Genomic DNA, 55891 nt, shown 5'->3' with positions numbered 1-55891 from the left:
TGCTGGCCGCGCCGGTCTACGCCGCGTGGGCGGGAACGCCCCTGGTCACCCTGTTGCGGGGCAACGACTTCGACACCGGCATGTTCTCCGTGCGGCGGCAGGCGGTGGTGCTCGCCGCGCTGCGCGCCTCGGCGCGGGTGTGCGTGGTCGCCAGCGGTACGGCGCCGCTCGTCGAGGCGGTGGCGCCCGGTGTCGGGGTGACGCTGGTGGGCAACAGCATCGAGCGCACCGGCTGGGAGGTGCTGCCGTCGGAGCGGCAGAAGGCGGCGGCGTGGCGGGCCGAGAACGTCGCCTCCGACCGGCGGACCATCGGCCTCGTCGGGCAGCTGAAGAACAAGAAGGGCGTGCGGTTCCTGCTCGACGCGGTGCTGGCGAGCGGGCACGCCGAGCGGCTGCACGTGGTGCTGGCCGGCGAGCTCGAACCGGACCTCGCGCCCTGGCTCGACCGGGTCGCGCACAGCACGTTCCCGTTCCTGGACCGGTACGAGCTGCTGACCGTCTACGCCGCGTGCGACGTGGTGGCGCTGCCGTCGTTCTACGACGGGCTGCCCAACGTCGCCCTCGAGGCGGCCGCGCTCGGCATCCCGTTGCTGGCCTCCGACGCGGGCGGCCTGGCCGACCTGGTCGACGACACCATCGGGTTCCCCTTCCGCGCCGGCGACGCGGCCGGCTGCCGGGCGGCGGTGCACCGGGCCGCGCTGTGCACCTCGGACGGGCTGGCCGCGCTCGGCGCCGCCGCGGTGGAACGGGTCCGCGCGCACTACGACCCGGCCCGCGAGGTCGACGGTTACCTGCGCGTGCTGTCCGAGGTGGCGTGATCGTCTGCTACGCCGCCGGCGGCGGGCTCGGGCACCTCACCCGGGCACGGGCGTTCCTGCACACGGTGCACCCCGGCCGCGAGGCGGTCATCCTCACGTCGTCGCCGTTCGCGGCCGACCCGCGCGTCGTGGGTCCACACCGGACGGTGGGCCCGCCGCCCGGCGCCGACCCGGGCCCGTGGTTCGTCTCCGCGCTGCGTGACCTCGCGCCGACCGAACTGGTCGTCGACGCGTTCCCGGGCGGGCGGTACGGGGAGCTGACGGCGGCGTCGGTGCCGGCGTCGGTCGGCTCGGTCACCCATCTCGCGCGGCTGCTGCGGTGGACGCGGTACCGGGCGGTCGCCACCGGTCCGCTGCCGCGGTTCGACCGGACGTGGCTGCTGGAGCCGCTCACCGCCGACCACCACGCCGACCTGGCCGCGACGTCCGGTGTCATGGCACCGCTCGACCTGGTCGACCCTCCCGGCGGGTCCCCCGGTGGCGGCCCCGCGCTCGACGACGGCGCCTGGCTGGTCGTGCACTCCGGGCCGGCCGCGGAGGTCGCGGAACTGGTCGGCTACGCCGCGGAGACCGCCGCGCTGGAGGGGGTGCGCCCGCGGCTGGTGCTCGTGTCGCCGGTCGCGCATCCCGGTGTCGACCGGCTGGACGTGTACCCGGCGTGGCCGCTGTTCGCGGGCGCGGCCCGGATCGTCACGGCCGCCGGGTGCAACGTGGTGCGCCAGACCACTCCCTGGCGGGACCGCCACCGCATGGTGCCGTTCCCCCGGCTCTTCGACGACCAGTTCACCCGCGCGGCCCGAGCACGCCGATCCACTCCTCCTCCGACAGGTCCTCCGGATCGAGGTCCATGAGCGCGGCGGCGTCGGCCTTCGAGAGCACGATGATGTCGGCGTCGGGCGGTCCGTCGCGCACGGCGTAGCCGCTGTCGGTGATGCCGACCAGTTCGACCCGCGAGGTCGGCACACCCGGTTCGGGGCGGCAGCTCATGCACCCATAGTGCACCTTGCGACTACGCAAGTCACCGGTGCATGAGCGCGAACACCCCCCATCCGAGATATTGACGCTGGTAACGCACGTGGTTGAGGGGTGCCGTGTCGAGCTCGGCGCGGAACGCCGGCGCCAGCTCGTCGTCGGGGTTCTCGTCCAGCCACGTGCGGATGGCGAACCACTGGGCGGCGACGTACCGGTCCCAGCTGTCGCCGTCGGCGAGGACCATCTCGACCAGGTCGTAGCCGAGGTCGCCGAACTGCGTCACGAGGCCGGGCAGGTCGCGGAAGGTGTCCTTCGACTGCGCGTGGCACGCCTCGAGCGTGGCCCGGTCGGGCGGGTCGGCGAGCCAGAACGGCTCGCCCACGAGCAGCAGGCCGCCGGGGCGGCGCAGGCTGCGGCGCAGAAGTTCGAGGGTGCCGGCGACACCGTCGCCGATCCAGGTGGCGCCGATGCACGCGGCCACGTCGACCGGCTCCGCGGCGACGTAGCCGCCCGCGTCGCCGTGCACGAACGTCACCTTGTCGGCGACGCCGAGGTCGGCGGCGCGTGACCGCGCGGCGGCCAGGAACGGGGTGCTGATGTCGACGCCGGTGCCGGTGACGCCGTGGTCGCGGCTCCACGTGCACAGCATCTCGCCGCTGCCGCAGGCCAGGTCGAGGATGCTCGTGCCCGGTCGCAGGTGCAGCGCCCGGCCGAGCGTGGCGAGCTTGCCGGCGCTGAACGGGTTGTGGATGCGGTGGTTGCGCTCGCGGATCGTGAACGTGCGTGGCAGTTCCAAGCGCTCTCCTCGGTCACGGCGGAATTCGCACGGTAACCGCCCGGGTGGGCCGGATCGACCGGTTTACCGGTTCCCCGGACGTGGCATGACCTGGTTATCGTGGTCACCGACCGGCCGTGACGTCGAACGATGAGAGGTTTGCCCGCGTGAGCGAGTACGAGATCAATGTCGATACCGACGGCGATGGCAACTGGGACCAGCACACCGTCGAGGCAGACGGTAATGGCGGGTACAACATCTACGTCGACCAGAACAACGACGGGCGGGCCGACTTCGTCGGTCACGACACCGACGGCGACGGTCTCCTCGAGTCGGCCGAGTACGACCGCGACTTCGACGGCAAGTTCGAGTCGCAGAACGTCGACACGACCGGCGACGGCTGGTTCGACGAGCAGTACACCGACCGCGACGGCGACGGTGTGTTCGACGCCGCGTACGGCGACACCAACGACGACGGCCAGTGGGACCGCACCGTCACCGACAGCAACTACGACGGCACCGCCGACACGTGGGAAGCCGACCGGAACTACGACGGCAACACCGACTGGCAGGCCCGCGACACCGACCAGGACGGCCAGTACAACACCGTCACCTCCGACGAGAACTACAACGGCACGTACGACACGGTCCGCTACGGCGACGCCGAGACCAACCCGTACGCGAGCGCGTAACGGCTACACGTCGACGGTGAGGTGCACCGTCACGACGTCGCCCTCGTCGACCTCCTCGGCCCTGCGCACGGCCGCCTTCACCGGAACGATGTAGCGCCCGTCCCTGGGCCACAGCGACGTCGTCCAGCCGGTGTCGCCGATCCGTGCGCTCACCGGGATCATGCCCCACCCGTACGTGACGTCGGGGGCGGCCGCGGCGATCCGGCGGCAGCCGTCGTCGGGCACGGTGACGAAGTACCAGGGCGCCGGCCCCCGCCAGAACCACACCTCGCCACTGAACTCCAGGTCCATGAGGCCAGCATAGGAACTAGGCTCGCGTCGATGACGGGGTACGAGCGGCTGTACGTGTCGCACCACCAGTTCCTGGTCCACGCCGGCACCGTCCACGGTGACCTGCCGCTGCACTCGGTCGGCGACCGGCTGGTGCAGGTCACCGGCGCCAGCACGCTCACGGTGCTCACCGGGCCGCACTCGGCGCGGCTGCCGGTGCGCGTCACGGTCGGCCGGCCCGGTCCCGACGACGGGTTCGACGCGGCGAGCGAGGCGACGCTGTTCTGCGAGCGGGGGTCGCTGTCGGTCGGCGGGCTGATGGGCGACTTCCCGGAGGCGCTGGTCGGGCTCGCGGTCGGCGCCGGGCTGGTGCGGGTGCGGGTGCACGCCCGCGACCGCCGCCGCGACGGCGTGCCGACCGGCACAGCCGGCCCGCACGGCCAAGACGGTACAGCCGGCCCGCACGGCACCGAGCGGTACGAGATCTTCGTCTGGCCGGTGACCGCCGACGCCGGGGTCGTCACGATCGCCGACGACCTGGTCGGCATCGCGCCGCGGCACCGGTACGACCGCGCGGCGACCTGGGCGCTGCGGCACCTGCTGGCCGCGGCGGACCCACCGCCCGGCGAGGCACGGCTCCGCGCGGCGTCCGGCGACCCGCCGTGGTGCTATCCGCGGGTCGAGGTCCGGCGGCCGGCGACGGGCCGGTCGTTCGACCGGTTCGGGCTCACCCCCGACGGCGACGACCTCGTGCTGCCGGTCGGCGACGCCCTGCTGCGGTTCCGGTTCGAGCCCGCGCCGCCCGACACGGTGCGGGCCACGGTCCGGTGGGCGAGCCCGCCCGGCCGCGCCGTTCCCGTGCCCGACCCCGAACCGTCCACTGTGGAGCTGTCCACCGCCGGGCTGGTCCACCGCGGCGTGCGGGCCGCCGACGCGGTACCGCTCGGCCTGCTGTGGGACCACCTCCTGCGGCACGACGGCGGCCCGCGCCACCCGTGGGAGCCGGTGTTCGCGGCGGCCGCCGCCGAGGAGGCACACCGCGCCGCCGGGCTGCGTCGCCGCCGCGAGGAGGAGGAGCTGCGGCGGTGGGGCGGGCGCATGCCGTCACCCCGGATCCGCACCCTGCGGGCGAACGCGCGCCGGCTCTGGCAGCTCGACCCCGACCTGGTCGAGGCGCTCGACGCCGCGACGCCCGACCGGCAGCGCGCGGTGGCCCGGTGGTCGGCGCGGCGGGCCTGCGCGGTGTCGCGCCTGGACACCGTCGGCTGGGTCGCCGAGGCGCTGGCCGCGGTGGAGCGCGACGAGCCGCTGCCGTTCGACGACGGCGCCGCGGCGTTCCGCCGCCTGCTGGACGATCCGCGGGCGCCGTCGACCACCGTTTGCGGGCCCGACGGCCGCCCGAACTGGTCGCAGCAGGCACTCGCGTTCCCGGCGCTGCTCGCCGCGGCGGACGCCGACCCGTTGGTCGCCGCGGTCGACGCGGTGGAGGCGGCGGCAGCGGCGCACGGTGACGCCCACCGCGACGTGCTCGCGGAGGTCCGGGCCTTCGTCGAAGGGTTAGAGTTTCCCCCGTGAGGCGCACGTCGCGGGACATCCGGGTGGCGAACCGGTTCGAGGTGCTGCGGCACGTCCAGTCGGCCCGCGCCGCGTCACGGACGGTGTCGCGGCAGCAGATCGCCACCGACACCGGGCTGAGCCTCGCCACCGCGGCGAACCTCGTCGGCGAGCTGCTGGAGCTGGGCCTGCTGAGCGAGGTCGGGTACGAGGACTCCAACGGCGGCCGGCCGCGCGCGCTCCTGTCGATCAACTCCGACGGCGGCCGGCTCGTCGGCATCGACGTGGCCGAGACATATGTGCACGTCGAGGTCTTCGACCCGGCGCTCGCGGTGCTGGCCAGCGTCGAGGAGGAGCTGCATCCGGAGGAGAACCGGCCCGACCAGGTGGTGGCGCACATCGTGTCGAGCGTGCGGGCGGCGCTGTCGTCGGCGTCGGTGCCGCCCGAGCGGGTGCTGGGCGTCGGGGTCAGCGTGCCGGGCCAGGTGGACCGAGAGGGTGGCGTGTCGGTCTACGCGCCGAACTGGAACTGGCACGACGTGCCGCTGCGCAGCCTGCTGGCCGAGTCGCTGAATCTGCCCCTGTACCTGGACAACCCGCTCCGGGCGTGCCTGGTGGCCGAGCTGTGGTTCGGCGCCGGCCGCGGCCGGCAGGACGTCGTGGTGGTCAACCTCGGCACCGGCGTCGGCGCCGGGCTGGCCTTCGGCGGCGAGCTGTACCGCGGCGCCACCAACAGCGCCGGCGAGTGGGGTCACACCACGCTGGTCGTCGACGGACGCCTGTGCCACTGCGGCAGCCGCGGCTGCGTCGAGACGTACGTGGGCGCGCCCGGCATCATGCAGAACCTGCGCGACATGGCCCCGACGAGCCCGATGCTGCACCCCGACGACCAGACCGCCACGATCGCGGCGCTGGCCCGCGGTGTCGCCGCCGGCGACCCGGTGGCGGTGAAGGTGGTCACCGAGACCGCGCGCTACCTCGGCATCGCCGTGGCCGACCTGATCAACCTGGTCAACCCCGAGGTGATCGTGCTGAGCAGCTGGGTGGCGGCGCAGCTCGGCGGTCCGCTGCTCGCCGAGGTCCGCGCGGTCGTCGACCGGCACGCGTTGCGCCGCCCGCGTGCCGCCACCGAGATCACGCTGTGCGGGCTCGCGGGCAACCCGGTGAGCCTGGGCGCCGCGACGTTCGCGCTGAAGCAGTACCTGACCCCTCAGTCGATCTCACGCCGCTGAGCCCGGGTAGGCAGCACGGCGAGGGTGTGGGGAGCGAGCACGGCGCCGCCGACCTCGACGTCCGCGCCGCCGTCGTTGGCCACGAACGTCCACATGCGACCGTCGGGGTGGCGGCGGTGCACCGCCTCGACGCCGGGCGGCGGGTCGGCCAGCACCGGCTCGACGCCGGCCGAACGGGCCACCGTCGCGAGGAGGGTCCGCAGCGCGGCGTCGTCGAGGTGGGTGGTCAGGTAGTACGCGGTCCCCCTCCGCGTGAGGGCCGGCGCGCCCGCCAGCGGTCCGTCGGCGTAGGAGACGAGCACGTCGGCGGTCGTCGCGGCGGCGAGCTCGGTCCAGACGCGGCCCCGGGTGCCGTCGCTGAGGCCGACGGTGTGCCCCGCGGGCAACGGGAAGAACTCCTCGACGCGCGCGCCGAGCAGCTCGCCCCAGGCGCCGTACCCGTTCAGCCGGACGTGGTCGTTCTCGTCGACCACGCCGCCGCACGGTCCGATGAGGACGGTGCCGCCTCCCTCCACATAGGACACCAGGTTCGCGGCGTCCACATCGGACACCAGGGGCAGGGCCGGCACCAGAACGAGCCGGTACCGCGAGAGGTCACCGTTCGGCGGGGCAAAGTCCGAGGTGACCGTGAGAGCGCGCAACGCCGCGTGCCACTGCTCCGCGCAGCGCACCGGGTCGAGGTCGACGCTCGGCCGGCTCGGGTGCTCCTGCACCCAGATGTTCGCCCAGTCCCACACGATCGCGGTGTCGGCGACGACCTCGCTGCCGGCCACCTCCGACAGTGCCGCCAGGTCGGCGCCCAGCCCGACGACCTCGCGCCACACCTTGGTCTCGGTGCCGGCGTGCGGCACCATGCCGGAGTGCCACTTCTCGGCACCGGCCCGCGAGGCGCGCCACTGGAAGTAGAGCACCGCGTCGGCGCCGCGGGCGACGTGTCCGAGCGAGTCGCGGCGCAGCCGGCCGGGAGGCTTCGCGAGGTTGCGCGGCTGCCAGTTGACCGCGCTGGTGGCGTGCTCCATCAACGCCCACGGCCGTCCGCCGGCCAGCGAGCGGGCGAGGTCGGCCACGAACGCGAGGTCGGCGTACGGGTCGGCGTGCTCGCCCACGAGGTAGTGGTCCACCGACACCAGGTCGACCTCGCCGGCCCACGACCAGAAGTCGACGCCCCACCGGTCCCGGTTGAAGTTCGTGGTGATCGGCACGTCGGGGCTGTGGCGCCGGATCGCGTCGCGTTCGGCGCGATAGCAGGCGAGCAGCTCGTCGGAGGAGAACCGGTAGAAGTCCAGCTGCTGGGTCGGGTTGGGGAAGCTCGGCGTGCGCCGGGGCGGGATCACCTGCTCCCAGGCGGTGTAGCGCTGCGACCAGAACGCGGTTCCCCACGCGGCGTTCAGCGCGTCGACGGTCCCGTATCGGTGTGAAAGCCAGGCGCGGAAGGCTTCCGCGGACGTGTCGCACCAGCAGCGCGCGATGTGGCAGCCGTACTCGTTGTTGACGTGCCACATCGCCAACGCGGGGTGGCCGGCGTAGCGCTCGGCGAGCCGCTCCGCGAGCGCGGCGGCCGCGCACCGGTACTCGGGTGAGCTCGGGCAGTACGCCTGCCGGCTGCCGTACCAGAGGCGGCGGCCGTCGGCGTCGACCGGCAGCGAGCCGGGATGCGCGTGGCTGAACCAGGGCGGCGGCGACGCGGTGCCGGTGGCCAGGTCGACGGCGACGCCGTGGCCGGCGAGCTGGTCGAGCAGCCGGTCGAGCCAGCCGAACTCGTACCGGCCGGGCGCGGTCTCCAGCATCGCCCACGCGAACACCCCGACGGTGACCATGGTGACGCCGGCGGCCTTCATGAGCCGCAGGTCCTCGGTCCAGACCTCTTCGGGCCACTGTTCGGCGCTGTAGTCGCCGCCGAACGCGAACCCGGGCACAGCGGGGATGTCGAAGGCCATGCGGCGATGCTCCATACCGGACGAGCCGGCGTCAACGGGTCCACACGACTTATTCTTTGGCCTTGACGAAGGGGTATTCGAAACTTACGCTCGCGTTCACCCCGCCAGCACGTTCAGACACATCGATGCGCCACCACCCCGTCTCGAAGGGCGTCCGATCATGAACGCAGTCTCACGCCGTCGTTTTCTTCATACGTCGCTGCTGTTCGCCGGCGGCGCCGTCGTCTCCGCCTGTACCACCGACCCCACCGGATCCGGTTCCAGCGACGCGAAGGTGACGCTGAACCACTGGTACCACGAGTACGGCGAAGCGGGGACGCGCGACGCCGCGATGCGCTACGCCGCCGACTACACCAAGCAGAACCCCGACGTGGCCGTGAAGGTCACCTGGGTACCCGGCGACTACAAGACCAAGTGGCAGTCGTCGGTGCTCACACCCGAGGGCCCCGACGTGTACGAGGTCAACGAGGTCACGCCCGACATGGTGCAGCAGCAGCAGGTCGCGGCGCTCGACGACATCCTCGGCGGCGCGAAGGGCGAACTCAACCAGTTCGCGCTCAGCCCGCTGACCCACAGCGGCAAGTCGTACGGCGTCCCGATGATCATCGACGTGATGCTCCTGTTCTACCGCAGGAGCCTGCTGTCCGCCGCCGGCGTGCAGCCGCCCACGACGCTCACCGAACTCACCGCCGCCGCCAAGGCGCTCACCAGGGACAAGACCAAGGGCATCTTCGTCGGCAACGACGGCCTCGCCGGCATGCGTGGCGTACTGCCGTTCTCGGTCGGCCAGAGCGTGCTCACCGAGCGGAAGGTCAGCTACGCCACGCCGGAGATCGCGGGCGCGTTCACCGAGGCGCGGAAGATGTTCAACGACAAGTCGATGCTGCTCGGCTACACCACCGAGTGGTACGACCCGAGCGCGCTCATCACCGGTGCCGCCGCGATCGTCTGGGGCGGCCTGTGGGCGCTGCCGCAGATGCAGAAGGAGTTGAAGGACGACTTCGACGTGATGCCCTGGCCGGCGCACGGTGCCGGCGGCAGGCCGGTGGTCATCCTCGGCGGCTGGTCGCAGGTGGTCAACGGCAGGTCGAAGAACGTCGACGCGGCCAAGAAGTACGTGCAGTGGCTGTGGTTGCAGAACAACGACGTCCAGAAGGACTGGGCGCTGTCGTACGGCTTCCACGTGCCGCCGCGCGCCAGCCTCGCGGCGTCGGCCGAGCCGTTGCAGTCGGGCATCGCCAAGAAGGTCGTCGACCTGCTCGGCAAGCACGGCACGCGGGTCAACGCGTTGTGGGCGCCGGCCGTCTCCAAGCCGTTCGACGACGCGGCGTCCGACATCATCAAGAAGAACGCCGACGCCCTGGCGACGTTCACCGCGGCACAGGCGCGGTCGCAGACGGCGCTCGACGCGTTGCCGAACGTCTGATGGCTCTCAAGACGGCCCCACCGTCTACTGTGGACGCTCCGGCTCCGGCCCGGCGGAGACGCCGGGCCGACCGGTCGGCCTGGTGGGCCTTCCTCCTGCTGACCGCGCCGCTCGTGATCGGCCTGCTGGTCTTCAAGTACGTGGCGATGGCGTGGGGCCTGCTGCTGAGCTTCAGCCAGGCCCGCGGCACGATCGCGCTCGGCACGTGGGTCGGGTTCGCCAACTACGCCACGCTGTTCGAGGACCCGCAGTTCCGGAAGTCGCTCACGATGATCGTGGCGTTCACGGTCATCATCGTGCCGCTGACGTTCGCCATCTCGCTCGGGCTGGCCGTGCTCGTGAACCGGCTGCGGCGCGGCAGGGCGTTCTTCCGCACCACGTTCTTCCTGCCGGCCGCGGTGTCCTACGTGGTCGCCTCGCTGGTGTGGAAGATGAGCCTGTTCAGCGGCGTGCCGTCGTCGGCGGCCAACTCGCTCGCCGGGCTGTTCGGCCAGGAGCCGACCGCGTGGATCGCCACCGTCGACCCACCGCTGTACTGGGTGGTGCTGGTCACCGTCCGGCTGTGGCTGCAGGTCGGCCTCTACATGATCCTGTTCCTGGCCGGCATCCAGGACATCCCGAACGAGATGTACGAGGCCGCCCGCGTCGACGGTGCGTCCGGCGAGTGGAAGCTGTTCCGCCACATCACGTTCCCGTTGCTGCGCAACACGTCCGTGGCGGTGACGCTGCTGCTGGTCATCAACGCGTTCCAGGCGTTCGACGAGTTCTACAACCTGCTCAGCACCGGCCTCGCCGGCGGGCCCGGTCCCGACGGCCGGCCGCCGCTGGTCTACCTCTACGACCTGGCGCTGGCACAGCAGAACTACGGCGTCGGCTCCGCGGGCGCGTTCGTCGTGACGCTGCTCATCGTCGTGGTCACCCTGCTGCAGAGCCGCGCGGTCGGGTTCGGGAAGGGTGACGGGGAATGAGACGTCGTACCGGCACCTACCTCGCGGCCGCGGTGTTCGCGCTCCCGTTCCTGTTCCCGTTCTACCTGTTGCTGCGCAACGCGTTCATGACCCAGGCCGAACTCGGCGCGCTCGACTGGTCGTGGTGGCCGTCGTCGCCGTCGTTGCAGGGCTTCCGGGACGCGTTCTCCAACGACAGCGTTCCGCTGGGGCGCGCGCTGGTGAACTCGACGATCGTCGCGGTGGTGTCGGCGCCGCTGTCGACGCTGTTCGCCTCGATGTGCGGGTACGCGCTCGCGCGTATCCGGATCCCGCTGACGCGGCCGGTGTTCGCGCTCGTCATCGTGACCCTGATGGTGCCCGGCGCGGCGACGTTCGTGCCGACGTTCGTCGTGGTCGGCTCGATGGGCGGCGTGAACACGTTGTGGGGCCTCATCGTCCCCGGGCTGTTCAACGCGTTCGCAGTGCTGCTGTTCCGCGCGTTCTACCTCCGCTTCCCGCAGGAGGTCGAGGACGCGGGCCGCGTCGACGGCCTCGGCCCTCTCGGCGTGTACACGCGGTTGGCGCTGCCGAACTCCGGCGGCCTGCTGGCGGCGCTCGGGGTGCTGTCGTTCATCGAGCACTGGAACTCGTTCCTGTGGCCGCTGGTGATCGGCCAGGACCCGGCCTACTGGACCGTCCAGGTGGCGATGTCGACGAACCTCACCTCACAGACCATCAACATGCCGGCGCTGTTCGCGAGCGCGGTGGTGTCGGTGATCCCGCTCGCCGTCGTGTTCCTTCTCGCGCAGCGCTACATCGTGCGCGGCGTCATGATGACCGGCATCAAGGGGTGATGGGGTAGGGGCGGCCGGCACCGGGTGGGGGTGCCGGCCGTTCCGCTTTTCGGCTCTCGGCCGGTGATCACCGGCTGTTCGGCTCTCAGCCGGTGATCACCGGCCAGGCGTAGGCGGCGAGGGCGGCGGCCGCGCCGAGCAGCGCCAGGCCGATACCGCGCGTGGGGATCGGCAGGGCGGCGAGGATCAGCAGAATGATCGCGATGACGTAGAGGACGGCCTGCACCGACATCTGATGCTCCCGACTACTGTGGACTGTTCACAATGGACAGCGCATCGATGCCCATCGGGGCTCGACGGCAAACACGGACCCGCCGCTCACGCGAGCGACAGCCGGTCCTCCTCCCCGCCGGGCCAGTGCACCACCACGGAGCCGTCGGCCCCGGCGGTCACCTCGGGAAGCTCCGGCGGCCACGCGGCGGAGAGCACGACCGCGGCCGCATACACCTCGCCGGCACGCACGGGTTCGCCGCTGGTGACGTACGGCACCGCCGAGTGGGCGCCGAACGCGTCGACGCCGGCGCGTTCGGCCATCCCGGCGAGTGGCAGCCCGAGCAGGCCGGTCACCGTCGTGGTGAGGCCGTCCGCACGGCGGGCGCGCGCCGTCGCCCCGTCGACCTCGACCGTGGGACGGGCGTCGGCGGCCACCGCGTAGCCGCCGATCCGCAGCGTCCACGGACCGCCCTCGCCGTGACGGTGGTCGACCCACGCGAGCCGCACCTCCACGGCGCCGCGCAGGACGGACGCCGTGGTGAGCCACGGCCCGGTGCGGAACTCCGGCTGGCGCGGCGGCCAGGTCCGCTCCGGCGCCGGCCCGACCGGCCAGTGCGCCCGGTGCCGCGACACCGCCACCCGGCCGCGGACCTCCAGCGGCCGCAACGGTCGCCGGTGCGACGGCCGGCCCAGCGGATCGACCAGCGTCACATGGTTGTCCACGAGGGACCCGTCGTACCAGGGACCGGCGTGCGTGCTGTACGCGTGCCGGGAGTACCCCGGGTCGTCGGTGGCGAGCGTCTCGTCGGCCGCGTGGTCGGCGCCGTGGTTCACGACCCGCACGACGCCGTCGGCGCGGGTCGCCGACACCAGCCAGCCCGGCACCGGCAGCGTGACCGCGACGTCGCCCTCCTCCACCGCGAGCGGCTCCTCGACGTCTGTCCACACGGGATGGTCGGCCGGCAGCACCAGCCCGGCGAAGCCCTTGCCCGACCAGTACGGCGACCCGGCACCGGTGTACGGCTGCCGGATCGGCTCGAACGCCCCGTACCAGCCGACCGGCAGCGGGTCGCGGGTGCGCGCGGAGAAGTGCTTCAGCACCCCGCTCGCCAGCCGCCGCGTGCGTCCCGGTGACAGCGGACCGGTGTCGAACACCGCGCCTGCCCACACCGGAGCGAGCGCCGCGTACCGGTACGTCAGCGACCGCCCCTGGTGCAGGGGCGCGCCGTCGGGCGCGTACAGGTGCTGCGCCGCGTCGAGGTACGCGCGGAGACGGTCGCGGTGCTTGATGTCGGGCTCGCCGGTGATCCGGTGGTACCACAGGGGGTAGAAGTTCATCGCCCAGCCGGCGTACCAGTCGAACTTGCGGCCGGTGTCCCTGCCCTCGTACCCGTCGGTGTACCAGCCGTCGCCGAGGTACCACCCGTCCATCGTCGCGGTGTTGCGCTCGATCTCCTCGGCCGACCACGGCCCGCCGACCGAGCGCAGGAACGCCTGGGTGATGTTCTGGAACCACAGCCAGTTGCACTGCGGGTAGGGCTGGCCGATCGTCTCGGCGAGCCACGCCACCACCCGTTCCCGCACCCCGTCGTCGAGCGCGTCCCAGATCACGTGCCGCGACTCGTGCAGGGCCAGCGCGATCGACGCCGCCTCGACCTTCGCCTGGTTGACCTCGGTGACCCGCGGCCACCGCTCCGGCGACGCGGGGTCGGTGCCGGCCGCGAGCCCCTTCGCGTACCACTCCGCCAGGCCACCGTCGTCCGATGTGGACAGTCGGAACCCGGCGGCGAGGAACGTGCGCGCGAAGCCCTCCAGCCCGTCGCTGCGCCGGCCCGAACTGCTCACCGGGCCGGGCAGGTCGATCAACGCGTGGCCGGGCGAGGCGTACGGGCGCACCGCGGCGAGGCCTCGGTCGGCCGCCGCTTCCCAGTGCGCCCGCGTCCACCCCGTATAGGGCGACAGCCGTCGATCTTCCGGAGTCACGGGTCGATCCTAGGCGGCGGACCGGCTCCACTGCTGGTTGGTGGCGGAGCTGTTGCACGTGTACTGGGAGATGTCGGTGCCGTCGCCGGTGCCGGAGCCCACCACGTCGAGGCACTTGCCGCTGTGCCGGGCCCGCAACTGGAAGTAGCTGCCCACGGTCACCATCTGGAACTGCTCGTTGGTACCGCCGCCGCACGAGTACTGGATGACGTTCGCCCCGTCGGCGGTCGACGAGCTCGCCACGTTGAGGCAGCGTCCGCTGTTCGAGTTCACGATGCGGTAGTAGCCACCGCCGGCGTCCTGGAACGTCCACTTCTGGTTGGCGCCGCCGTTCCACGTCCACGTCTTGATCTCGGCGTTGTTCGCGGTCGACGCGTTGATCACGTCCATCACCTTGCCGCTGTGCCGGGCGGTGAGCCGGTAGTAGGTCGCGTCGCCACCCCCGGTGATCACGCCGGTCGCGGTGTCGATGGTGATCTGCGGTGACCAGCTGAGGCTCATGCTCGTGGCCGACGGGAAGCCGATCGGCAGCCACACGTACTGCGAGTCGTTCACCGGTCCGCCCCAGGCGCCGGCCCACCGGTCGCCGAGGTACAGATAGCTCGTCGTCTGCGAGCCCTGCACCGGGAGCACGAACGTCGGCTGGGAGCTGAACGTGGTGCCGTCGCCGACGTTGGTGAACGCGCTCCACGGTCCCGCGATGTTCGACGCGGTGGCGTAACGGGCCTGGTTCGGGTTCCACCCGGTGGCGCCCGACGTCAGCAGGAAGTAGGTGCTGCCGCGCTTGAACATCGCCGGTGCCTCGCGGTGCCCGCCCGGCCAGAAGTTGCCCACCAGCGTCGACACGCTCAGGTAGTCGGCGGAGAGCCGGTAGATGTGCAGGTCGTAGTTGTCGCGGGCGGCCGAGATCATGTACGCGGTCCCGTTGTCGTTGAACAGCGTGATGTCGCGCGACATGTGACCGAGCGGCCGGAAGCTGCCGTGCCAGGTGTAGGCGCCGTCGACGGTCGCCGACGACGCGACCGCGGCCCGCGCCTCGCCGTAGTCCGAGCCGTTCTCCTTGTGCATCCACATGACGTAGCGCCCGGTGGAGGCGTTGTAGATGACCTTCGGCCGCTCGATGTTGGCGACGTTGAGTTCCGACGCCGACGACTGGGTCAGCACGTCGCCGCGGAACTCCCACGAGACCAGGTCGGTGGACCGGTAGGCCGACACCGCCCGGAACGTGTTGTTGGCGTTGCGGTTCTCGCCGAACCAGTAGTAGTACGAGCCGACCTTCAGCACCCCGCCGCCGTGCGCGTGCACCACGCTGCCGTTGGTGGCGCGGAACTGGGTGCCGTTGGTGACGGTCACCGGCGCCGCCACCGCCGGGGCGGCGTACGCGGTGGCGGCCACGACCACGAGCAGGGTGACGAGCAGCCGTCTCATGAGAGCCTCCTCCATCGACAGTCATGAGTGGAACGTTTCGCGGCGGTGACGTAAAGCTCACGAACAGACCCGCACCGATCCGTTCACAAACGTTCACGGTTACGATCGTGTTCGAATCGCTTCGACCATGTTCGGGCGATGGCGGCCGGGGGTGATCTCCCATAGACCTGCTGCATGCCCGGCAGGCCGAACGCGCTCCTGGTGATGGACCACGACACGTACGTCGCCCACTTCGACGCGGCCCGCCTCGACCGGCTGCGCGGCCTCGTGACCCCGGCCTGGACCGCCGACCTCGACTCCCCCGCCGCCCGCCGGCACCTGGCCCGCGCCGAGGTCCTGCTCACCTCGTGGGGAGCGCCCGGGCTCACCGCCGAGCGGCTCGACGCCGCACCCGCGCTGCGGGCGGTGTTCCACGCGGCCGGCAGCGTGCGCGCGCTGGTCAGCGACGACCTGTGGCGGCGCGGGATCGCGGTGACCAGCGCCGCCGACGCCAACGCGGTACCGGTCGCGGAGTTCACGCTCGCGGCGGTGATCTTCGCCGGGAAGAAGGCGCCGTTCCTCGCCGCCGACCCGGTCGCCAGGCAGCGGGGCTGGGCGCACCACGCCGGCTTCGGCGACCTGTCCAACTACCGGCGGACCATCGGCGTCGTCGGCTTCTCGCGCATCGGTCGCCGCGTGGTGCGGCTGCTCGACTGCCTGCGTCCCGTGCGGCGGCTGGTGGCGGACCCCTACGCCGATCCGGCCGAGGTCGCCCGGGCCGGCGCTGAGCCGGTCCCGTTGAAGGATCTTCTGACGCGGAGCGACGTGCTCACGCTGCACGCGCCCGAGACGCCCGGCACGCGGGGCATGATCGGTGCGCGGGAGCTGGCGCTGCTGCCCGACCACGCGACGGTCATCAACACCGCGCGCGGCAGCCTGGTCGACACCGACGCGCTGGCCGCGGAGTGCCGCGACGGGCGCCTCTTCGCGATCCTCGACGTCACCGACCCGGAGCCCCTCCCCGACGACCACCCCCTCCGGTCGATGCCGAACGTGATGATCACTCCACACGTGGCCGGCTCGCTGGGTTCGGAGATCCTGCGCCTCACCGACTCGGCCCTCGACGAGCTGGCCCGCTGGACGGCCGCCCAGCCGTTGCGGTTCGCGGTGACGCCGGAGACACTCCCCTTCAGCGCATAGGGGAGGACCGATGTTCCACGTCCAGCGCCAGGAGCGCCTGATGGAGGAGCTACGGCGGCTCGGCGCCGTACGCGTCCGGGACCTCGCGCCGCTGCTCGGCGTCAGCGAGCTGACCGTGCGGCGCGACCTCGCCGCGCTCGCCGAACGCAACCTCCTCACCAAGGTGCACGGCGGCGCGACGCTGCCGACCCGGCTGGCGCCCGCACCGCGCCGGCCCGCCGTGGTGCCGACCCGGTTCACGATCGGCATGGTCGTACCGTCGCTGGACTACTACTGGCCGCCGATCGTCACCGGTGCCCGCGCCGCCGCGGGCGCGCTGGGCGTGCACCTGCAGCTGCGCGGGTCGAGCTACGACCCCGACGAGGACCGGCGGCAGATCACCCGCCTCATCGACGCCGGCCAGGTGCAGGGGCTGCTGCTGGCGCCGAGCTTCGGCGACGGCACCGACCTGGTCGAGTGGATCTCCGGCCTGCCCGTGCCGACGGTGCTCGTCGAGCGGCAGGCTCCACGATGGACGGTGACCCGCCGGCACCTCGAGTGGGTGCGCAGCGACCACTCGCTCGGCATCGAGCTGGCGGTGCGGCACCTGCACCAGTACGGCCACCGCCGCATCGGGCTCGTGCTCTCCCGCGGCAGCCCCACGTCGGAGCACCTCGCCCGCGGCTGGGACGCGGCGTGCGCCGACCTCGGCCTGCCGGCCGACCTCGTGGTGCGCGAGTCGGTCGGGCTGGACGTACCCGGTCACCGCGCGATCATCGGGCGCATCGTCGACCGGTGCCGCGCGTCGGGCACCACCGCGCTGATCGTCCACAGCGACCCCGACGCGATGTCGGTCGCCCAGTTCTGCCACGAACGCGGCATCGACGTCCCCGACGACCTGGCCCTGGTCTCCTACGACGACGAGGTGGCGCACCTGGCCGAGCCGGCGCTCACCGCGGTGCGGCCGCCGAAGAGCCACGTGGGCCGGGTGGCGGTCGAGCTGATGGTGTCGCGGCTGCTGGAGGGCAACCGCCGGCCGGCGCAGCGGGTGCTCGTGACCCCGGAGCTGATGATCCGCGGCTCCTCGATCCCGGGACACCGCTGAACGAGCGCGAGAGGCCGGTCGCACTTACCGTTGAGACATGCTGCACGCGGCGCAAGGCATGTCGGACGGCGACTGGACGATCATCGCGGTGCTCGTCGGCATTCTCGCGATCGCCACGCTCATCGGCGCGGTCGTGCTCGCCCTGAAGGTGTGGAAGACGAAGAAGATGCTCGGCGACCTCGGCGCCGGCGGCAAGGTGGCGTTCTACGGTGCGCTCATCTACACGGTCTTCCCCGTCGACCTGCTGCCCGACCCCGTGTACCTCGACGACATGGGCGTGCTCACGGCCGCCCTGATCTACCTCACGAAGCTCTACCACAAGCGCCGCGCCGAGCAGCCCGGGATCAGGCAAGGCTGAACGCCTCCAGCGTCACGTCGAGCATCGCCTGCTGTACCGGGGGCGGGTAGGCGTCGGGGTCGGCGGAGGCCAGCGCGGCGGTGCCCTCCGCGAGCGCGATCAGCGCCAGCGCGACCGTCGTGGCCCGCTCGGGCGGCCAGCCTGACACGGAGACCACCAGCCGGGTGATCCGCTCGCGCCAGGCGCGGTTGCCGGCGCGGTGCAGCGCCACCAGGTCCTCGTCGGCGACGGCCGCGGCCAGGAAACCCGTCCAGACGACGCTCTCGGCGGCGGTCTCCGCGTCGAGGGCGAGGCCCTGGCTCAGCACCGCGCGCAGCGCCTCGCGCGGGGTGGCGGCGTGCGACTCCACCCGCTCCACCCGCTCGCGGGTGCGCTGGTGCAGCAGGTCGCGGGCGTGGCTCAGCAGCGCACGCCGGTTCGGGAACCGGTGCATGACCAGCCCCGTGGTGCAGCCCGCCGCGGCGGCCACGGCCCGGATCGTCAGCCGTTCCAGGCCCTGGGTCGCCAGCACGTCCCACACCGCCCGGGAGAGCCGCTCGTCGCGCGTCACCCCGCGATCGTAACAAGTGTTACGGTAACACCTGTTACGAGGAGGGCATGTGGACTGGATCATCGAGGAACGGCCGTGGGACGACCCGGTCGGCGCCGCCCTGCGCGCGGCACAACGGGCCGAACTCGACGCCCGCTACGGCTGCGACGACCACGAACCCGGGGCGCCACCGTCCGGCGACGACGTCTCCCACTTCGTCGTGGCGACGGTGACGGGACGGGCGGTCGGCTGCGGCGCCCTACGCCGGCTCGACGACACCAGCGCCGAGGTGAAGCGCATGTACGTGGTTCCGGAGTTCCGCGGCAGCGGCGTCGCGGGTGCGGTGCTCGCCGCGCTCGAGGCCGCGGCGAAAGAACGCGGTTGGACCACACTCCGCCTGGAGACCGGCACCCTGCAGCCCGACGCCCAGCGCTTCTACCGGCGGGCCGGCTACCACGAGATCCCGTTGTTCGGAAGCTACGTGGGGTCGGAGCTGTCGGTCTGTTTCGAGCGTCGGCTCTAGCCCGCATCTCCCGGAAACCTGCCACTCACCGCAACCACCTGCGCAAACTCGGGTGACCGACCGCACGATGAAGAGGTCACAAGGTCCACTGAACCGAGCCGGGAGCACCACCCATGCGCGTCCGTACCGCTGTCGTCGTCGCCGCTGCTTGCGGCCTGTTCGCCCTCTCCGGCTGCCAGCTCCTCGAGAAGGACGAGGACCCGGCCGCCGCACCCACCCCCGCCGCGTCGACGACGACGTCGGCCAAGGCCACCCCGACGAGCAAGGCCACCGGCGGCGCGAAGAGCGGCGACCTGCCGAACCCGTGCACGCTGCTCACCAAGGCCGAAGTCAGCACGATCTCGGGCGGCAAGGCCGTCACCCAGATCGACGAGGACGGCGAGAAGGACGGCGCGACCACCCGCTACTGCCAGTGGCAGCTCTCCGGCGGTCAGCTCGCGATCTTCCTGTCCAAGAGCAGCGCCTCGGAGTTCAAGCAGGCGCACGGCCAGCAGCAGAAGGTCACCGGCGTCGGCGACGACGCGCGCCAGGCGGACGGACACCTGTACGTGCTGCACGGCGACATCGTGATCGACGCCTACGCCCGGTCGAGCGGCAACGAGGCGGCCACGACCCAGATGGCGAAGAACGCGGCGCTGAAGGTGATCGACAAGCTCTGAGGCCGACTCGCGGGCGGGCGTCCACCCACCATCGGGGACGATGGTGCGCGTGGACGCCCGTTTCTGGTTCGACCCCAGCTGCCCGTACACGTGGGTCACCTCGCGCTGGATGCGGGAGCTGGAACGGCTCGACCTGCTGCGCGTCGAGTGGCGGGTGATGAGCCTGTCGGTTCTCAACGAGCACCGCGACGACGATCCCGAGGACGACCCGGAGGGCTACCTGTGGGGGCCGGCCCGCCTGTTCGCGGTGGTGCAGGACCGGTACGGGTCCGACGTGCTCGGCCGGCTCTACGACGTGTTCGGCGCGATGGTCCACGGGAGCGAGGACGGCTGGCGGCCGGCCGGCGACATCCTCACCGCGGCCGGCCTGCCCACCGACCTGGCCGACGTGATGGAGACCGACCGGTACGACCCGCTGCTGCGCTCGTCGCACGAGGCCGGCGTCGGCCTGGTCGGTACGCACGTCGGCACCCCGATCATCGCGGTCGACCTGCCGAGCGGCCGGCGGGTGGCGTGGTTCGGCCCGGTCATCTCCCGCGTGCCGCACGACGACGAGGCCGCCCGGCTCTGGCACGGCACGTTGATGGTCGCCGGTGTCGACGGCTTCCACGAGATCAAGGGGCGCGCTCCGGTCCTCTGATGGTGAATGTCCCGCGCCGACCGGACAGGTACGGGTGGGAGGGCCGATGGCAGACGAGTAGCAGCGGTTCGACGACCTGTACCGGGAGCACCATCAGGCGCTCGAGCGCTACGTGCGCCGGCGGGTCGACGACGACTCCGCCGCCGACCTGGTCGCGGAGATCTTCGCTGTCGCCTGGCGGCGGATCCACGACGTGCCGCGCGCCGACGCACGGTTGTGGCTGTTCGGCGTCGGCCGCAACGTGGTGGCCAACCACCTGCGCGGATCGGGCCGGGCGTACCGGCTGATCGAGAAGGTCGCCGCCAACACGGTGACGCAGGCCGACGACCACGCCGCCGCGATGGCGGTCTACCTGACCGAGAACCACCCGCCGGGCAACGGTCCGGCCGAGATCCTGGCCGCGATGGCCGACCTGGTCCGCGACCGGGTGCTCGGGCCGGCCCGGCGCGCGGCGCTGCTCCGGGTACTGGCCGAGGTTCCGGGCCTGATCTACCGGGGTGGCACCACCGACCGGGCCGGCCGGCGGGGCGAGGCGTTCATGCCGCCCAACCGCCACGGCGGCCTCGCCAGCGAGCGCACGCTCATCGTCGACCCGGTGACCGGCCGGCTGCTCGACACCGAGATCCTGCTCCTGGAGAAGGGCCGCCTCGACGTGCGGACGCCCTGCGTCTACCAGTACGAGATCCACACGGTGTCGGAGTTCGCCGACCCGTGAGCCGACCGGTGGCCGGTAGTGCTCTGTCGAGACCCGCGCCGATCTTGCACTTGTGGCCGCCCCTATTTACGGAAATGTCGCGTTTTGAAGGAGGCCACAACTGCAAGATCGGCGGGGAATCATGGTGGGGCGAAGCCGCCATCCAGCTCGGGCTACCGCCCGCCACTGTGCGTCATCGCACATCTGCCCACCAGGTCTGTGCCGGCCGTCCGCGAAGGGTCACTCACGGTGGCATCGTCCGGGCGATACGGCATCGGTGATCAACTTCTCTGGAACGAACGTGAAGTCACGCTGCACTTTTCTTCCAGAGAAGTTGATCGTCCCGGAACATCAGGTCGTTGAATCCGGCCAGACCGGATGCCGATGTTCGAACAGCGCTCAACAGCCGGCACACGAGTCATCGACGCGGGACGCTAGCCGACCGCCTCGATGAGGGCGTCGGCATCGGCGTCGATCTTCCGGCCGTCGACGTACGCGGTCGGCACCGAGGTGACCCCGGCCGCCTTCGCCGCGCTGGTGGCGTCGCCGACCCAGGTGACCCGCGCGCCGCCGATCACGCACTGCCGGAAACCGTCGCCGAGCCCGAGCGTCGCGCCGGTCGCGGCCAGCTGCTCGTCGGTGGGGCCGGCGGTGTCCTCCGGAGGCTGGTTGCGCAGCAGGTGACCGTGCAGCTCCAGCGTCTTCCCGCCCTCGTAGGCGCACGCCATGGCCGCGGCTGCCCGGGTGGCGTACCGGTTCTTCGAGCGGCCGTCGACGAACGCGACGGGGTGGATCGCCAGCGTGATCCGGTTGGAGCCGACGTAGCCGGCCAGCGCGCTCTCGGTCGCGGCCTCGAACGTGCTGCAGGGCGGGCACTGGTAGTCGACGTACACGTCGACCTTCACCGGTCCGCTGCCGACGGTGAGCCCGTCGCGGGGCGACGCTGGCGGGATCGTGGTGCTCTGACCGGGGTCGGCGGTCTTCTCGCCGTCGCCGTCGTCGCCGGACCGGGCCACCATGACCGCCGCGAACCCCACGACGACCAGCATGAGCACGACCGCGACGCCGGTGATCACGAGGATGTGCGACCGGTTCGAGGGCGGCGGCTGCTGCTGCGGGGCCTGGGGGTACTGCCCGTACGCCGGCTGCGGGCCGTACCCGGGCTGGCCGTACGCCGGCTGCTGGCCGTACCCGGGCGGCTGCTGGCCGTACCCGGGCTGGCCGTACCCCGGCTGCTGGCCGTAGTGGTCGTAGCTCTGCTGCTGCCAGCTCGGATCCTGACCGCCGGGGTGCATGGGCGCCATTATGGCCAACGTCCGCACACCCCAGACCCGCCTTCAGGACATCCGGCCCTGCACGTACCGGTGGAACTCCAGCGTCTCCCCGACGCTGCCGGGCGACGGCCGCTCGTCGGGGTCCCAGCCCAGGTCACGCTCGACGAGGGCCCGCTCGATCAGCGGCCGCCACCGGGGATCGACCGCCGTCTGTGCCCAGAGGAGGGCGGCCCGCTTCGAGGTCACCCGGCCCTCCACGTACGTGTTCAGCATCCGGCAGAGCGTGGTGACCGCGTACCGCTGGGCCCAGGCGAGGTCGAACGAGATCCAGCTCTCCATCTCCGTGACGAACCCGGGCACGTCGGCGCGCATCCGCTCGCGGAGCACCGAAGCAGGCACCGGGTCGACAAGCGTCGACGGCGGCGGGCCGACCAGGGTCACACCGCACTCGCGCAGCGACCACCGCACGACCTCGGTGTTGCAGTGGGTCGACCACTGCATCTCGCGCCAGCCGTTGTCGACGTAGAGCCACGGCCGGCCCAGCCCGTCGAGGGTGCGCAGCTCCGCGAGCACCGGGTACGAGCCCTCCAGCCGCTTCGCCCAGTAGTCGGGCCTCGTGGGGAACTCGTCGTGCAGGGCCCGCAGCGCGGCCTCCTGCTCCCCGGTGACCTGCCGGTGCACGGGGATCAGGAAGTCGCAGTCGCTGTGCGGGTCGGCGTCGCCGACGGCGAAGGAGCCCTGCAGGTAGGCGCCGACGAAGTCGGCGCCGAGGATCGCGGCGGCCCGCCCGGCCAACTCGGCCAGGACGGCATTCAGCTCCGCGAACGGCGTCGGTTCATGGTTTCTGCACATCCCAGGCCAGGATGACATCCTCTCCGGCGATATACGCGCAGCGGTTCGTCAACCGGAGCTCTTCCGTAGCGCGTCCCATATCGACAGCCGCGGACCCGGCGCCGAGCGACGGCGCCATCGCGACGACCAGCCGGTCGACGACGCCGGCGGCGAGCGCCGCGCCGATGACCCCGGCCCCGCCCTCGACGAGCACCGACCGCACGCCCTCGGCGCGCAGATCCTTCAGGACCGCGCCGAGGTCGAGGCCGTCCGGACCGTTCGGCATTTCGCGGACACCCACACCGGACGCGCGCAGCGCGGCCGCACGCTCTCCATCGGCGCCCGCGGCGGTGTACACGGTGGTGGCGGCGTCGTCGGCGAACACGCGCGCGGCGGGCGTCGTGCCGAGGTCGGGGTCGAGCACGACGCGCAGCGGCGACGCGCCGGCGACCAGGCGCACGGTCAGCCGCGGGTCGTCGCGTTCGACCGTCTCCGCGCCGACGAGCACGGCGTCGGACGCGGCCCGCAGCGCGTGCGACACCTTGTCGCCGGCGCGTTCGGCGAGGCGGCCGTCGACGGTCTGGGCGTAGGAGAGCACCACGTACGGGCGGTCGTCGCGCGGTTCGATGTCGCCGAGCAGCCTGGACACGTCGACCGGCGCCTCGGGAAGCTCGGCCAGCTCGTCGCCGGTCGGTGCGACGTGGCCCATCCGGTTGGCCTTGGTGCTGAGGTAGCCGGCGTTGCGGTGGTGGGCCGAGGTCGGGATCGCCGCCATCGCCTCCACCTTGATGCCGTTGGCGCGCAGGCCCTCGGCCTTCGCCGGGTTGTTCGACATCAGGCGCACCGCGCGCACGCCGATCGCGCCGAGCACGTGCGCGGCGTCGGCGTAGTCGCGGCGGTCGGCCGGCAGGCCCAGGCGCAGGTTCGCGTCGACGGTGTCGGCGCCGAAGTCCTGCTCGACGTACGCGCGCAGCTTGTTGACCAGGCCGATCCCCCGGCCCTCCTGGCCGGTGAGGTACAGCACGACGCCGCGGCCCTCGGCGGCGACCCGCCGCAGCGCGGTACGCAGCTGCACCCCGCAGTCGCACCGCAACGAGCCGAGCACGTCGCCGGTGAGGCACTCGGAGTGCAGGCGGGCGAGCACGGGCCCGTCGCTGGCGACGTCGCCCTTGATCAGCGCGAGGTACGGGTGGCCCTGCGCGGTCTCGAACACCCGGGTGTTGAACTCGCCGTACGGCGTGGGGATCACCACGGAACATACTTCTGTGGGGGTGTCGCTCTGACGCTGCGACGGCACGCTGGTTAGCCGTGGTGACTGAATCATGCGACCGTTACTACCACGTTTCATAAGCTCCCGACCACGTGAAGACATAGGGGTTAGTGAATGAAGGCACGCGCCGTGCGGTTTGTCGCCCCGCGCCAGGTCAGCGTCGACGACATCGAGCTACCGGACGCGGAACCGGGTCAACTCGTGGTGCGTACCTCCTATTCCGGCATCAGTTCCGGAACCGAAATGCTGGCCTACCGCGGCGAGCTCGACCCTTCGACCGATCTCGATGAGTCGATTTCCGCGCTGGCGGGAAATTTCGGATATCCGTTCAGTTACGGGTACAGCTGCGTCGGCGTCGTCGAGCGGGGGACGGCGTCGGTGCCGACCGGCTCGCACGTGTTCACGTTCCACCCGCACCAGGACCTCCTCGCCGTCGCCGAGGGCGACGTCGTCGTCCTGCCGTCCGACCTCCCGTTCCGGGTGGCCACGCTGTTTCCGCTGGTGGAGACCGCGTTGCAGCTGACGCTCGACGCCGGCTCCGTGTTCGGGGACACCGTGGTGGTGACCGGGCTCGGACCCGTGGGCCTACTCACGGCGCTGCTGCTGGAGCGGGCCGGCGCGCACGTGCTGGCCTCGGAACCGCGTCCGTGGCGCCGCGAGGTGGCCGCGTCCCTCGGGCTCGCCGCTGTCGATCCATCGGAGCTTCCCGCCGGTCGCGTGCCGCTGGTGGTGGAGTCGTCGGGTGTTCCGGCCGTCCTGGCGTCCGCCCTCGGGCTGCTGGCCCACGAGGGGACGGTGCTGGTGGCGTCCTGGTACGGCACCAAGCCGGTGCCGCTGCCGCTCGGTGGCGACTTCCACCGGCGGCGGCTCACGATCCGCAGCAGCCAGGTCTCGACGATCCCGGCCGCGTCGCAGGACCGGTGGACGCGCGAACGCCGCCGTTCCGAGGCCGCCTCGCTCCTGACTTCGCTGCCACTGGCCGCACTGGCGACGACCGAGTTTCCCGTCGACGACGCGGCTGAGGCTTATGCGTCGATTGACCGGGGAGACCCCGGCCTGATCCACGTGGCTCTGCGATATGAATAGTTCCATGTTCGAAACTGGTACGTCCGCGACGGTCCGCTCGTTCCACGTGATGCCCGGCATGCCGCCGCCCGAGGGCGAGTACCACTCCCACGACTACCGGTTCGACATCGTGGTGACCCGCGACGAGCTCGACGAGCGTGGCATGGTCGTCGACCTGGACGTGCTCGACGACGCGCTCACCGGGCTGGTGGATCGGCTCTCCGACGCCGACCTCGACGCTATCGTGGCGCCCGACCTGGGCGTGGAGGCGGTCACGGTCGAGGCGTTCGCGCTGTGGGTGCACGGCCAGTTGGCGAAGGTCCTCCCGGGTGGGGTCGTGCTGTCCGTCCGGGTCTTCGAGAACGCGGTGGCGTTCGGCGGGTACCGGGCTCCGCTGGCGTGACGTTCACAGTTTCGCTCGTCACGGTCGGCGACCCCGACACGATGACCGGGGGTTATCTCTATCACCGCCGGGTCGCCGACCGGGCCGCCGCAAACGACGCACGAATCGACTTCCGGTCGCTGCCGACGTCGCGGTTCCCGTTGCCGCTGGTCGCCGGCCGTTCCCTGATGCGCCGCCTGGCACGCGAGCGGCCCGACGTCGTGCTCCTCGACAGCATCGCGGCGGCGTTCGTGGGTCCCTTCCTGGGGCCGTCGCTCCCACCCGTCGCGGCGATCCTGCACCAGCCGCCGGGCGGCATCGACCACGGCGCGGTCCGCCGGTCCCTCCAGGCGCGGCTCGACCGGGCGGCGTACGACCGGGTGGCGCGGCTGCTCGTGGCGAGCGACGACCTCGCCGACACGCTGCGCAAGGGTGGGCTGCCCGGCGACCTGATGCGGGTGGTGCCACCGGGGCGGGACCCCGCCACGTCGTCGGTCGTCACTCCGCCCGGTGACCTGCGGGCGGGGCGGGGGTGCGCGGTGCTGTCCGTGGGCAACTGGGTTGCCCGCAAGGGGTTGCTCGAGCTTCTGTCGGCGTTGTCGGCGTTGCCGCCGGACGCGTTCACGCTGCACCTGCTCGGCGATCCCGGGGTGGAGCCGGCGTACGCGGCCCGGGTGCGTGCCCGGCTGGCCGCACCGGACCTGGCCGACCGGGTCGTGGTCCACGGGGTGCGCACGCCGGCCGAGGTGGTCGGGTTCTACCGGGCCGCCGACGTGTTCGCGCTGGCCAGCCTGCGCGAGCCGTACGGCACCGTGTACGGCGAGGCGATGGCCGAGGGGCTGCCGGTCGTCGGCTGGGACGCGGGCAACCTGCCGCACCTGGCACGGAACGGCGTCGAGGGGCTGGCCGTACCACCCGGTGACGTGCCGGCGTTGACCGAGGCCCTGCGGTCGCTGACGCTCGACGCGTCGTTGCGGGAGCGGATGGCCGCGGCGGCGCGGCTGCGGGCGGCGGAGTTCCCGACGTGGGACGACACCGCGCGCATGGTGTTCGACGAGTTGCGACGCGTTGCGAAGGAGGCCGGGCGGTGACGTTGGAGGCGGTGAAGTTCGACGCCGTGCTGTTCGACGCCGGTGACACGCTGATCCGCTTGCGCGGCAACGGCGAGTCGCTGCTGCACCGGGCCGGCGCGGCGCTGGGGTGCGGTCCGCTCGACCCGGCCGAGGTGGCCCACGTGTGGCAGTGCGTGCTCGACCGCAGCGGCACCGCCGAGGAGCTGGCCAAGGGCCGCGACCTGTCCAACGCCCGCCACCGCGAGGTGTGGATCGAGCTCTACACCACCGCCGGGTGCGAGGACCTGGCGCCGGGACTGAGCAGCCGGCTCTACGAGCTGACCGTCGACGCCGCCTCGTGGGAGGCCTTCCCCGACACGTCGCCGGTGCTGCGGGCCCTGCACGAGCGCGGCCTGCGCGTGGGGATCGTCTCCGACACCGGTTTCGACCTGCGCCCCGCCCTGTCCCGGCTGGGCCTGCTCCGCTACGTCGACGCGGTGGTCATGTCGTACGAGTACGGCATCTGCAAGCCCGCGACGAAGGTGTTCCTGACCGCGTGCGAGAAGCTCCAGGTGGACCCGGAGCGCACGCTGATGGTCGGCGACAACCCTCTGACAGACTCGGGTGCGATCAACGCGGGGATGTGCGTGTTCCTGCTGCCCAGGCCGGCCCTGACGGGGCCGAGAGGGCTGGACCACGTCCTGTCGCTGGTCTGACGGGTTCTACCCCGCGAGCGCGGTCCTCTCCCGGAGCGCGTCCCGCCGCTGCACCGGCGCGGCCTCGAGCTCGCCGATGCGGTCGTCGAGCGGCCGGAGCTGAGCGCTGCTCCACAGCCAGGCGACGTCGCGACCGAACGACCAGAACAGCGCCGCCATCGACACCGCGACGACGATCACCGACACCCGGCCCGGCAGCAGCCCCGAACCGGCCACCACCAGCGCGACCCCCTGCAGCGCGGCCACGGTCTTGCGCGAGTACTTCACGGGCAGAGCCGCCCGCAGCCAGATCATCACCCACGACGCCGCGACGAAGACGTACCGCAGCGCGCCGATCGCGAGCACCCACCCGCCCAGGAACTGGGCGACGAAGACGCTCAGCACCAGGATCAGGAACGCGTCCACCTCCATGTCGAAGCGCGCGCCGAGCGCCGTGCTGGACCCGGTACGCCGGGCCACGAAGCCGTCGGCCGCGTCGAGGAGCAGTGCCACGCTCGCCAGCACGGCCAGCGCCGCCACCGGGACGGCCCGGCCGGCGGTGTCGGCCACGATCGCGGCCACCCCGCCGACGAACGTCGCCCGGGTCAGCGTGACCGCGTTCGCCGGACCGAACACCCGCGCGCGGGTCCGGTGCAGCGCCCGGCACAGCAGGGCCCACAGGGCAACGCCGTACGCGCCACCCGCCAGCCAGCCCACGACGCCCAGGCCCATGGTCGATGCCAGCGCGCCGAGCACGGCGAACTGGGCGAACAGGCCGACGGTCGGCACGCGGTACGGGGCAAAAGCGACGTACCAGTCACCGAACGCGACCGACGGGGCGTACCGGAACGGGACGTCTGCGTGGCTGCGTAGCGTTGTCACGGCGGGTAGTACGGCAAAAACCGTCCGGCGGTTCAGCCGTTTCTCCAGCAAGTGGAACTCTTATCAAAACCGACGCGTGGTGAACCGTTCACGCGCTCGTCCCGTACAAGTCCACATGGCGATCGCGAAGGCACCCCGGTACAGCTCGACGTGGCTCGAGCTGCGCGAGGCCGCTGACGCGGAGGCCCGCGCGGTCGACCTCGTGGAGCACGTGAACCGGCTCCTCTCCGGGCACGGACCCGGTCTCGGACACGGACCTCTCGCCGGGCACGGCCACCTGTCGGTCCACGACCTCGGCTGCGGCACCGGCTCCATGGCGCGCTGGCTCAGCCCGCGCCTGCGGGCCGCCCAGCACTGGACCCTCCACGACCGCGACCCCGACCTCCTCGAGATCGCCGCCGACAGCCTCCGGACCCGTGGGGTCAGCGCGGAGACCCGCCTCGGCGACATCACCGCGCTCGAGGCGGCCGACCTCGAGGGCGCGTCCCTCGTCACCGCGTCGGCGCTGCTCGACATCCTCACCCTCGACGAGATCGACCGGCTCGCCGACGCCTGCACCACCGCCGGCTGCCCGGCCCTGCTCACCCTGACCGTCATCGGCCGCGTGGACCTGACCCCCTGGGAACCGCTCGACAACGTCCTCTGCGACGGGTTCAACGACCACCTGCGCGGCGGTCCCCGTGACGCGCACCGGGCCGGCCAGCGGCAGCCGCTCGGGCCGGCCGCGGCCGACGCGGCGGCCGAGGCGTTCCGCCGGTACGGCGCCACCGTTCTGGTACGCGAGACCCCGTGGACGCTCGGTGCGACCCACTCCGACCTGATCGCCGAGTGGCTGCGCGGCTTCGTTCCCGCCGCCGCGGCCCAGCTCCCCCTCGCCGGTGGCGGGCTGGACGAGGCCGTCGACGCGTACCTGGCCCGCCGCCTCGACCAGGCCGCCGCCGGCACGCTGCGCGTCACGGTCGAGCACCTCGACCTGCTGGCACTGCCGAGCAGCTTCCCCTTCGGTGGTGCGGCGTGAAGAAGGTCGTCTGGGCCTGGACGCGGATGCTCGTCGGCGTCGGCATCCTCGGTGTGCTCCTGCACCGCCTCGGTGAAGGCGCCTTCCTCGACGGTCTGCGCGTCATCGAGCCCACCACGCTGCTCGCCGCGGTCGGCATCGGCGTGCTGACCACCGTGTTCAGCGCCTGGCGCTGGTGCCTCGCGGCCCGCGGCATCGGCATCGCCCTGCCGATGCGCACCGCCGTCGCGGACTACTACCAGTCGCTCTTCCTCAACGCGACGCTCCCCGGTGGCCTGCTCGGCGACGTCAACCGGGCCGTGCAGAACGGCCGGAGCTCCGGCAGCGTCGGCCGCGGCATCCGCGCCGTCGTGCTGGAGCGCTCGGCCGGACAGATCACGCTCTTCCTGGTGGGTGCCGTCGTGCTGGTGGCGTACCCGTCGATGCTGCTCGCCGCGTCCGACGTGGTCACGGTTCCGGGTCCGGCGCTGGCCGCCGCCGGCGCCACGCTCGCGGCGACGGCCTTCGCGGTGACCCGCGCCCGCCGCCCCCACTCCCGCGTCGGCCGCGCCGTGCGCACCATGACGTCCGACGTGCGCCAGGGCCTGCTCGCCCGCCGCACCTGGCCCGGCGTGGTGGTCTCGTCGGCGATCGTGCTCGGTGGACATCTGGCGACCTTCCTGCTCGCCGCGCGCGCCGCCGGTGCGACAGCCCCGCTGCTGAAACTGCTTCCGTTCGCGGTACTCGCGCTCGTCGCCATGACGCTGCCGTTGAGCATCGGCGGCTGGGGACCGCGTGAGGGCGTCACCGCGTGGGCCTTCGGCGCCGCCGGCCTCGGTGCGGCGGAGGGCCTGACCACCGCGGTGGTGTACGGGCTGTTCGCGTTCGCCGCGGCGATGCCGGGGGTCGCCGTGCTCGTGGCCCGCTGGATCGTCCGCCTACGCCGGACACCCGCACCCGTCGACGCGGCGCCCGCCGATCCCGCGCCTATCGGATCAGCCGCCGTTGACCAGGAGCGTCTGCCCGGTGATGCCGGTGTTGGCCCCCGAGCCGAGGTAGACGATCGGTCCGGCCACCTCGTCGGCGTCTAACAGGCGGCCGAGCGCGTACCGCTCCGCGAACTCGGGCGGCACCGAGTCGACGATGTGCGCGTTGGTCTCGGTGCGGGTGAGTCCCGGCATGACCACGTTGGACAGGATGTCGCCGTCGCGGCCGAGGCTGAACGCCGCCGACCGGCTGAACCCGTGCAGGGCGGCCTTCGCCGCGCCGTAGTACTCCCCGCCCGGCATGCCGTCGACGGCGATCGACGACGAGACGTGCACCAGCCGCCCCCACCCCCGGCCGCGCATGTGCGGTGCCACGGCGCGGCTGAGGCGGAGCGTCCCCTCGAGGTTGGTGCGCAGGACCCGCTGCCACGCCTCGTCGGGCGCGTCCTCGAACGCGCCGGTGCTGTCGGGTGCCGTCGCGCCCCAGTGCACCGCGTTGTTGACCAGCACGTCGATGCGTCCCGACCACGCCAGCACCGCCTCGACCAGCGCCGAGGCCGAGTCGGCGGCGGCAAGGTCGAACCGGGCCGCCATCGCCCGGTTGCCGAAGTCGGCGGCGAGCTTGTCGGCCGCGCTCCGGGCCGCCTCCCCGGACGCGTGATACGTCAGGACCACGTCGGCGCCCTCGGCCGCGAAGCGGCGGGCGACGTGCCGCCCGATCCCACCCGACGCGCCCGTGACGATCACCGTGCGCCCTTCCAGACCCAGATCCACTTTCTGCTCCCCTCGTGTGCGGTGGTGCGGTCCACGGTGGCGGACCCGCCGGCGGCGAGGGAGGCCGCGTTCATCCTGGCCTTGGCAGGGCCACGACGGGCGCCGCCACCGTCGGTAGGGTCGAGCCATGACCGACAACGAGCTGGGGCTCTTCCTCCGCTTCCGCCGGGAGGCCACCACCCCGGAGTCGGTCGGGCTGCCCACCGGTGCGCGGCGTCGGACGCCCGGTCTGCGCCGCGCCGAGGTCGCCACGCTCGCCGGCGTCAGCGTGGAGTACCTCACCCGGCTGGAGCAGGGCCGCGACCGCAACCCGTCGGCACAGGTACTCGGCGCGCTGGCCGACGCGTTGGGCTTCACGGCCGACGAGCGGGTGCACCTCCGCTTCCTCGGCAAGGCCAGCTCCGGCGTCATCTGCCCGAACGGTGCCGCGCCCGCCATGTCGGTGCGCCCCACGGTGCGCGCCCTGCTCGACCGGCTGGAGCCCGGACCGGCGGTGGTGCTCAACCGGCTGGGCTACGTGCTCGCCACCACCAGCGGGTACGAGCGGCTCGCCCGCCCCGTCGGCCTGCTCGACGGCGAGTGGCCCAACATCATCCGCTTCACGTTCGCCGACGCCCGCGCGCGCACCGCCTATCCCGACTGGAACCGGGTCGCCGCGGAGCACGTGGCGCAGCTCAGGTCCGAGATGCGTCGCGGTGACCCGCACGCCCGGGAACTCGCCGACGACCTGACCGTCATCGCCGGCACCCCGTTCACCACGTTGCTCGACGGGCCGGCCGGTCCCGCGTCCCGCACCGGTGTCGAGCGGCTCCTGCACCCGCAGGAGGGCGAGCTGCGGCTCGCCTACGAGACGCTCGACCTCCCCGACGCCGACGAGCAACGCCTGGTCGTCCACCTCCCGGCCGACGACCCCACGGCGGCCGCGCTCGACCGCCTGACCGGCCGCCGCCCCGGCGCCCTGCGCGCCGTGCCGAACCCGGCCGCCCGCTCCGCGTAGGCGGAGCCCACCGGATCTTGGACGCTCGTGCATGCCATACGGTGCACGATCGTCCAAGATCGGGTTTGTCGGAGCGGGTTCAGGCGGCGCCGTAGGCGGTCAGGGTGCACCAGGCGACGTACTCGGCCGGGCCCTCGGTCGCCACCGCGGATCTGGCCTCGTACAGGGCCTCGGACAGTGGCAGACCTCGGGCCGTGCCCTCGTGCAGGGCGGTCATCGCGGCTACGGAGGCGCCATCCGGGACGGGGAGGCCCGCGGCCACCATGCCGGCCGTGCCGCGGGCCATCATCGCACTCACGAAGCCCAGGACCTCGCCGCCCTCGTAGGGGCGTTCGACGCCGGAGTCGCAGGCGGCCATGATGACGCGGTGGGGGGCCACGCCGCGGGAGAACATCTCGTGCAGGGTCAGGGCGCCGTCGCTGAGCTCCAAGGCGGAGAACAGCGGGTTGTCGGACCGGAGCCGGCCGTGGCAGGCCAGGTGGGCGAGGTCGGCGCCGCGTACCAGGTCGACCGTCGCCTCGACCGTGCTGTCCGGGGGCGCCAGCGCGGTGGCGCCGGGGTGGATCGCGCGCAGCGCGGCCACCTCGCGGGCGGCGCCGGGAAGTCCGGGGCCGGCCACCAGGGCCACCCGCGGCAGCGTCGGCGAATCCTGCGCCAGCGCCGGCCGGGACGGCGTGCCCAGGCCGCGGCCGCGGGCCCAGAACGTCGCCGACGGGGCGACGCTCACCGGTGCGGCCACCAGCGGCGACCACGGGACCCGGAGCAGCGGACCCGACGGAACCACCACCACCGGCACCCCCGGCGGCAGGCCCAGCGGCTCCACGAGCAGCTTGGCCAGCACCGCGATCCCCTCGTCGGCGGTGGCCCGGGCCTGCGCCAGCAGCTTCCCGCCACGGAGCATGCGGCGCTGGGCGAACAGCACCGAGTCGATCTCGCGGCGGACGGGGTCGAGCGGGCCCAGGTCGACGAGCGTCGTCCGCCGCGGATCGAGCACCACCGCGACGACCCGGCCGTCGACCGCGGCGTACTCGACCAGCCAGCCGCCGTCCAGGAGGTGCCGCAGCCCGTTGACCGACACGAGGTCGAGCACAGGGTCACCGGTGTGGTCCAGGGCCCACGACCGGCGCCGGATGCTCGCCTCCAGCGCGCTCTGCCGGGCCAGCAGCTCACGCGGCTCCTCGCCACGCTGCCGCTTCGCGGCCTTCAGCTCCTGCTCCACCGCCCGCAGCGCGAGCACCTCGCCCTCGACCTCGGGTACCGCCGGCGCCACGGTGAGCAGCGAGGCCGCCCGCGTGCGTTCGAGCCAGGTCAGGACCCGGGCCGGCGGCGCGCCCGCCGACAGCAGCGCCCGCAGGCCGAGGTCGCCCAGTTCGGCGCCGTGGCCGGCGGCCAGGACGCGCAGCTCCACCGAGGGCAGCGCCGCGCGGTGCCGCGCCAGGTCGGCCAGCCCGGCCCGGCAGTGCCGCAACACCGACGGCGACGGGCCCAGAAGCGCCGACGCCACCCGGCCCCGCAACCGCACCAGCAGCGGCTGGCCCTGGGACAGCCGACCCGCCGCCAGCAGGTGCGACCGCGCGACGGCCCGCCGCTCCAGCATCAGCGCGGCCCGTCCCGCCACCAGGTGCGCCTCCACGGCGTTCGCGCGCAACCCCAGCCGCTCCAAGGTTGCCGCAGCACGCCGTAGCCGGCGTAGCGCGTCATATGAAAAACCCGACGCCTCGACCTCGACGACGGCCGCGCGCGCGACCCACGCCGCTCGCCGCTGCCGGCGGAACTCGCGCAGTGCCGTGTCGGCCTCGGACCGCGCGCGCCCGATGTCACCCCGCGCGAGCGCCAGCCGCGCGCACCGCAGCCTGGCCTCGGCGGCCATGAGCCTGCTCCCGGTGCGGTCGAAGTCGTCGGCGGCCAGGAGCGCGACGGCGGCGGCCTCCTCGTCGAGGCGCAGGTCGACCAGGGCGTCGGAGTAGTCCATGTAGTGCTCGCCGAGCGGTACGCCGGCGGCGACGTGCAGGGCACCCGCCTCCTCGAAGCGGCGCATGCCCTCGCTGACCTGGCCCGCGTTGAAGCTGGCCAGCGCCAGCATGTGGGTGACCCACGCGTGCACGATGCCGCCGAGGTCGCGGGCCGGTTCCATCGCGCGGACCAGGTGCTCCAGCGCCGCACGGGGCTGGCCGAGACGGATCTGGGCGTCGGACATGTTGATGGCGGCCTTGACCCGGATGACCGGTGGGCACAGCGGATCGCCGAGGGCGCGGCGGTAGAGACCGACCGCCTCGGTGAGCCGGCCGCGGGTGTGGTGCAGCAACGCGAGCTGCATCAGCAGGTCGGGCCGCTGGTCGGGGGCGACGAGCGGCTCGGCCCGCCGCAGGTCGCGCATCGCGTCGGCCAGGCGGCCCAGCTCGTGCAGGGCGACGGCGCGGCTCACCAGCACCTCGCCGAGCCGGCGCGGCAGCCGGTGCCGCTCGGCGAGGCGCACCGCCTGGTCGAGCAGCCGCTTCGCGCCGGCGTTGTCGAACTTGGCGTGCCGGCCCCAGGCCAGCGCGCGCATCGCGACCACGAGCGCCTCGTAGTCGGGGACCTTGCGGGCGCGGTCGATGATGTCTGTGGCGAGGGCGATGTATCTGGCGGGGTGAGTGGTGACTCCGCTATACGCGTCTTCGGCCTCGGACAGCAGTCCGTCAGCGGTACCAGTGACCATTATTCGACCGCTCTATGGCGCGGGACGACAGATCGGGTCAGCCTACAGCAGCCGAACGAGGGGGATCATCCATGGCTGAGCGGGATTCTCGCTTGGAGCTTTCACGGCCGCGAACGCCGAAGCGTTCGCCCGACCAGATGGAGAAGGACCGGGAAGCGGTACGGCGTCAGCTCGCCGAGCTCGACCCCGCCCGCACCGAGCGGCTCAACCAGATCATCGACGGCATCCGCCGGCGGCAGGACGCGGCGCCGCAGGCCTATGCCGTGAAGTTCGACCGGTACCGCGACAAGGCTCTCGTCGCGCGCAGCCAGCTCGTGGTCGACCTGACTCCGGGCCTGGCACCGGTCGAGCGTGTGCTGTCCGAGCTCGGGTACGAGCCCCAGTCCGTCGTGCGCACCTGCGACGGGCTGGTGCGCGACGGGTCGACGAAGGTGTTCGTCAGCCGCGGCCGGCGGCTCACCGAGCAGCTGATGACCGACTGCGAAACCCTGTGGGAGCGCGGCATCCGGGCGTCGATGAACCCGATCGTCCCGCTCGGCTACACGCTGAAGGGCGAGGACTTCCCGGTGCCGACGACCGTCGCGGTCACGCCGCCGACCAGCGGCCCGGCGGGCGCGCCGGTGCGGGTGGCGATCATCGACACCGGCATCACCCCCGAGGTCCGCACCGACCAGTGGCTGGGGTCGGTCGTCCGCACCGCGCAGAACGTCGACTTCCTCGACGTGCTGCCGTTCCCGGGCGACAGCCGGCTCGACTGGTTCAGCGGGCACGGCACGTTCGTCACCGGCATCGTGCAGCAGATCGCGCCCGGGGTGGAGACCGTCGTCTACCGGTTCACCAGCGCCGACGGTCTGGGCACCGAGAAGGACGTCGCCGAGACGATCCTGCGCGCGGCCCAGGAGGCGGCGGCCGACGGCGTGCGGCTGATCATCAACCTGTCCATGGGTGTACCGGCGATCGCCGGTGTGCCGCCGATCGCGCTCGCCAGCGCCGTGCAGCAGCTGGCCGCCGACCCCAACGTGCTGCTGGTCGCCGCCGCCGGCAACGACGGCACCGACGAGCCGATGTACCCGGCCGCGTTCGACGGCGTCATCGGCGTCGGCGCGCTCACGGCCGGGTACGAGCCGGCGCCGTTCTCCAACCACGGCAAGGACTACCTCGACTGCTCGACGGTCGGCGTCGGCATCGTGTCGACGTTCGTGGCCGGGCTGATGCCGCCCGAGGCGGGCTCGACGATCGCCGACTACACGTTCCCGAACGACTCGTGGGCGGTGTGGAGCGGCACGTCGTTCTCCACCCCGCAGATCTGCGCGGCGATCGCCGCCCGCTGCCGGGCCGACGCGAACCTCAGCCCGCGTGACGCGTTCACCGAGCTGGTCCAGGGCGAACCCGAGCTGCAGGGCTACGGGTACGTCGTCCACGACCTGCTACCGGGCACACCGGCGTAACCAACGAAAGGCCCCCGCCGTCGTCGGCGGGGGCCTTGACGTCACTCCAGGCCCGTCCATTGCGTGGTGACCGGACGCGCGCCCGGCCGGCTCCACGTGAGGCTGAACGGCTCCGGCGCCAGCCCGTCGAACTCGAAGCGGCCCCGCGCGTCGGCCTCCGCCTGTCGCGGCGGACCCGACGGCTGCCGCGCCTCCAGCGACGCCGGCCCGCCCGGCACCAGCTGACCCACCACCCGCCGCGTGCGCCCGGTGCCGCTGACCTCCATCTCGATCGCCAGCTCGGCGGTCTCGAACGTGAGTAAACGGGTGTCGCCACCCCGCACCGCGACCTCGAGCCCGTCGACCGCCGAGTCGGCGGTGAGCTCGGCCAGCTCCGCGTCGAGCCGGCGCAGGCCGAACAGCCCCTGTGCCAGTCCGACGACCTCGGCCGGCGGCGGGTCGTGCCGGGTGAACAGGTCGTTGAGGCGCGCTACCAGGATCTGGTCCTCGTCCATGCCTGCCTCCCCAATGTCACCCCGTGTCTTCAGATGAGTCACGTACCGCTGGCGGAGATACCCCCGTCGTCAAGGTATTTTCGTAACTGTTCCAGACAGCGCCCCCGCGTCGGCCCGAGGCTGCCCTTCGGCATCTCCAGCACCGCCGCGGCCATGTCGTACGACGGCGCGCCGTCCTCGGCCTCCAGCACCAGGACCCGCAGCAGCCGCTGGCACCGCTCGCTGAGCCGGCCGAACGCCAGCCAGAGCTCGGCGTCGCGGTCGTTCACCAGCGTGGCCCGGTCGGGCCCGGGCGCCGCCCCGGACGCCCGGTCGAACAGCGCGTCGTCGGAGCTCAGCAGGACCCGCCGGCCGCGGCGCAGGATCGCCATGCACTCCCGGCGGCACGTGGTCGCCAGCCAGCCGGCGAGGCGGGCCGGTTCCTGGATCGTCTCGAGGTGTTCCAGCAGCCGCAGCCAGGTGAGCTGGAACGCGTCGGCGGCGTCGGCCGGTGCCAGCCCGTACGACCGGCAGATCGACCAGAGCAGGGAGCTGAAGCGCTCGACGAGCTTGTTCCAGGCCCGCTGGTCACCGGCCATCGCAGACGCCATGAGCTGCGCGATCACATCATGCGGTGACCCGCGCCCACCGCCCATGCGGCGCCCTCCCTCGACGGAAGCCGGTACCCGGCTTCGCGGGACAGCATGTCACATAGCGGTCATGCCACGGCCGACGCCGAGCGGGTGGGTCGGCTGTCGTCCATCGGACCCGCGTTGGGGTGGGACACCCGGCCGCCGTCGTGGGCGCGCGTGGGGCAGAGCGTGGCGGCGAGGATCGTCTCGGTCGCCTCCGGCGGTGCGGGACGCGCGAAGTGGTACCCCTGGGCCAGGTCGCACCCGAGCAGCGCCAACCGCTCCGCCTGCTCCGGGGTCTCCACCGCCTCCGCGATCGTGCGCAGCCCGAGGCTGCCCGCCAGTTCGACGATCGCCCGGACGAACACGTGGTCGCGGTCCTCGAGGTGGGACGTGAACGAGCCGTCCATCTTGAGGATGTCCACGGGCAGCTGCCGCAGGTACGCCAGCGACGAGTACCCGGTGCCGAAGTCGTCGATGGCGATCCGCACGCCGCGGTCGCGCAGCCGCTGCAGCTGCGCCATCACGGTGGCCGCGTCCCGGGCGGCGGTGATCAGACCGGTCTCGGTGATCTCGACGATCAGCGCGGTGCCGGGCAGGTCGTTGTCGGCGAGCGCCTCGAGCACGGTCTCGGCGAAGTCGTCGCGGCGCACCTGCCGGGCGGCGGCGTTGACGGTCACCGAGATGCCGTAGCGCGGGTACCAGTCCCGCAGCTGTGCGCACACCTCGCGCAGGACCCACGTGCCGATCGGGACGATCGCGCCGCTCTGCTCCGCGACCGGGATGAAGTCCGCCGGCGAGACGCGGGTGCCGTCGGCGCGGGTCCACCGCAGCAGCGCCTCGGCCGCCACGATCGCGCCGGTGTGCAGGTCGGCGATCGGCTGGTAGTGCACGCTGAACTCGCCGTCGGCGAGTGCCCGGTCGACGTCGCGGACCATCCGGGTGCGGGCCTGCCGCTCGGTGTGCGCGGCGGCGTCGTAGACGGCGACCTGGTTGCCGCCGTTGCTCTGGCCGGTGAACAGCGCCAGGTCGGCTTCGCGCAAAGCGTGCGCGGCAGTGGTCGGACGGTCGAGCGGCAGCACGCCCACGCTCGCGGTGAGCAGCGCCGTTCCGCCGCCCGGCACCGGGTACGGCCGGCGGACCGCGTCGACGACCCAGTCGCCGAACTCCACCGCGTACTGCGCGCCGCCGCGCAGGAGCACGGCGAACTCGTCGCTGCCGACCCGCATCAACGACGCGTCGAGGCTGCCGGCGGTGACGGCCAGCCGCCGGCCCACCTCACGCAGGATGTCGTCGCCGACCGCGTGGCCGTAGCTGTCGTTGACGTCGCGGAACCCGTCGAGGTCGATGAGCAGCAGGGCCGAGCCGGGTCGCACGGTGTCGAGCTCGGTGCGCAGCTGCACGAGGTTGCCGAGGCCGGTGAGGTCGTCGAGGCGCGAGCGGGACTCCAGGAGCACCGCGAGCTGCGACAGCCGCACCACCAGCAGCATCGCCATCAGGCCGGCGAAGCCCAGCGGCACCAGCACGTGCATCCACTCGCCGCCGGAGCCGTGGTCGGACCGGACGATCTGGTACCCGGTCAGCGCGACGGCGGTCGCGATCAACGCCACGTACACCCACAGCCGCGACTTCGACGTCGGGTTCGGCTCGGAGGCGACCTGGCCACCGCTGTGCGCCATCGACGGGTGCAGCGCCGCGCCGCCGATCAGCAGGTAGACGGCGACGTAGCCGGCGGCGGTGAACGTCGGCGCGGTACCGGTGTCGGCCAGGACCGCGTAGTAGGTGACGTCGGTGAGGATCAGCAGCCCGGCGGCCACCACCAGCAACGCGTAGGACATCGTGCGCACCTGCGTGACCAGCAGCGTCCGGGCGGTGAGGGCCAGCACGCCGAGGTCACCGGCGAGGTACATGAGGTACCAGCCGAACTCGACGGTGTCGATGGAGGCCTCGTGCACCATCGGCTCGACCACGACGGCCCAGACGAGGGCGGCTCCACCCGCGGCCACGATGGCCGCCTCGACCCTGCCGCCACGCCGCTGGCCGCGCCGGGTCCAGCCGACGATGCTCACCATCAGCATCGGCATCACCAGGCTGTAGACCAGGTCGCCGCCCGACGGGAACAGCCGCTCGCCGAACACCGCCAGGTCGACGGCCCACCAGAGGCTGGCGAGCATTCCGGCGCAGACGCAGCCCATCAGCAGCCACCAGGGCCGCCGCCATCCGGGCCGGTAGCGGCGCATGCCGAAGAGGATCGCGGCGACGACGGAGATCCCGGCGCACACGTACACGACCTGGCGTCCGGTTGCGGGCAGCAGAGGACTCGCGGCCACGAGTGCCGCACCGAGACCCAGGTACCACCAGGTCGCCCGCGCTGATCCGCTCATCACCCAAACTTTCGCTTCGGTTTACAGCGACCCTGGGATCGGCCGCTGGCCGGGCAACCTGAGAGGGTCAGGGCAGCATAGACGGATCCGCGCGCGAATGCGGGGTCTGCCGAATTCGGCAGACCCCGCGTCATCAAGGGACTACAGAACGATGCAGGACGTCGTCGCCGACTTCGTCGGGTCGCTCTCGGAAGTCGCGGTCAACTGCACCGCCGCCGAACGCACCGCACCCGCATCGCGCTTCACATACACGGTGACCGGCACCGTCTGCCCGAACTTCGCGGTGGTCACGGCGTTCGGGACCCACGTGGTCCAGCCACGGGCCCGCGTCGACGCAGCCACCCGGTACACGTCGGAGCCGACGTAGGCCGTCACGTCCTCCGGGTGTCCGGTGACCGGGGCGGCCTTACCGGTGTTGCGCACCGGCACCACGCACTTCGACCAGCTCCCGGGCCGGGGCGCCAGCGACACGGTCGGGTACGCCTTGACGCCGCGCACGTGCGGCCCGGCGCCGTCGAGCGACCGGACCGCCACCGTGTACGACAGGATCCCGCGCCGGTCGCGCTGCACGTCGAGCACGTAGAAGTGCAGCCGGTTCGCCGTGTCGACGTACTCGTACTCGCTGCCCGAGTCGACCCCGGCGTGGAACAGAGCGTCGGAGAGCTGCCGGTAGTCGCCGATCGTCATCTTGGCCGGGGTGCCGTCGGGCCGAACGAAGTCAACCTTGTCGATGTCCTGCGGGTTGGCGTCGACGGTCCAGATGAACGGGGCCGCGTCCTGGTTCTTGGTCTTCGCCAGGAGCACGCCCGAGTCGGGGGTGAACGAGTCGAAGCCCATTCGGTCGACGACCTCGACCGTGTAGTTCTGGTAGCCGCGTCCGTCACACAGCGGGTCGGTGTTCACGTCGCAGGGCGCCGCGAGGTCACCGGTCCCCATGGCCACGTTCACGCCGGCCAGCCCCTGCTGCGCCGCCCGCGCGGTCACCCTGGCCACGACGACCCCCGACGAACCCAGCGCCTCACGCGACAACCGCAGCACGTTCTGTTCGTCGACGATGCCCAGCTTGAGCTTGTTGCGCAGCATGTGCTGCGCGCCCATCGACGAGCCGCCGACGGCCGGGATGAGCCAGCGGCTGTGGGGGCCGCCCGGTCCGTTGAACGTGCCGCGGTCGAGCATCTCCCACGGGCCGCTGTACGCGCGGCGGGCCGGCACCGAGTACGGGTTGTTGTAGTTGTCGCCGATGCCGAGGATGTGGCTGAACTCGTGCGCGTACGTCGACATGCCCGAGCTCTCCGCCTGGGTCGACGAGCCCTGTGTCGCGTTCGGCCAGATGTTCGAGCTGGCCGCCCAGCTGGTCCATTCCACGTAACGGGTGTTGTTCCAGTTGGGCAGCGCGGGGTCCGGCGGGCCGAAGTCGTCGTTCACGTCCTCTTTGGACTGGAACTTCATCTCGCCGAACTCCTGCCACGTCGCCGACTCGTCCTGGCCGGCGCTGAGGTAGAAGATGAAGTCGTACTGCGCGGCGGTCTCCTCGCCGACGTCGGCGATCCAGGCCGCGCGGGCGTCGGTGCGCAGGTTGCGCTGGCAGGTCTCCCCCGCCGGGCAGCCGGCGCCGCGCTGCATCTGGCTCTCGATGCCGTACTGGTAGCTCTTGTTCGGCATCCGGTAGGCGCCGAACGCGCCGAGCTCGATGCCGAACCGGCCGCCCGAGTCCTCCATCCAGTACTCGTGGATGGTGTGGCCCCGGTTGAGCTCGTTCGGCGTGTTCAGGAAGTCCTTGTAGAACTGGGCGACCTGCGCGCGCGGGATGTCGGAGACCAGCTGCGGGTTGCCGTAGATGGTCGAGTTCTTCGGCTGGGTCACCACGAACGGCTGGTCGGGGTAGTCGAGCAGCACGAGCGCGCCGCGGAACGTCCGCACCGAGCCCTTCACGTTCGGGTCGTTCCACGTCGTGCCGGGGATGCGCTTGTAGTCGTCCCAGGTCATCGTGTCGGGCAGCTCGTAGTTCTGTGGATCGACCGGCGTCGGTCCGTCGGTGCCGGGCAGCGACCAGGTCCGCAGCGGCTCGCCCTCCTGCCACGGCTGGGTCTGCGGCCAGTGCCGCATCTGCCAGGGGTTCGTCGTCGGTTCCGGCGGCGGGTCGGCCGCGGCTCTCCCCGGGGTGATGAGACCGGTGGACGCGGTGAGCAGCACCACCGGCACGACAAGCTTCGCTCTGAGCCGCCTCATGAACATTGACCGCCGCCTTCCCGTCGCCATCGACGCGAGCCGATGATAGTGGTCCGGGCGGCGACCGCGACAGAGATCGACCGCGTCGCGCGGGGTTCCCCTTTCGTTGTTACCGTGCATGATCGCGTCAATCGAGATGGGGGAATCGTTCGATGAAAGCGAAGATGATCTCATGTGCCGCCGCGGCGGCGCTGGTCCTGGTCGCGGCCGGGCCGGCCTACGGGACCGGCGGCGAACCCGCTCCCGGCACGGCCCGCCTGGAGAAGTTCGCCAAGCTGCCGGCACGCACGTTCCTGTCCGGCAGCGAGCCGTCGGGGTCATTGATCGGCACGGCGCCGATCAACGGCGTCACGCCGCCGTTCGCCGACCAGCCGATCCAGGGCTTCAGCGGCCAGATCCGCAACTCCGACGGCTCGTACGACGTCATCAGCGACAACGGCTACGGCAACAAGGCGAACAGCGCCGACTTCATCCTGCGCATCCAGCGGGTCTTCCCGGACTGGGGCTCGGGACAGGTCGACGTGGTCGGCGGCATCAACCTGACCGACCCTCACTCGTATGTTCCGTTCCCGCTGCACCGCACCGACCGCGTGCTCACCGGCACCGACTTCGACCCGGAGTCGTTCGTCCGCCTGCCCGACGGCACCTACTGGGTCGGTGACGAGTTCGGCCCGTTCCTGCTGCACTTCGACCGGGCCGGCCGGCTGATGTCGCCGCCGGTGTCGCTGCCGGGCGTGTTCGCGCCCGACAACCCGCTGCGCGGCGACACGCCGTCGAACCTCGGTGGCAGCCGGGGCTTCGAGTCGCTGGCGCTCTCGCCCGACAAGCGCACGATCTACGCGCTGCTGGAGGGCACCGTCGCGGGCGACCCGGCGGGCAGCCTGCGGCTCAACGAGTTCGACGTGCGGGCCGGCGCCTACACCGGCAAGCGGTGGATGTACCAGCGGGAGAGCCCGTCGCACTCGGTCGCCGACGCGGTGATGGTCAACGCGCACCAGTTCCTGGTCATCGAGCGCGACGACTTCCAGGGTGACGCCGCCGTGTTCAAGCGCGTCTTCCTGGTCGACCTGCGCGACCAGAACAACGACGGCCTGCTCGACAAGACCCCGATGGTCGACCTGCTGAACATCGCGAACCCGCGCGGCGTCGGCGGTTTCGGTGACCCGTTCCGGTTCCCGTTCTTCACGATCGAGGGCGTGCTGGTGCTCGACGACCGCACGATCCTCGTGACCAACGACAACAACTTCCCGAACTCGGCCGGCCGCACGCCGGGCCAGCCCGATGACAACGAGTTCATCGTGCTGCGCCTGGGCACGAAGCTGAACCTGGACAGGCGGACCCTGGGGTAGACCCCGGGATCCTTCCCGGGCCGGATTGAACGGCGGGGGCGGCGTGTGAGCGTGTTTCCATGCGTCGCGCCGCTCTCGCCCTGTTCGTTCTCGCTCCCTGGGCAGCCGAGTGCTCCTGGGGCGGCTTCACCGCGGTCGACTTCCTCGCCGTGGTGGTGTTCCTCGGGCCGATGTACGGCGGCGCCGCGGTCCTGATCCGGGAGGCCGCGCGCCGCCTGCACGGCGGCTGGCCGATGATCGTGCTGCTCGCCACGGCGTACGGCGTGCTCCAGGTGAGCATCATCGACCAGGCACTGTTCAATGTGGACTTCCTCGACGACACCCAGTTCGCCGACGACGCCCGCGACGCCCGCCGTACCTGGGTGCCCGGTCTGGAGTTCAGCGCCGCCCAGCTGGTGTCCTATGTGGGCAACCACGTCGTGCTCACGATCTGCGCCCCGATCGCGATCGTGGAGTCGTTCGTGTCGCCCGAGCGGCGCCGCCGGCCGTGGCTGCGGTGGCCCGGTCTCGTGGTGGTGTCCGTCCTCTTCCTCCTCGGAGCGTGGATCGTCTTCGACGACACCAGCGACGGTTTCCTCGCGAGCCCCCTGCAGCGGGCGGTCACGGTGCTGGTCGTCGGCGCGCTGGTGGTGGCGGCTCTGGTTCCGGCCCGGAGTCGTGGCGTCCCGCCGGCCGGGCGGGCGCCCCGTCCACTGTGGATCGTGCTGCTGGTCGTGGCGGCACGGATGGCGGACGGCCTGGTGCCCACCTGGTGGGGCGTGGTCCTGATGCTCGTCGCGGCCGCGGTGGCCGGTGGGCTGATCCTGCGGTGGTCGCGGCGCGAGGGGTGGGGGCAGGGCCACGTGCTCGCCGCCGCCTCCACCAGCCTTGTGCTCGCCGCGTTGTTCGCCTGGTTCGTGCCCACCTACGCGCCGTCGTCGACGGTGGAAGCCGTGACCGGCGACGTGGCGGTCACGGTGGTCGCCCTTGCCCTGGTGACCGGAGCCTGGTGGCGCCTGAGGTTCAGGCCCCTCGGCTCGAACGCCCGACGAAACTCACTGTCTCACTGAGGTCGGCCCTCTCGGTGTTCAGCCGTGGCACGCCCCGCTTCTCGAATCCCACCGAGACCCCGCAGAACAGAATGAGCCGGTCGTCGGCCCCGACGATCCGGCTCGACGGCGCGGTCCTCCATCAGGTGTGTGCCCGGACCGGTTTCCGGCACGGCGGCCTGGTCAGCGCGGCGTACGCCGCGGACGCCACCAGCAGACCGGTCCCCCACAGGGTGTAGCCCCCCATCTCCAGCGACAACGGCAGGGCAGGGCCGCCGAACTCGCCGCGGATCCAGGCGATGTTCCCGGCGATGCCGAAGTAGGCGGTCAGGCCCGCGCCGACGAACAGCCCCGGACCGAGCACCAGCCAACGCGGCACGGCCCGTCCCCGCAGCGGCACCACCCAGGCCGGCCACAGCCGACCCCAGCGGTGCGCCAGCGCCAGCGGCAGCAGCGTGCCGGCCAGGGTCATCAGCACCATGAACACCGTCATCGCGCTCCACGACACGTTCGCCCGGCTCACCCCGGACGGCCACCGCCCGGCGATCGTGTCGGCCAGCCACACACCGATCCGGGCCGCGAATCCGGCGAGCGCGACGTACGCACCGGCGTAGGCCCAACCGGGCGCCCGCTCCGCCCGGCTCTCCGGCGACCTGCCGTGCACCCGCCCGCACGACCCGCAGGAGCGTACGGCCCGCCGCCACTCGTCCACGGCGACGCGCAGGCAGAGAACCCCGCCGACGGCGCCGCCTCCGGTCGCCAGCAGGCTGGCGACAATGCCGGGCCCGGGACCCTCGAACAGCAGCGCCACCAGCAGTACCGGGAACAGGAACGAGTAGACGCACAGGGCGCCCCCCGCGACGGCGTTGAGCCCGGCAAGCGCGTAGTGGGTGGCGCGATCCGCCTCCCCGCGGGCGGTGGCCGCGGCAGCGAGGTAAGCGACGAGCGCGAGGACACCGAGCGCCACCGGAACCCATCCGCCCGGGAAGTACGACTCCCGACCCATGAAGAAACGCGGCGCGCCGCCGATCACCCACCACAGGTGAACCGCGACGTACGCCGCCTGCCAGACCGGCGCCACGAGCCGGACCCATCCATCGACCGTCAGGACTCGCTCACCACGTTCGCGGTCTCGTATCCACATCGGAATCACTATAATCATAGTACCCTCGGGTCATGGCCCACATCGTTGTCGTGACGCTCGGCACCCGCGGCGATGTCGTGCCGTACCTGGCGTTGGGCTGCGCGCTGCGGGAAGTCGGGCACCGCACCACGATCGCGACGCACGGATCGTTGCGGGCACCCGTCGAGCGGGCCGGGCTCGGCTTCGCGGCGCTGCCCGTCGAGTTCGACACCGGCGGCCCGCGCACCCTGACCTCCACCCGGTTGGCCCGCACCCTGGCCCACCGCTGGCTCGACATCGGCCGGGCCGTGACGGACGCGTCGAAGGACGCGGACCTGCTGCTGCTCGCCGCGATGGGGTGGATCGGCTACCACGTGGCGCAGGCCCGGGGCGTGCCGAGCATGGGCGCGTTCCTGCAGCCGCTGGAGCCGACCCGCGAGTTTCCACCGCCGTTGCTGACCACCCGCTCGCTGGGCGGTCGGGGCAACCGGACCGCGGCCCGGTGGTTCCGGGTGCTCGGCCAGGCGCCGTTCGCCCGGCATACCGCCGCGCTGCGGCGCGAGCTGGGACTGCCTCCACTCGGACCGAGAGCCACCTTCCGTCGGATGGCGGCCGAGGGGTGGCCGGTCCTGCACGGCTTCAGCCCGGTCGTGGTGCCGCCTCCGGCGGACTGGCCGGCGCACCGGCCGGTCACCGGCTACTGGTGGCCACCGGCGGGCGACGTGCTCTCGTCCCGGCTCCAGCGCTTCCTGGACGACGGCGAGCCCCCGGTGTTCATCGGATTCGGCAGCATGAGCGCACCCGGACTCGGCGAACTCGTCGAGGCGACCCTCGCCCGGCTCCGGCGGCGGGTCGTGGTGCAGCGGGGCACCGCCCGGCTGGCCCCGGACCGCCCTGACGTGCTGGTCGTCGACGAGGAGCCGCACGACGCCCTGTTCCCCCGCGTCGCCGCGGTCGTGCACCACGCCGGAGCGGGAACGACAGCCGCCGCGCTGCGGGCCGGCGTACCGGCCGTGTGCGTGCCGTTCACCGCCGACCAACCGTTCTGGGCGCAGCGGGTCGCCGCACTCGGTGCCGGACCGCCGACCCTGCGCCGACGGGACCTGACACCGCGGCGCCTCGCCGACGCGATCGGAGCGGCCGAGGGGTACCGCCGGAGCGCCGCCTCCGTCGCGGCACGGCTGGCGACGGAGAACGGCGTCGCCCGGGCGGTCACCGAGATCGTGCGGCGGTTGCCGGTACCCTGATCCGATGCCCTCGGCCACCGCCGCGCGGATCGCCGACGCCGCGCTCGACGTCCTCGGTACCGGCGGCATCCACGCCCTGAGCCATGCCCGCGTCGACGCGACGGCCGGCACGCCCGCCGGCTCCGCCTCCAACTACTTCCGCACGCGCGCGGCGCTGGTCGATGCCGCGGTGACCCGGTTGCAGCAGTTCGACGACGAACAGTGGGCGGCCACCGTGGCCGGCGACCGGCCGACCGGCCCGGACGGACTCGCCGACGCGTTCGCCGCGTTCGTGGAGGCCGCCACCGGTCCGCAGCGCACCCTGACCGTGGCGCGGTACGTCATCTACGTCCAGGGTGTCGTGGAGCCCGCACTTCTGGAGACCCTCAACGGCAACCGCGCGCGCGTGGTCGGCTGGACCGCGGCGATCCTCGCCGACCTCGGCGCGCGAGACGCCGACAACGCCGCGACCGGCCTGTTGGCCGCCGTCGAAGGCCTCATCCTGCACCGCCTCAGCGGCTTCGCCGCCATCCCGGCCCGTCCCTACCTGCGCCACCTCGTCGCCAGCCTGTGCGCCCCGGACGGGTAGGCACATCAAGCCGACGCTGAGCCCGACCGCGCCGACGGAGTGGTCAACCCCTGGCGCCGGGCCCACGCCGACACCTCCCGGGCGATGACCTTCGGCTGGTCCTCGGGTGCGTGGTGCCCGGCCGCGCCGCCGTGTACCACCTCCAGCGCGGCGATGTTCTCCGCGCACCACCGCGCCACCTCCGGCGTGATCATCAGTACCGGCGACGAGTCGAACGTCAGGAGGAGTTTGGGCGTCGCGGTGCTGTCGGCCAGCCACCGGCCGTAGGCCGCGACCCGCTCGGCGACGTCGGCGGGCTCGCCGTCCAGGGGGATCGAGCGGGCCCACTCCAGCAAGGGGCGACGGCTCTCCCGGGTCGGATACGGCTCCTTGTACGGGGCCAGGTCGCGCTCGCTCAACGGGTTCAGCACGCCGCCGGTGTACGCCATTTCCACGATGGTGAGCCCGTCGAGCACCACCGCCTCGCCCTCCGGCCCGCGGATCAGCTCGGAGCGGGCCCGCGGGCCGGGGCCGAGCTCGGCCCACGAGAAGGGTTTCACGATCGTCTCGAAGAACGCGATCCCCCGCACCCGCCCGGGATGCCGGGCGGACCAGTCGAACGCGAGCGCGCCACCCCAGTCGTGACCCACGAGCACGACCTCGTCGAGACCCATCGCGTCGAACCAGGCGTCGAGGTAGCGGGCGTGGTCGGCGAAGCGGTAGGGCAGCTCCGGCCGGCCCGACCGGCCCATGCCGATGAGGTCGGGCGCGAGCCGGCGGACGTCGGCGTCGACCGCCGGCAGGACGTTGCGCCACAGGTACGACGAGGCCGGGTTCCCGTGCAGGAACACGAACGGTGGCCCGCTTCCGAGATCTTCGTGGTACATGGTCGAGTCGAGTACGGCGACTGTCGGCATGGCTCCCCCATAATCGTTGGTCACGCCAACGGTAACCGTTGGCGTGACCAACGACAAGGGGCTACCCGATCCGGAACATGTTCCACGACAGCGGCGGTAGCGCCGCGGTGAGGTGGCCGTCGGCCACCTTGACGTCTGGCTGCTTCGTCGGTGTCACCCGGTCGGGCCGCTCGGCGGTGTTCGTCGCCTCCGGGTCGGCGTCGAACAGCGCCACGTGCTCGGCGACCGTGAGACCGGGCAGCGACCGCAGGTCGACGTCGAGGGCCACCGGCTCGCGCTGGTCGCGGTTGACCGCGAACAGCGTCACCCCGCCGGCCTCCTCGTCGTACACCGCGGTCGCGTCGACCACCGGCACCTCCCCGAGCCACGCCGTGTCGTACAGCGGCCCGGTCGGCTCGACCCGCAGCACGGTGCCGCGGCCGTGCCTGGAGGTGAGGGCGAACGGGTGGAAGCTGGTCTGCCGCCACGCCGGTCCGCCCGGCTCCGACCGGATCGGCGCGATGACGTTCACCAGCTGCGCCAGGCACGCGATCTTCACCCGGTCGGCGTGCTTCAACAACGAGATCATCAGGCTGCCGACCACGACCGCGTCGACCACCGAGTACTCGTCCTCGATGAGTCGCGGGGTCTGCTCCCATTCGAGGTTGTCCTCGCCGACGAACCTCGACTGGTACCAGACGTTCCACTCGTCCACCGACAGGTTGATGCGCTTGCTGTGCCGGCCCACGCCGCGGGCGTGGTCGCAGGTGGCGATGACCGCCTCGATGAACCGGTCGAGGTTCACGGCGCTCGCGAGGAAGCTGCCCCGGTCGTCGCCGCGCTGCTCGTAGTAGCTGTGCAGCGAGATGTAGTCGACCAGGTCGTACGTCTCGCGCAGCACGGTCTCCTCCCACGTGCCGAACGTCGGCATCCGGCTGTGGGAGCTGCCGCACGCGACCAGCTCGATCGACGGGTCCACCCGTCTCATCGCCTTGGCCGTCTCGGCGGCCAGCCGCGCGTACTCGAGGGCGGTCTTGTGGCCGATCTGCCACGGGCCGTCCATCTCGTTGCCGAGACACCACAGCTTGATGCCGTGCGGGTCGGCGAAACCGTTGCTGCGCCGCAGATCCGACCACCGCGTGCCACCGGGGTGGTTGGCGTACTCGACCAGGTTGCGCGCAGCGTCGACCCCGCGGGTCCCCAGGTTGACGGCCATGATGGGTTCGCTGCCGACCCCGCGCGACCACGTGGCGAACTCGTCGACGCCGACCTGGTTGGTCTCCAGCGACCGCCAGGCCAGATCGAGCCGGGTCGGCCGCCGGTCGCGCGGACCGATGCCGTCCTCCCAGGTGTAACCGGACACGAAGTTGCCACCGGGGTACCGCAGCACGGGCGTGCCGAGCTCGCGGACGAGGTCGGCGACGTCGCCACGGAAGCCATGCGCGTCGGCGCTGTCGTGGCCCGGCTCGTAGATTCCGGTGTAGACACAGCGACCCATGTGTTCCACGAACGACCCGTAGACGCGCGGGTCGACCTCGGCGATGCGGAACGAGGGATCGATGGTCAATGAGGCTTGGTGCATTCTCATCCTTTCAGGCCGGTACCGGCGATGCCCTCGACGATGCGCCGCTGGAACAGCAGGAAGACCAGTACCAGCGGTAGCGCGCCGAGCAACGCCGACGCCATCGTGTCGGCGTAGCGGATCCCGTACGTCCCTTGAACTGTCGCGAGGCCCACCGGGATCGTCATGAGCTTCGGGTTGGTCAGCACGAGCAGCGGCCACAGCAGGTTGTTCCACGACCAGACGAAGCTGAAGATGGCCACCGCCGACGCCGCGGGCCGGGCCAGCGGCATCGCGATCGTGCGGTAGATGTGGAAGAACCCGGCGCCGTCGATGCGGGCGGCCTCGTCGAGGTCGCGCGGCAGCCCGTCGAAGAACTGCTTGAAGATGAACACCGCGATCGCGGTCGGGATCTGCGGCAGGATCACCGCCCAGTACGTGTTCAGCAGGTTGACCGCCTGGAACTCCCGGAACTGCGGCACGATCAGCACCTGGTTCGGGATCATGATGCCGATCAGGATGAACCAGAAGACCAGCCAGCGGTACCGGAACCGCATGCGCGACAACGCGAACGCGGCGAGGCTCGCGGTGAGCACGACGAAGAGGGCGGTGAGCGTCGAGGTGATGAAGCTCGCCGCGTACCAGTTGAGGATGTCGCCCTGTTCGAGCAGCGTCCGGAACGACTCCAGGGTCGGGTTCTCGATCTTCCAGGTCGGATTCGTGGTCTCGGCGTTGGGCTTGATCGCGGTGTCGAACGCCCACAGCAACGGCACCAGCCAGATGGCTGCGAACGCGATGAGCACGCCGACACAGGTGGCGTTGAAGAGGCGCGTGCGCCGGTCGACCGACCTCGTCACCGGATCGTGCCGGACGGTGGTTTCCCGTTCTTCGGTGATGGTGGCCATCTCACAGCTCCGGTTCCTGGCGGCGGGTCATCGTGAGCCATACCGCGGAGACCGCGAGCACCACGAGGAAGAACAACGTGGACGCGGCGGCCGCGTATCCGGTGCGGAAGTCGGTGAACCCGACGTCGTAGATGTACTGCAGCGCCGAGCGGGTGGAGAAGTTCGGGCCGCCCGAGGTCATGATGTACATCTGGTCGAACACCTTGAGCGAGGCGATGATCTGCAGCACCACCACGAGGGTCGTGGTGCGGGCCAGCAGCGGCAGCGTGATGCTGCGTACCTGCTGCCACGGGCTGGCACCGTCGATCGAGGACGCCTCGTACAGGTCCCGCGGAATCTCCTGCAACCCGGCCAGGTACAGCACGAAGTTGAAGCCGAGCGTCCACCACACGGTGGTGACCGCCAGCGAGACCATCGCCCAGTTCGGGTCGCCGAGCCAGTTCGGCGGTTCGACACCGAACCAGGCCACCGTGCGGGTGATCAGGCCCAGAACCGGTGTGTAGAGCCAGATCCAGATCAGTGCCACCACCGCTGACGGCAGCACGTACGGCAGAAAGAACGCGAGCCGGAAGAACCAGCGCGCCCGGCGCGCCCGCTCGGCGAGCAGCGCGAAGAGCAGCGCCAGCACCACGAGCGGCGGCGTGGTGAGGATCGTGAACCACACCGTGTGCCAGAGCGCCGACCAGAAGTCGCCGCTCGACAGGGCCTCGACGTAGTTGCTGATGCCGGCGAACTCGCCCAGCCCGGGCTTCACCAGGCTGGTGTGGAAGAAGCTCATCACCAGGCCGTAGATGGCGGGTCCGATGATGAACAGCACGTAGAGCACGAGGAACGGTGCGAGGAACGCCAACGCCGGCCGGCCCTGGCCGACCTTCTTCATGGTGCTGGTGGTCGACTCGCCGTCGGTGTCGGACCGGGTGGGTGTCGCTACGGAAGTCTCGGTGCTGGCCACAGCCAACCTCCTCGAAGACGGTTACACCGGCGGAGCGGTGTCGGCGTGGACCTGCAGCTTCGAGCGGATCTGGGAGAGCGCGGCGGAGACGCTCATCTGTCCCGCCTCGACCGCGCCGATGGCGGAGCCCATGACGATCTCGAAGTTCGAACCCGAGCCGGAGTACCAGCCCGGCGGGTCGTAGGAGGCGGCGTCGGCCGCCGCCGCGTAGTTCGACTGCGGCGTGAGCTTCCTGAACTCCTCGCTCGCCGCGAACGGCTGCCACGACGGCACGTGGCCGCCCTGTGCCCAGGTGAGGCTCTGGTCGAGCATCGACTTGATGAAGCCGAGCGACCGGTCGAGCGTCGCCCGGTCCTGGTCGGGCCGCACCGGAAGCACCAGCGTGTGCGAGTCGGCGTGCACCTTGTACTCGCCGCCGAAGATGTTCGGCACCAGGGTCATGCCGAAGTTCATCTTCGCGGTCTGGAACGTGGTGATCTCCCACTCGCCGTTGAGGTGCATGCCGGCCTGCCCCTCGGCGAACAGGGCGATCGCCGCCTGGTAGTCGACGCCGCTCGCGATCAGCTGCTTCTCGACCGTGAGCGAGCGCATGTAGTCGAGCACCTGGGTGGCCTTGGCGTCGTCGAGGACGATGCGCCGTCCGTTGTCGGCCAGCACCTCGCCGCCGAGCTGCGAGTGCAGCGTGTTGAAGAACCGCCACGGCGTCGCGGTGTCGGAGTTCATGCCGTGCGTGGCGCCGAACTTTCCGGTGACGCCCTTGACCTTCGTCAACGCGTCGGCGAACGCGTCGGGTCCCTTGATCTCCTTCAGGTTGCCGTCGCCGTCGAGCAGACCGGCCTTCCCGCAGATGTCCCTGTTGTAGAACAGCACCCACGGGTGGGTGTCGATGGGGATCGCGTAGATCTTCCCGTCGACGAGACCGGCCTCCCAGGCGCGCCGGTTGAACTTGTCCGGCGACATGCCGTGCCGTTCCAGGTCCTCCGGTTTGAGCTCCTGGAGCAGGTCGCCCTGTACGAGCGTCGTCGCGCGGGTCAGGTGGCTGACCGCCACGTGCGGCGGCTGGTCGCCGACCGTGGAGAGGGAAAGCTTGGTGTAGTAAGGGTTTCCCCACGTGAGCGTGACGGCTTCGAGGGTGGTTCCCGGGTTGGCCTTGCGGTAGCCGTCGAGCATCTGCTGCATGCGGACGCCGTCACCACCACCGAACAAATTCCAGAAGGAGACCGTGCCGGGGTCGAGCTGGGTGTTGGCGAGGCCGGTTCCGATCACGGAGCAGCCGGTGGTCCCGAGCGCGGCGGCACCCAGCACCGAGGCTCTCAGAAGGGTGCGACGGGTGAGGGGGTTGGGGGGACTGTTCATTGGTCACCGTCCTGACGGGGATGACGGATCACTGGTCTGGCGGCGGCCCCGTTGACTCGCGGACGACCAGTTCCACCGGCAGCAGGTTGCGGGCCGGGATGGGTTGTCCGCCGATGCGGTCCAGGAGCAGGGTCGCCGCCCGTTCACCGGTTTCCTGGAACGGGATGCGGATGGTCGTCAGCGGCGGCACCAGGTATGCGGCGAAGGACAGGTCGTCGCAGCTGACGAGGGAGCAGTCGAGGGGGACCTTCCGGCCGCGCTCGTGGAGGGCCTTGAGCGCGCCGACCGCCATGACGTCGTTGTGGACGAAGACGGCGGTCACCGTCGGGTCGGAGTCGAGCAGTTGGTGCACGGCGGTGTGCCCGCCGTCGTGCGACCAGCCGGCCTCGACGACGCGCCGCTCGTCGAGCGGATGGCCGGCCTCGTCGAGCGCGGCGCGGAACCCCCGCATGCGGCTCTTGACCACCTGCCGCCCGGCCGGGCCGGCGATCGTGCCGATCCGCGTGTGACCGAGGCGCAGAAGGTGCCGCGCGGCGAGCAGTCCGGTGAGTGTGTGGTCCGAGCCGACGGTGGGGACTCCCCCGTCGTGCACGCGGTGGATGCTCACCACCGGCACCGTCCCGCGCAGCGCCGCGCCGAGCCCGGCGTCGTTCTCGAGCGTGGGCGCGGCGGCCAGGATGCCGTCGACCCGGTACTCCAGCAACTTGCGGACGGCCAGCCCGGCTTCGTTGTTAGCGTTAACGGTGCTGACCAGCGCCGCATGCCCCCGTACGGCGGCCGCCCGCTGCGCGGCGAGCACGAACTGCGAGATGGCGAGGTCGGAGATCTCGTCGGCGACGACCCCGATGGTGACCGAGGCCCGGCGCACAAGCCCCCGGGCCATCGCGTTGGGCACGTACCCGAGCTCGGCCGCGGCGCGCAGGATCCGCTCCCGGGTCTCGGGCGCGACCACCCCCGGTACCCCGTTGAGCACCTTGCTGGCGGTCTGGAAGCTCACGCCCGAGCGGGCCGCCACATCACGGAGGGATACGTACATTTCCCCTCCCTCGGCAGCAGAGCGAGCGTTCGCGTAGGCCCCCACTGTGATCCCGGTCAATGCGGATCGTCAAGAGCCGTCCTACGCCACCCTGCCCTCCCCCCGCCTTCCCTCGGCCTCCTCCATCCGCGTTCCTTCGGCGCCGATCTTGCAGTTGTGGCCGCCGATAAGCCGTACAAATCATCATAAGGGTGGGGCCACAACTGCAAGATCGACGCGGAGAGGCGGAACGCGCGGTGGGCGCGGTGGGCGCGCACGAGGGCAGGGCACGCGCGGCACAGGGCACGCGCGGGACGGGGTGGGGCGTGGGGCGAGGGCTACGCGCGGCGCTGGATCGCCCGAAGCCGGTGCATGACGTCGTTCACGCCGCGGCCGAAGTAGTCGTGCAGCGTCACGTACTCGGCGTACAGCTCGTCGTACGCCGCCTTGCGCGACGGATCCGGCCGGTACACGGCGCGCTGGACGCCGCCCATCGCGTCGGCGGCCGCGTGCACGTCCTCGTACGCTCCCGCGGCCACGGCGGCGTGGATCGCGGAGCCCACGGCGGAGCCCTGTGCCGAGGCGAGCACGTCGAGCGTCCGGTTGGTGACGTCGGCGTAGATCTGCATGAGGAACGCGTTCTTCGCCAGGCCACCGGCGATGATCAGGTCGCCGACGGGCACGCCAGACGCCTCGAACGTCTCGATGATCGTGCGGGTGCCGAACGCGGTCGCCTCCAGCAGGGCGCGGTAGATGTCCTCCGGACGGGTCGCCAGCGTCAGGCCCACGATCACGCCGGACAGCTCGTGGTCGACGAGTACCGAGCGGTTGCCGCTCTGCCAGTCGAGCGCGATCAGGCCGTGCCCGCCCACCGGCTGCGCGGCGGCGCGCTCGCTCAGCAGGTCGTGCAGGTCCAGGCCGCGCTCGGCGGCCTCGTCGCGGGCGGACGCGGGGACGCCGTGCTCGACGAACCAGCCGAAGATGTCGCCGACGCCGCTCTGCCCCGCCTCGTAGCCCCACAGCCCGGCGACGATGCCGCCGTCGACCACCCCGCACATGCCCGGCACCTCGGCGAGCACGTCGGAGTTCATGATGTGGCAGGTGGACGTCCCCATGATCAGGACCATGCGACCGGGCCGCGTGGCCTGCGCGGTGGCCGCGGCGACGTGGGCGTCGACGTTGCCGACGCACACCGCGATGCCCTCCGGCAGCCCGGTCCACGCCGCGGCCTCGGCGGTGAGCCCGCCGGCGCGGGCGCCGAGCGCGCCGATCGGACCGGCCAGCTTCTCCTCGACGAAGCCGGTGAACTCCGGGTTCAGCGCGGCCAGGTAGTCCTTGTCGGGGTACCGGCCGTCCTGGTAGACGGCCTTGTAGCCGGCGGTGCAGGCGTTGCGCACGTAGGCGCCGGACAGCTTCCAGACGATCCAGTCGGCCGCCTCGATCCAGATGTCGGTGGCGGCGTACGCCTCCGGGTCCTCCTCCAGCAGTTGCAGGCCCTTGGCGAACTCCCACTCCGACGAGATGCGCCCGCCGTACCGGGCCAGCCAGGGCTCGCCGCGCTCGGCGGCGACGGCGTTGATCCGGTCGGCGTGCGACTGGGCCGAGTGGTGCTTCCACAGCTTCACGTAGGCGTGCGGCCGGTCGGCGAACCCGGGCACCTCGCACAGCGGCGTGCCGTCGGCCTTGACCGGCATCGGCGTCGACGCGGTGAAGTCGGTGCCGATGCCGACCACCGACGACGCCGGCACCCCGCTCGCGGCCAGCGCTTCGGGTACGGCGATCCGGAGGACGTCGAGGTAGTCCGACGGCACCTGCAGCGCCCAGTCGTGGGGCAGCCGGGCACCGGAGGTCGGCAGCGTGCGCTCGACGACGCCGTGGGCGTACTCGTGCACCGCTTCGCCCATCGTCGCGCCGTCTCCGACCCGCACGACGACTGCCCGCCCGGAGAGAGTGCCGTAATCGACGCCGATCACATAACTTGACATGGGCACGCTCCCTGAACTCTTCGAAAACGTTTTCGGAGGTGACTCTTGACGCCGCGAATGATAGCGGTAACACTCACGAAACGCGCCCATCCATCTTCCGCAATACTGT

Annotated in this window: 53 protein-coding genes (1 of these 53 running past the window's edge); 27 read left to right on the top strand and 26 right to left on the bottom strand. The window is 71.9% G+C overall.

What is annotated here, in order from left to right:
- On the top strand, nucleotides 1-818 hold the 3' portion of the coding sequence (locus Voc01_RS16560; protein ID WP_203928319.1) for a glycosyltransferase family 4 protein. Its footprint begins 280 nt before the window's first position; 818 of the gene's 1098 nt are visible here — the last part of the coding sequence; its start codon lies off the left edge, out of view; it ends in the stop codon at nucleotides 816-818.
- Nucleotides 815-1669: a hypothetical protein gene (locus Voc01_RS16555; RefSeq protein WP_203928318.1), complete on the top strand. Its 855-nt coding sequence runs from the start codon at nucleotides 815-817 to the stop codon at nucleotides 1667-1669. The genes Voc01_RS16560 and Voc01_RS16555 overlap by 4 nt, the downstream gene beginning before the upstream one ends.
- Here the strand turns inward: Voc01_RS16555 and Voc01_RS16550 are convergent.
- Together Voc01_RS16550 and Voc01_RS16545 are read right to left on the bottom strand one after the other, a co-directional pair.
- Nucleotides 1602-1805 carry a hypothetical protein gene (locus Voc01_RS16550; RefSeq protein WP_203928317.1) on the bottom strand — a complete coding sequence of 68 codons (204 nt, stop codon included), beginning with the start codon at nucleotides 1803-1805 and terminating at the stop codon, nucleotides 1602-1604. The two genes, Voc01_RS16555 and Voc01_RS16550, sit on opposite strands and share 68 nt — an antisense overlap.
- A gap of 31 nt (nucleotides 1806-1836) precedes the next feature.
- Nucleotides 1837-2586, bottom strand: a complete 750-nt coding sequence (locus Voc01_RS16545; RefSeq protein WP_203928316.1) for an SAM-dependent methyltransferase — start codon at nucleotides 2584-2586, stop codon at nucleotides 1837-1839.
- A 146-nt stretch (nucleotides 2587-2732) separates the two neighbouring features.
- Here Voc01_RS16545 and Voc01_RS16540 point away from each other — a divergent pair, with 146 nt between their 5' ends.
- Nucleotides 2733-3257 carry a hypothetical protein gene (locus Voc01_RS16540; RefSeq protein ID WP_203928315.1) on the top strand — a complete coding sequence of 175 codons (525 nt, stop codon included), beginning with the start codon at nucleotides 2733-2735 and terminating at the stop codon, nucleotides 3255-3257.
- Between the two features lie 3 nt (nucleotides 3258-3260).
- On the opposite strand, the gene Voc01_RS16535 is transcribed toward Voc01_RS16540, so the two are convergent.
- The gene (locus Voc01_RS16535) at nucleotides 3261-3548 is read right to left on the bottom strand and encodes a DUF1905 domain-containing protein (protein WP_203928314.1); all 288 of its coding nucleotides are present in this window, start codon (nucleotides 3546-3548) and stop codon (nucleotides 3261-3263) included.
- 30 nt (nucleotides 3549-3578) lie between these two features.
- Between Voc01_RS16535 and Voc01_RS16530 the strand changes: the two genes are divergently transcribed.
- Together Voc01_RS16530 and Voc01_RS16525 are read left to right on the top strand one after the other, a co-directional pair.
- Nucleotides 3579-5102 (top strand): hypothetical protein, encoded by a 1524-nt coding sequence (locus Voc01_RS16530; RefSeq protein WP_203928313.1) that lies wholly within the window; start codon nucleotides 3579-3581, stop codon nucleotides 5100-5102.
- Nucleotides 5099-6313 (top strand): ROK family protein, encoded by a 1215-nt coding sequence (locus tag Voc01_RS16525; RefSeq protein WP_239160246.1) that lies wholly within the window; start codon nucleotides 5099-5101, stop codon nucleotides 6311-6313. The genes Voc01_RS16530 and Voc01_RS16525 overlap by 4 nt, the downstream gene beginning before the upstream one ends.
- Here Voc01_RS16525 and Voc01_RS16520 read toward each other — a convergent pair.
- Nucleotides 6292-8250, bottom strand: coding sequence for a beta-galactosidase (locus Voc01_RS16520; protein ID WP_203928312.1), 1959 nt, complete (start codon nucleotides 8248-8250; stop codon nucleotides 6292-6294). The two genes, Voc01_RS16525 and Voc01_RS16520, sit on opposite strands and share 22 nt — an antisense overlap.
- 160 nt (nucleotides 8251-8410) lie before the next feature.
- Between Voc01_RS16520 and Voc01_RS16515 the strand changes: the two genes are divergently transcribed.
- Genes Voc01_RS16515 through Voc01_RS16505 form a run of 3 tightly spaced genes read left to right on the top strand, consistent with a single transcriptional unit; the run spans nucleotide 8411 to nucleotide 11459 of the window.
- The gene (locus Voc01_RS16515; protein ID WP_203928311.1) at nucleotides 8411-9676 is read left to right on the top strand and encodes an ABC transporter substrate-binding protein; all 1266 of its coding nucleotides are present in this window, start codon (nucleotides 8411-8413) and stop codon (nucleotides 9674-9676) included.
- On the top strand, nucleotides 9676-10644 hold the full coding sequence (locus Voc01_RS16510) for a carbohydrate ABC transporter permease (protein ID WP_203928310.1): 969 nt from the start codon (nucleotides 9676-9678) through the stop codon (nucleotides 10642-10644). The genes Voc01_RS16515 and Voc01_RS16510 overlap by 1 nt, the downstream gene beginning before the upstream one ends.
- A complete protein-coding gene (locus Voc01_RS16505) occupies nucleotides 10641-11459 on the top strand; it encodes a carbohydrate ABC transporter permease (protein ID WP_203928309.1) in 819 nt (272 codons plus the stop codon). The genes Voc01_RS16510 and Voc01_RS16505 overlap by 4 nt, the downstream gene beginning before the upstream one ends.
- Nucleotides 11460-11544: 85 nt before the next feature.
- On the opposite strand, the gene Voc01_RS16500 is transcribed toward Voc01_RS16505, so the two are convergent.
- The 3 genes from Voc01_RS16500 to Voc01_RS16490 form a co-directional block, all read right to left on the bottom strand.
- Nucleotides 11545-11691, bottom strand: a complete 147-nt coding sequence (locus tag Voc01_RS16500) for a hypothetical protein (RefSeq protein WP_203928308.1) — start codon at nucleotides 11689-11691, stop codon at nucleotides 11545-11547.
- Between the two features lie 86 nt (nucleotides 11692-11777).
- The gene (locus Voc01_RS16495; RefSeq protein ID WP_203928307.1) at nucleotides 11778-13655 is read right to left on the bottom strand and encodes a DUF2264 domain-containing protein; all 1878 of its coding nucleotides are present in this window, start codon (nucleotides 13653-13655) and stop codon (nucleotides 11778-11780) included.
- A 9-nt stretch (nucleotides 13656-13664) separates the two neighbouring features.
- Nucleotides 13665-15083: an RICIN domain-containing protein gene (locus Voc01_RS16490; RefSeq protein ID WP_239160245.1), complete on the bottom strand. Its 1419-nt coding sequence runs from the start codon at nucleotides 15081-15083 to the stop codon at nucleotides 13665-13667.
- A 174-nt stretch (nucleotides 15084-15257) separates the two neighbouring features.
- Between Voc01_RS16490 and Voc01_RS16485 the strand changes: the two genes are divergently transcribed.
- The 3 genes from Voc01_RS16485 to Voc01_RS16475 are packed head-to-tail and all read left to right on the top strand — an operon-like array spanning nucleotide 15258 to nucleotide 17704.
- Nucleotides 15258-16262: a hydroxyacid dehydrogenase gene (locus Voc01_RS16485; RefSeq protein WP_203928305.1), complete on the top strand. Its 1005-nt coding sequence runs from the start codon at nucleotides 15258-15260 to the stop codon at nucleotides 16260-16262.
- A 10-nt stretch (nucleotides 16263-16272) separates the two neighbouring features.
- Nucleotides 16273-17346 carry a substrate-binding domain-containing protein gene (locus Voc01_RS16480; RefSeq protein WP_203928304.1) on the top strand — a complete coding sequence of 358 codons (1074 nt, stop codon included), beginning with the start codon at nucleotides 16273-16275 and terminating at the stop codon, nucleotides 17344-17346.
- A 37-nt stretch (nucleotides 17347-17383) separates the two neighbouring features.
- Nucleotides 17384-17704, top strand: a complete 321-nt coding sequence (locus Voc01_RS16475; protein WP_239160244.1) for a DUF1232 domain-containing protein — start codon at nucleotides 17384-17386, stop codon at nucleotides 17702-17704.
- Here Voc01_RS16475 and Voc01_RS16470 read toward each other — a convergent pair.
- Nucleotides 17691-18254, bottom strand: a complete 564-nt coding sequence (locus tag Voc01_RS16470; protein WP_239160243.1) for a TetR/AcrR family transcriptional regulator — start codon at nucleotides 18252-18254, stop codon at nucleotides 17691-17693. The two genes, Voc01_RS16475 and Voc01_RS16470, sit on opposite strands and share 14 nt — an antisense overlap.
- A 49-nt stretch (nucleotides 18255-18303) precedes the next feature.
- Here Voc01_RS16470 and Voc01_RS16465 point away from each other — a divergent pair, with 49 nt between their 5' ends.
- The 4 genes from Voc01_RS16465 to Voc01_RS53090 all read left to right on the top strand — a co-directional run bounded on the left by Voc01_RS16465 (nucleotide 18304) and on the right by Voc01_RS53090 (nucleotide 20770).
- A complete protein-coding gene (locus Voc01_RS16465) occupies nucleotides 18304-18756 on the top strand; it encodes a GNAT family N-acetyltransferase (protein WP_203928302.1) in 453 nt (150 codons plus the stop codon).
- Between the two features lie 113 nt (nucleotides 18757-18869).
- Nucleotides 18870-19415 (top strand): DUF3558 family protein, encoded by a 546-nt coding sequence (locus Voc01_RS16460; protein ID WP_203928301.1) that lies wholly within the window; start codon nucleotides 18870-18872, stop codon nucleotides 19413-19415.
- 40 nt (nucleotides 19416-19455) lie between these two features.
- Nucleotides 19456-20055 carry a mycothiol-dependent nitroreductase Rv2466c family protein gene (locus Voc01_RS16455; RefSeq protein WP_203928300.1) on the top strand — a complete coding sequence of 200 codons (600 nt, stop codon included), beginning with the start codon at nucleotides 19456-19458 and terminating at the stop codon, nucleotides 20053-20055.
- Between the two features lie 76 nt (nucleotides 20056-20131).
- Nucleotides 20132-20770, top strand: coding sequence for a sigma factor (locus Voc01_RS53090; protein WP_275423725.1), 639 nt, complete (start codon nucleotides 20132-20134; stop codon nucleotides 20768-20770).
- 413 nt (nucleotides 20771-21183) lie between these two features.
- Here the strand turns inward: Voc01_RS53090 and Voc01_RS16445 are convergent, their stop codons facing one another.
- From Voc01_RS16445 to ribA, 3 genes are read right to left on the bottom strand one after another with little or no spacing between them, the layout of a single operon-like run.
- Nucleotides 21184-22044: a DsbA family protein gene (locus Voc01_RS16445; RefSeq protein ID WP_203928299.1), complete on the bottom strand. Its 861-nt coding sequence runs from the start codon at nucleotides 22042-22044 to the stop codon at nucleotides 21184-21186.
- Nucleotides 22045-22086: 42 nt separating this feature from the next.
- The gene (locus tag Voc01_RS16440; RefSeq protein WP_203928298.1) at nucleotides 22087-22875 is read right to left on the bottom strand and encodes an aminoglycoside adenylyltransferase domain-containing protein; all 789 of its coding nucleotides are present in this window, start codon (nucleotides 22873-22875) and stop codon (nucleotides 22087-22089) included.
- A complete protein-coding gene (ribA, locus tag Voc01_RS16435) occupies nucleotides 22859-24106 on the bottom strand; it encodes a GTP cyclohydrolase II (RefSeq protein WP_239160241.1) in 1248 nt (415 codons plus the stop codon). Before ribA ends, Voc01_RS16440 begins: the two co-directional genes overlap by 17 nt.
- 132 nt (nucleotides 24107-24238) lie before the next feature.
- On the opposite strand from ribA, the gene Voc01_RS16430 reads away from it, so the two are divergent.
- Genes Voc01_RS16430 through Voc01_RS16415 form a run of 4 tightly spaced genes read left to right on the top strand, consistent with a single transcriptional unit; the run spans nucleotide 24239 to nucleotide 27339 of the window.
- A complete protein-coding gene (locus Voc01_RS16430) occupies nucleotides 24239-25210 on the top strand; it encodes a zinc-dependent alcohol dehydrogenase (RefSeq protein ID WP_203928296.1) in 972 nt (323 codons plus the stop codon).
- Nucleotides 25211-25214: 4 nt separating this feature from the next.
- The gene (locus Voc01_RS16425; protein WP_203928295.1) at nucleotides 25215-25592 is read left to right on the top strand and encodes a 6-pyruvoyl trahydropterin synthase family protein; all 378 of its coding nucleotides are present in this window, start codon (nucleotides 25215-25217) and stop codon (nucleotides 25590-25592) included.
- A complete protein-coding gene (locus Voc01_RS16420; RefSeq protein WP_203928294.1) occupies nucleotides 25589-26662 on the top strand; it encodes a glycosyltransferase family 4 protein in 1074 nt (357 codons plus the stop codon). Before Voc01_RS16425 ends, Voc01_RS16420 begins: the two co-directional genes overlap by 4 nt.
- Entirely contained in the window at nucleotides 26659-27339 is a 681-nt protein-coding gene (locus Voc01_RS16415) for an HAD family hydrolase (protein WP_203928293.1), read from the top strand. The genes Voc01_RS16420 and Voc01_RS16415 overlap by 4 nt, the downstream gene beginning before the upstream one ends.
- Nucleotides 27340-27345: 6 nt before the next feature.
- Here Voc01_RS16415 and Voc01_RS16410 read toward each other — a convergent pair whose 3' ends face one another.
- Nucleotides 27346-28200 (bottom strand): CDP-alcohol phosphatidyltransferase family protein, encoded by an 855-nt coding sequence (locus tag Voc01_RS16410; protein WP_239160240.1) that lies wholly within the window; start codon nucleotides 28198-28200, stop codon nucleotides 27346-27348.
- Between the two features lie 115 nt (nucleotides 28201-28315).
- Between Voc01_RS16410 and Voc01_RS16405 the strand changes: the two genes are divergently transcribed.
- Nucleotides 28316-29218, top strand: coding sequence for a class I SAM-dependent methyltransferase (locus Voc01_RS16405; protein ID WP_203928292.1), 903 nt, complete (start codon nucleotides 28316-28318; stop codon nucleotides 29216-29218).
- Nucleotides 29219-29244: 26 nt separating this feature from the next.
- Nucleotides 29245-30288, top strand: a complete 1044-nt coding sequence (locus tag Voc01_RS16400; protein WP_203928331.1) for a lysylphosphatidylglycerol synthase transmembrane domain-containing protein — start codon at nucleotides 29245-29247, stop codon at nucleotides 30286-30288.
- Here the strand turns inward: Voc01_RS16400 and Voc01_RS16395 are convergent.
- A complete protein-coding gene (locus tag Voc01_RS16395; protein WP_203928291.1) occupies nucleotides 30193-30957 on the bottom strand; it encodes an SDR family NAD(P)-dependent oxidoreductase in 765 nt (254 codons plus the stop codon). The genes Voc01_RS16400 and Voc01_RS16395 overlap by 96 nt on opposite strands.
- A 127-nt stretch (nucleotides 30958-31084) precedes the next feature.
- On the opposite strand from Voc01_RS16395, the gene Voc01_RS16390 reads away from it, so the two are divergent.
- Complete coding sequence (locus Voc01_RS16390; protein ID WP_203928290.1) at nucleotides 31085-31954, top strand: helix-turn-helix domain-containing protein; 870 nt, start codon at nucleotides 31085-31087, stop codon at nucleotides 31952-31954.
- 79 nt (nucleotides 31955-32033) lie between these two features.
- Here the strand turns inward: Voc01_RS16390 and Voc01_RS54080 are convergent, their stop codons facing one another.
- Nucleotides 32034-34652, bottom strand: coding sequence for a CHAT domain-containing protein (locus Voc01_RS54080; protein ID WP_203928289.1), 2619 nt, complete (start codon nucleotides 34650-34652; stop codon nucleotides 32034-32036).
- 137 nt (nucleotides 34653-34789) lie between these two features.
- On the opposite strand from Voc01_RS54080, the gene Voc01_RS16380 reads away from it, so the two are divergent.
- Nucleotides 34790-36100: a S8 family peptidase gene (locus Voc01_RS16380; protein ID WP_203928288.1), complete on the top strand. Its 1311-nt coding sequence runs from the start codon at nucleotides 34790-34792 to the stop codon at nucleotides 36098-36100.
- 41 nt (nucleotides 36101-36141) lie between these two features.
- Here the strand turns inward: Voc01_RS16380 and Voc01_RS16375 are convergent, their stop codons facing one another.
- From Voc01_RS16375 to Voc01_RS16360, 4 genes are all read right to left on the bottom strand, one after another.
- On the bottom strand, nucleotides 36142-36594 hold the full coding sequence (locus Voc01_RS16375) for a peptidase associated/transthyretin-like domain-containing protein (protein WP_203928287.1): 453 nt from the start codon (nucleotides 36592-36594) through the stop codon (nucleotides 36142-36144).
- 38 nt (nucleotides 36595-36632) lie between these two features.
- Nucleotides 36633-37184 carry an RNA polymerase sigma factor gene (locus Voc01_RS16370; protein ID WP_239160239.1) on the bottom strand — a complete coding sequence of 184 codons (552 nt, stop codon included), beginning with the start codon at nucleotides 37182-37184 and terminating at the stop codon, nucleotides 36633-36635.
- A gap of 107 nt (nucleotides 37185-37291) precedes the next feature.
- The gene (locus tag Voc01_RS16365; protein ID WP_203928285.1) at nucleotides 37292-39589 is read right to left on the bottom strand and encodes a putative bifunctional diguanylate cyclase/phosphodiesterase; all 2298 of its coding nucleotides are present in this window, start codon (nucleotides 39587-39589) and stop codon (nucleotides 37292-37294) included.
- A gap of 141 nt (nucleotides 39590-39730) precedes the next feature.
- The gene (locus Voc01_RS16360; protein WP_203928284.1) at nucleotides 39731-41818 is read right to left on the bottom strand and encodes a M6 family metalloprotease domain-containing protein; all 2088 of its coding nucleotides are present in this window, start codon (nucleotides 41816-41818) and stop codon (nucleotides 39731-39733) included.
- Nucleotides 41819-41970: 152 nt separating this feature from the next.
- Here Voc01_RS16360 and Voc01_RS16355 point away from each other — a divergent pair, with 152 nt between their 5' ends.
- Nucleotides 41971-43167: an esterase-like activity of phytase family protein gene (locus Voc01_RS16355; RefSeq protein ID WP_203928283.1), complete on the top strand. Its 1197-nt coding sequence runs from the start codon at nucleotides 41971-41973 to the stop codon at nucleotides 43165-43167.
- Between the two features lie 59 nt (nucleotides 43168-43226).
- On the top strand, nucleotides 43227-44216 hold the full coding sequence (locus tag Voc01_RS16350) for a hypothetical protein (protein WP_203928282.1): 990 nt from the start codon (nucleotides 43227-43229) through the stop codon (nucleotides 44214-44216).
- Nucleotides 44217-44337: 121 nt separating this feature from the next.
- On the opposite strand, the gene Voc01_RS16345 is transcribed toward Voc01_RS16350, so the two are convergent.
- Nucleotides 44338-45339, bottom strand: coding sequence for a hypothetical protein (locus Voc01_RS16345; RefSeq protein WP_203928281.1), 1002 nt, complete (start codon nucleotides 45337-45339; stop codon nucleotides 44338-44340).
- Nucleotides 45340-45371: 32 nt separating this feature from the next.
- On the opposite strand from Voc01_RS16345, the gene Voc01_RS16340 reads away from it, so the two are divergent.
- Both Voc01_RS16340 and Voc01_RS16335 read left to right on the top strand, forming a co-directional pair.
- Nucleotides 45372-46565: a glycosyltransferase gene (locus tag Voc01_RS16340; protein ID WP_203928280.1), complete on the top strand. Its 1194-nt coding sequence runs from the start codon at nucleotides 45372-45374 to the stop codon at nucleotides 46563-46565.
- A gap of 4 nt (nucleotides 46566-46569) precedes the next feature.
- Nucleotides 46570-47133, top strand: a complete 564-nt coding sequence (locus Voc01_RS16335) for a TetR/AcrR family transcriptional regulator (protein WP_203928279.1) — start codon at nucleotides 46570-46572, stop codon at nucleotides 47131-47133.
- Nucleotides 47134-47138: 5 nt separating this feature from the next.
- On the opposite strand, the gene Voc01_RS16330 is transcribed toward Voc01_RS16335, so the two are convergent.
- The 7 genes from Voc01_RS16330 to araB form a co-directional block, all read right to left on the bottom strand.
- A complete protein-coding gene (locus Voc01_RS16330; RefSeq protein WP_203928278.1) occupies nucleotides 47139-48029 on the bottom strand; it encodes a haloalkane dehalogenase in 891 nt (296 codons plus the stop codon).
- A gap of 61 nt (nucleotides 48030-48090) precedes the next feature.
- Nucleotides 48091-49575 carry an arabinosylfuranosidase ArfA gene (gene arfA / locus Voc01_RS16325; RefSeq protein WP_307781574.1) on the bottom strand — a complete coding sequence of 495 codons (1485 nt, stop codon included), beginning with the start codon at nucleotides 49573-49575 and terminating at the stop codon, nucleotides 48091-48093.
- A gap of 17 nt (nucleotides 49576-49592) precedes the next feature.
- Nucleotides 49593-50474 (bottom strand): carbohydrate ABC transporter permease, encoded by an 882-nt coding sequence (locus Voc01_RS16320; RefSeq protein WP_203928276.1) that lies wholly within the window; start codon nucleotides 50472-50474, stop codon nucleotides 49593-49595.
- 1 nt (nucleotide 50475) lies between these two features.
- Nucleotides 50476-51426 carry a carbohydrate ABC transporter permease gene (locus Voc01_RS16315; RefSeq protein ID WP_239160238.1) on the bottom strand — a complete coding sequence of 317 codons (951 nt, stop codon included), beginning with the start codon at nucleotides 51424-51426 and terminating at the stop codon, nucleotides 50476-50478.
- Between the two features lie 21 nt (nucleotides 51427-51447).
- Nucleotides 51448-52782, bottom strand: coding sequence for an extracellular solute-binding protein (locus Voc01_RS16310; protein ID WP_203928275.1), 1335 nt, complete (start codon nucleotides 52780-52782; stop codon nucleotides 51448-51450).
- Nucleotides 52783-52810: 28 nt separating this feature from the next.
- Nucleotides 52811-53818 (bottom strand): LacI family DNA-binding transcriptional regulator, encoded by a 1008-nt coding sequence (locus Voc01_RS16305; RefSeq protein WP_203928274.1) that lies wholly within the window; start codon nucleotides 53816-53818, stop codon nucleotides 52811-52813.
- A 317-nt stretch (nucleotides 53819-54135) separates the two neighbouring features.
- The gene (gene araB, locus Voc01_RS16300) at nucleotides 54136-55782 is read right to left on the bottom strand and encodes a ribulokinase (RefSeq protein ID WP_203928273.1); all 1647 of its coding nucleotides are present in this window, start codon (nucleotides 55780-55782) and stop codon (nucleotides 54136-54138) included.
- Between the last annotated feature and the right edge of the window lie 109 nt (nucleotides 55783-55891).

Source organism: Virgisporangium ochraceum (genome assembly GCF_016863655.1).
Lineage (GTDB): Bacteria > Actinomycetota > Actinomycetes > Mycobacteriales > Micromonosporaceae > Virgisporangium > Virgisporangium ochraceum.
The sequence above is the reverse complement of the archived record's forward strand: the minus strand, read 5'-3'. Positions and strand labels throughout refer to the sequence as shown.

Bases quoted from the DNA above. Each gene is read 5' to 3' on its own strand.
- Voc01_RS16550 (WP_203928317.1), bottom strand. From the start codon at position 1,805: ATGAGCTGCCGCCCCGAACCGGGTGTGCCGACCTCGCGGGTCGAACTG.
- Voc01_RS16535 (WP_203928314.1), bottom strand. From the start codon at position 3,548: ATGGACCTGGAGTTCAGTGGCGAGGTGTGGTTCTGGCGGGGGCCGGCG.
- Voc01_RS16530 (WP_203928313.1), top strand. From the start codon at position 3,579: ATGACGGGGTACGAGCGGCTGTACGTGTCGCACCACCAGTTCCTGGTC.
- Voc01_RS16520 (WP_203928312.1), bottom strand. From the start codon at position 8,250: ATGGCCTTCGACATCCCCGCTGTGCCCGGGTTCGCGTTCGGCGGCGAC.
- Voc01_RS16515 (WP_203928311.1), top strand. From the start codon at position 8,411: ATGAACGCAGTCTCACGCCGTCGTTTTCTTCATACGTCGCTGCTGTTC.
- Voc01_RS16510 (WP_203928310.1), top strand. From the start codon at position 9,676: ATGGCTCTCAAGACGGCCCCACCGTCTACTGTGGACGCTCCGGCTCCG.
- Voc01_RS16505 (WP_203928309.1), top strand. From the start codon at position 10,641: ATGAGACGTCGTACCGGCACCTACCTCGCGGCCGCGGTGTTCGCGCTC.
- Voc01_RS16500 (WP_203928308.1), bottom strand. From the start codon at position 11,691: ATGTCGGTGCAGGCCGTCCTCTACGTCATCGCGATCATTCTGCTGATC.
- Voc01_RS16490 (WP_239160245.1), bottom strand. From the start codon at position 15,083: ATGAGACGGCTGCTCGTCACCCTGCTCGTGGTCGTGGCCGCCACCGCG.
- Voc01_RS16485 (WP_203928305.1), top strand. From the start codon at position 15,258: ATGCCCGGCAGGCCGAACGCGCTCCTGGTGATGGACCACGACACGTAC.
- Voc01_RS16480 (WP_203928304.1), top strand. From the start codon at position 16,273: ATGTTCCACGTCCAGCGCCAGGAGCGCCTGATGGAGGAGCTACGGCGG.
- Voc01_RS16475 (WP_239160244.1), top strand. From the start codon at position 17,384: ATGCTGCACGCGGCGCAAGGCATGTCGGACGGCGACTGGACGATCATC.
- Voc01_RS16460 (WP_203928301.1), top strand. From the start codon at position 18,870: ATGCGCGTCCGTACCGCTGTCGTCGTCGCCGCTGCTTGCGGCCTGTTC.
- Voc01_RS16455 (WP_203928300.1), top strand. From the start codon at position 19,456: ATGGTGCGCGTGGACGCCCGTTTCTGGTTCGACCCCAGCTGCCCGTAC.
- Voc01_RS16445 (WP_203928299.1), bottom strand. From the start codon at position 22,044: ATGCACCCCGGCGGTCAGGATCCGAGCTGGCAGCAGCAGAGCTACGAC.
- Voc01_RS16440 (WP_203928298.1), bottom strand. From the start codon at position 22,875: ATGTGCAGAAACCATGAACCGACGCCGTTCGCGGAGCTGAATGCCGTC.
- Voc01_RS16430 (WP_203928296.1), top strand. From the start codon at position 24,239: ATGAAGGCACGCGCCGTGCGGTTTGTCGCCCCGCGCCAGGTCAGCGTC.
- Voc01_RS16425 (WP_203928295.1), top strand. From the start codon at position 25,215: ATGTTCGAAACTGGTACGTCCGCGACGGTCCGCTCGTTCCACGTGATG.
- Voc01_RS16405 (WP_203928292.1), top strand. From the start codon at position 28,316: ATGGCGATCGCGAAGGCACCCCGGTACAGCTCGACGTGGCTCGAGCTG.
- Voc01_RS16400 (WP_203928331.1), top strand. From the start codon at position 29,245: ATGCTCGTCGGCGTCGGCATCCTCGGTGTGCTCCTGCACCGCCTCGGT.
- Voc01_RS16390 (WP_203928290.1), top strand. From the start codon at position 31,085: ATGACCGACAACGAGCTGGGGCTCTTCCTCCGCTTCCGCCGGGAGGCC.
- Voc01_RS54080 (WP_203928289.1), bottom strand. From the start codon at position 34,652: ATGGTCACTGGTACCGCTGACGGACTGCTGTCCGAGGCCGAAGACGCG.
- Voc01_RS16380 (WP_203928288.1), top strand. From the start codon at position 34,790: ATGGAGAAGGACCGGGAAGCGGTACGGCGTCAGCTCGCCGAGCTCGAC.
- Voc01_RS16375 (WP_203928287.1), bottom strand. From the start codon at position 36,594: ATGGACGAGGACCAGATCCTGGTAGCGCGCCTCAACGACCTGTTCACC.
- Voc01_RS16370 (WP_239160239.1), bottom strand. From the start codon at position 37,184: ATGGCGTCTGCGATGGCCGGTGACCAGCGGGCCTGGAACAAGCTCGTC.
- Voc01_RS16365 (WP_203928285.1), bottom strand. From the start codon at position 39,589: ATGAGCGGATCAGCGCGGGCGACCTGGTGGTACCTGGGTCTCGGTGCG.
- Voc01_RS16360 (WP_203928284.1), bottom strand. From the start codon at position 41,818: ATGAGGCGGCTCAGAGCGAAGCTTGTCGTGCCGGTGGTGCTGCTCACC.
- Voc01_RS16355 (WP_203928283.1), top strand. From the start codon at position 41,971: ATGAAAGCGAAGATGATCTCATGTGCCGCCGCGGCGGCGCTGGTCCTG.
- Voc01_RS16350 (WP_203928282.1), top strand. From the start codon at position 43,227: ATGCGTCGCGCCGCTCTCGCCCTGTTCGTTCTCGCTCCCTGGGCAGCC.
- Voc01_RS16345 (WP_203928281.1), bottom strand. From the start codon at position 45,339: ATGTGGATACGAGACCGCGAACGTGGTGAGCGAGTCCTGACGGTCGAT.
- Voc01_RS16340 (WP_203928280.1), top strand. From the start codon at position 45,372: ATGGCCCACATCGTTGTCGTGACGCTCGGCACCCGCGGCGATGTCGTG.
- Voc01_RS16335 (WP_203928279.1), top strand. From the start codon at position 46,570: ATGCCCTCGGCCACCGCCGCGCGGATCGCCGACGCCGCGCTCGACGTC.
- Voc01_RS16330 (WP_203928278.1), bottom strand. From the start codon at position 48,029: ATGCCGACAGTCGCCGTACTCGACTCGACCATGTACCACGAAGATCTC.
- Voc01_RS16320 (WP_203928276.1), bottom strand. From the start codon at position 50,474: ATGGCCACCATCACCGAAGAACGGGAAACCACCGTCCGGCACGATCCG.
- Voc01_RS16310 (WP_203928275.1), bottom strand. From the start codon at position 52,782: ATGAACAGTCCCCCCAACCCCCTCACCCGTCGCACCCTTCTGAGAGCC.
- Voc01_RS16305 (WP_203928274.1), bottom strand. From the start codon at position 53,818: ATGTACGTATCCCTCCGTGATGTGGCGGCCCGCTCGGGCGTGAGCTTC.
- araB (WP_203928273.1), bottom strand. From the start codon at position 55,782: ATGTCAAGTTATGTGATCGGCGTCGATTACGGCACTCTCTCCGGGCGG.